At 46.7% G+C, this 57671-nt stretch carries 40 protein-coding genes (2 of these 40 only partly in view); 19 read left to right on the forward strand and 21 right to left on the reverse strand.

From position 1 onward, the window contains the following. The 4 genes from JT717_RS06870 to hemH form a co-directional block, all read right to left on the reverse strand. Positions 1-110, reverse strand: the 5' end (the start) of a protein-coding gene (locus JT717_RS06870) for a TraR/DksA family transcriptional regulator (RefSeq protein ID WP_205509459.1). 775 nt of this gene lie to the left of the window's left edge; 110 of the gene's 885 nt are visible here — the first part of the coding sequence; it begins with the start codon at positions 108-110; its stop codon lies off the left edge, out of view. 4 nt (positions 111-114) lie between these two features. Beyond that, positions 115-3525, reverse strand: coding sequence for an isoleucine--tRNA ligase (gene ileS / locus JT717_RS06875; protein ID WP_205509460.1), 3411 nt, complete (start codon positions 3523-3525; stop codon positions 115-117). Between the two features lie 1719 nt (positions 3526-5244). Then, positions 5245-5775, reverse strand: coding sequence for a CopD family protein (locus JT717_RS06880; protein WP_205509461.1), 531 nt, complete (start codon positions 5773-5775; stop codon positions 5245-5247). A gap of 23 nt (positions 5776-5798) precedes the next feature. Beyond that, positions 5799-6839 (reverse strand): ferrochelatase, encoded by a 1041-nt coding sequence (gene hemH, locus JT717_RS06885; RefSeq protein ID WP_205509462.1) that lies wholly within the window; start codon positions 6837-6839, stop codon positions 5799-5801. A 380-nt stretch (positions 6840-7219) separates the two neighbouring features. On the opposite strand from hemH, the gene hemA reads away from it, so the two are divergent. From hemA to JT717_RS06930, 9 genes are all read left to right on the forward strand, one after another. Further along, complete coding sequence (gene hemA / locus JT717_RS06890) at positions 7220-8458, forward strand: glutamyl-tRNA reductase (RefSeq protein WP_205509463.1); 1239 nt, start codon at positions 7220-7222, stop codon at positions 8456-8458. Positions 8459-8609: 151 nt separating this feature from the next. Beyond that, on the forward strand, positions 8610-9560 hold the full coding sequence (gene hemC / locus JT717_RS06895; RefSeq protein ID WP_205509464.1) for a hydroxymethylbilane synthase: 951 nt from the start codon (positions 8610-8612) through the stop codon (positions 9558-9560). Beyond that, positions 9550-10251 carry a uroporphyrinogen-III synthase gene (locus JT717_RS06900; RefSeq protein WP_205509465.1) on the forward strand — a complete coding sequence of 234 codons (702 nt, stop codon included), beginning with the start codon at positions 9550-9552 and terminating at the stop codon, positions 10249-10251. Before hemC ends, JT717_RS06900 begins: the two co-directional genes overlap by 11 nt. A gap of 13 nt (positions 10252-10264) precedes the next feature. Next, positions 10265-11305 (forward strand): uroporphyrinogen decarboxylase, encoded by a 1041-nt coding sequence (hemE, locus tag JT717_RS06905; RefSeq protein WP_205509466.1) that lies wholly within the window; start codon positions 10265-10267, stop codon positions 11303-11305. 90 nt (positions 11306-11395) lie between these two features. Continuing rightward, on the forward strand, positions 11396-12307 hold the full coding sequence (gene hemF / locus JT717_RS06910; protein WP_205509467.1) for an oxygen-dependent coproporphyrinogen oxidase: 912 nt from the start codon (positions 11396-11398) through the stop codon (positions 12305-12307). 14 nt (positions 12308-12321) lie between these two features. Further along, a complete protein-coding gene (locus JT717_RS06915) occupies positions 12322-12912 on the forward strand; it encodes a four helix bundle protein (protein ID WP_240347872.1) in 591 nt (196 codons plus the stop codon). Then, on the forward strand, positions 12896-13870 hold the full coding sequence (gene hemB / locus JT717_RS06920; protein ID WP_205509468.1) for a porphobilinogen synthase: 975 nt from the start codon (positions 12896-12898) through the stop codon (positions 13868-13870). Before JT717_RS06915 ends, hemB begins: the two co-directional genes overlap by 17 nt. Positions 13871-13940: 70 nt before the next feature. After that, complete coding sequence (gene hemL / locus JT717_RS06925; protein ID WP_205509469.1) at positions 13941-15227, forward strand: glutamate-1-semialdehyde 2,1-aminomutase; 1287 nt, start codon at positions 13941-13943, stop codon at positions 15225-15227. 187 nt (positions 15228-15414) lie between these two features. Next, positions 15415-16605 carry a DUF5009 domain-containing protein gene (locus JT717_RS06930; protein ID WP_205509470.1) on the forward strand — a complete coding sequence of 397 codons (1191 nt, stop codon included), beginning with the start codon at positions 15415-15417 and terminating at the stop codon, positions 16603-16605. A gap of 133 nt (positions 16606-16738) precedes the next feature. Here JT717_RS06930 and JT717_RS06935 read toward each other — a convergent pair whose 3' ends face one another. From JT717_RS06935 to JT717_RS06945, 3 genes are all read right to left on the reverse strand, one after another. Beyond that, on the reverse strand, positions 16739-17857 hold the full coding sequence (locus JT717_RS06935; RefSeq protein WP_205509471.1) for a PepSY-associated TM helix domain-containing protein: 1119 nt from the start codon (positions 17855-17857) through the stop codon (positions 16739-16741). 253 nt (positions 17858-18110) lie between these two features. Continuing rightward, complete coding sequence (locus JT717_RS06940; protein WP_205509472.1) at positions 18111-19052, reverse strand: helix-turn-helix domain-containing protein; 942 nt, start codon at positions 19050-19052, stop codon at positions 18111-18113. Positions 19053-19466: 414 nt separating this feature from the next. Continuing rightward, positions 19467-20438 (reverse strand): M23 family metallopeptidase, encoded by a 972-nt coding sequence (locus tag JT717_RS06945; protein WP_240347873.1) that lies wholly within the window; start codon positions 20436-20438, stop codon positions 19467-19469. A gap of 142 nt (positions 20439-20580) precedes the next feature. Here JT717_RS06945 and alaS point away from each other — a divergent pair, with 142 nt between their 5' ends. The 5 genes from alaS to JT717_RS06970 all read left to right on the forward strand — a co-directional run bounded on the left by alaS (position 20581) and on the right by JT717_RS06970 (position 28535). After that, positions 20581-23217: an alanine--tRNA ligase gene (alaS, locus tag JT717_RS06950; protein WP_255552933.1), complete on the forward strand. Its 2637-nt coding sequence runs from the start codon at positions 20581-20583 to the stop codon at positions 23215-23217. An 8-nt stretch (positions 23218-23225) separates the two neighbouring features. Beyond that, entirely contained in the window at positions 23226-24218 is a 993-nt protein-coding gene (locus JT717_RS06955) for a M20/M25/M40 family metallo-hydrolase (RefSeq protein WP_205509475.1), read from the forward strand. Positions 24219-24681: 463 nt separating this feature from the next. Continuing rightward, entirely contained in the window at positions 24682-25677 is a 996-nt protein-coding gene (locus tag JT717_RS06960; RefSeq protein WP_205509476.1) for a PDZ domain-containing protein, read from the forward strand. A 162-nt stretch (positions 25678-25839) separates the two neighbouring features. Then, a complete protein-coding gene (gene gatB, locus JT717_RS06965) occupies positions 25840-27288 on the forward strand; it encodes an Asp-tRNA(Asn)/Glu-tRNA(Gln) amidotransferase subunit GatB (RefSeq protein WP_205509477.1) in 1449 nt (482 codons plus the stop codon). Between the two features lie 47 nt (positions 27289-27335). Next, positions 27336-28535 carry a TlpA family protein disulfide reductase gene (locus JT717_RS06970; protein WP_205509478.1) on the forward strand — a complete coding sequence of 400 codons (1200 nt, stop codon included), beginning with the start codon at positions 27336-27338 and terminating at the stop codon, positions 28533-28535. A 76-nt stretch (positions 28536-28611) separates the two neighbouring features. Here the strand turns inward: JT717_RS06970 and JT717_RS06975 are convergent, their stop codons facing one another. The 7 genes from JT717_RS06975 to JT717_RS07005 all read right to left on the reverse strand — a co-directional run bounded on the left by JT717_RS06975 (position 28612) and on the right by JT717_RS07005 (position 45726). Continuing rightward, a complete protein-coding gene (locus JT717_RS06975) occupies positions 28612-30087 on the reverse strand; it encodes a RagB/SusD family nutrient uptake outer membrane protein (protein WP_205509479.1) in 1476 nt (491 codons plus the stop codon). 43 nt (positions 30088-30130) lie between these two features. After that, entirely contained in the window at positions 30131-33211 is a 3081-nt protein-coding gene (locus JT717_RS06980; RefSeq protein WP_205509480.1) for a SusC/RagA family TonB-linked outer membrane protein, read from the reverse strand. Between the two features lie 620 nt (positions 33212-33831). Beyond that, a complete protein-coding gene (locus tag JT717_RS06985; protein ID WP_205509481.1) occupies positions 33832-35265 on the reverse strand; it encodes a RagB/SusD family nutrient uptake outer membrane protein in 1434 nt (477 codons plus the stop codon). Between the two features lie 24 nt (positions 35266-35289). After that, positions 35290-38289 (reverse strand): SusC/RagA family TonB-linked outer membrane protein, encoded by a 3000-nt coding sequence (locus JT717_RS06990; protein ID WP_205509482.1) that lies wholly within the window; start codon positions 38287-38289, stop codon positions 35290-35292. Between the two features lie 319 nt (positions 38290-38608). Beyond that, positions 38609-40105: a RagB/SusD family nutrient uptake outer membrane protein gene (locus JT717_RS06995; RefSeq protein ID WP_205509483.1), complete on the reverse strand. Its 1497-nt coding sequence runs from the start codon at positions 40103-40105 to the stop codon at positions 38609-38611. Between the two features lie 36 nt (positions 40106-40141). Beyond that, complete coding sequence (locus JT717_RS07000; protein WP_205509484.1) at positions 40142-43273, reverse strand: SusC/RagA family TonB-linked outer membrane protein; 3132 nt, start codon at positions 43271-43273, stop codon at positions 40142-40144. 101 nt (positions 43274-43374) lie between these two features. Beyond that, the gene (locus JT717_RS07005) at positions 43375-45726 is read right to left on the reverse strand and encodes an efflux RND transporter permease subunit (protein WP_205509485.1); all 2352 of its coding nucleotides are present in this window, start codon (positions 45724-45726) and stop codon (positions 43375-43377) included. A 339-nt stretch (positions 45727-46065) separates the two neighbouring features. On the opposite strand from JT717_RS07005, the gene porZ reads away from it, so the two are divergent. Together porZ and recO are read left to right on the forward strand one after the other, a co-directional pair. Further along, a complete protein-coding gene (porZ, locus tag JT717_RS07010; RefSeq protein WP_205509486.1) occupies positions 46066-48366 on the forward strand; it encodes a type IX secretion system anionic LPS delivery protein PorZ in 2301 nt (766 codons plus the stop codon). After that, positions 48363-49103: a DNA repair protein RecO gene (gene recO / locus JT717_RS07015; RefSeq protein WP_205509487.1), complete on the forward strand. Its 741-nt coding sequence runs from the start codon at positions 48363-48365 to the stop codon at positions 49101-49103. The genes porZ and recO overlap by 4 nt, the downstream gene beginning before the upstream one ends. Positions 49104-49319: 216 nt before the next feature. Here the strand turns inward: recO and JT717_RS07020 are convergent, their stop codons facing one another. Further along, positions 49320-50489 (reverse strand): amidohydrolase family protein, encoded by a 1170-nt coding sequence (locus JT717_RS07020; protein ID WP_205509488.1) that lies wholly within the window; start codon positions 50487-50489, stop codon positions 49320-49322. A gap of 110 nt (positions 50490-50599) precedes the next feature. Here JT717_RS07020 and prfA point away from each other — a divergent pair, with 110 nt between their 5' ends. Further along, complete coding sequence (gene prfA / locus JT717_RS07025; protein WP_205509489.1) at positions 50600-51664, forward strand: peptide chain release factor 1; 1065 nt, start codon at positions 50600-50602, stop codon at positions 51662-51664. A gap of 676 nt (positions 51665-52340) precedes the next feature. Here the strand turns inward: prfA and JT717_RS07030 are convergent. From JT717_RS07030 to JT717_RS07055, 6 genes are all read right to left on the reverse strand, one after another. Continuing rightward, on the reverse strand, positions 52341-52733 hold the full coding sequence (locus JT717_RS07030; RefSeq protein ID WP_205509490.1) for a VanZ family protein: 393 nt from the start codon (positions 52731-52733) through the stop codon (positions 52341-52343). Positions 52734-52778: 45 nt separating this feature from the next. Beyond that, positions 52779-53612, reverse strand: coding sequence for an anti-sigma factor (locus JT717_RS07035; RefSeq protein WP_205509491.1), 834 nt, complete (start codon positions 53610-53612; stop codon positions 52779-52781). Beyond that, complete coding sequence (locus JT717_RS07040) at positions 53609-54154, reverse strand: RNA polymerase sigma factor (RefSeq protein ID WP_205509492.1); 546 nt, start codon at positions 54152-54154, stop codon at positions 53609-53611. The genes JT717_RS07035 and JT717_RS07040 overlap by 4 nt, the downstream gene beginning before the upstream one ends. 89 nt (positions 54155-54243) lie before the next feature. Further along, the gene (gcvH, locus tag JT717_RS07045; RefSeq protein ID WP_205509493.1) at positions 54244-54624 is read right to left on the reverse strand and encodes a glycine cleavage system protein GcvH; all 381 of its coding nucleotides are present in this window, start codon (positions 54622-54624) and stop codon (positions 54244-54246) included. 117 nt (positions 54625-54741) lie between these two features. After that, complete coding sequence (locus tag JT717_RS07050) at positions 54742-55422, reverse strand: peptidylprolyl isomerase (protein ID WP_205509494.1); 681 nt, start codon at positions 55420-55422, stop codon at positions 54742-54744. Between the two features lie 125 nt (positions 55423-55547). After that, positions 55548-55892 carry a hypothetical protein gene (locus JT717_RS07055; RefSeq protein ID WP_205509495.1) on the reverse strand — a complete coding sequence of 115 codons (345 nt, stop codon included), beginning with the start codon at positions 55890-55892 and terminating at the stop codon, positions 55548-55550. 49 nt (positions 55893-55941) lie between these two features. Here JT717_RS07055 and serS point away from each other — a divergent pair, with 49 nt between their 5' ends. Together serS and JT717_RS07065 are read left to right on the forward strand one after the other, a co-directional pair. Further along, positions 55942-57213, forward strand: a complete 1272-nt coding sequence (gene serS, locus JT717_RS07060) for a serine--tRNA ligase (protein WP_205509496.1) — start codon at positions 55942-55944, stop codon at positions 57211-57213. Positions 57214-57521: 308 nt separating this feature from the next. Then, positions 57522-57671, forward strand: the beginning of a protein-coding gene (locus JT717_RS07065; RefSeq protein ID WP_205509497.1) for a DUF1800 domain-containing protein. It continues 1305 nt past the right edge of the window; only the first 150 of its 1455 coding nucleotides appear in the window; its start codon is at positions 57522-57524; its stop codon lies beyond the right edge, outside the window.

The raw sequence follows: 57671 nt of genomic DNA on the forward strand, positions 1-57671 counted from the left end.
GCAACTACTTTTTTAGCAGCAGGTTTGGCTGCCCCGCCGGCCGGTCGGGCTGGCTTTTTAGGGGCAATCGTTTTTTTTGCTGGCTTGGCCGCCTTTTTCTTGGTTGCCATACTTTTACGCTTTTTTTGTAACGAACACTTTTAATGGAATATCGTTCACTTCAATTTCGGTGCCATCAGGTATTTCAGGTACTAGTTCAAGTTTATCTGCCAAAATTTCTGCGCAAATATAATTATTAAATTGGGCGATCGATTGGCTCAGCTCCTGGTGTTCGGTCACCTTAACCAGTATTCGATCAGTGAGTTCAAAACCACTGTCTTTTCGGATTTTCTGGATACGATTAACCAATTCGCGGGCATTTCCTTCGCTGACCAGTTCTGGGGTAACGGTTACATCCAAAGCCACGGTGAGAGCATCTTTATTGGCCACCATCCACCCGGGGATATCTTCACTGGTGATCTCTACTTCATTAGTTTGTAATATTAAGGGTTCGTTCTCAATATTCAATGAAATACTGCCATCTTTTTCCAATTTCGCTATGTCATCCTGACTAAATTCGGCTAATGCTGCCGCTACCGGCTTCATTTTGGCTCCCAACTTCTTACCCAGCACCGTATAATTGGGTTTTATCTTCTTTTTGATAAACCCGTTATCTTCGGTTAAATAGGTTATTTCTTTAACATTCACCTCGCTCTTTATCAGGTCTTCTACCAGCTCAATCTGGTCTTTCATGTGTTTATTCAACACCGGGATCAGCACTTTTTGCAAGGGTTGCCGTACTTTTTGCCTGGCCGTCTTGCGCAATGACAATACGAGGGAGGAGATATCCTGGGCCAGCTGCATGCGCTCTTCGAGGGAGGCATCGATAGCGGCCGGTTTACTAACAGGGTAATCGGCATGGTGCACCGATTCTGTGTTATGCCTGCCTGTTACAGCGTTCAGATTCTGGAACAAGGCATCGCTGAAGAATGGCGAAATAGGCGCCATCAGCTTCAACACGGTTTCCAGGCACTCGTACAGGGTCTGGTATGCGCATACTTTATCATGTTCATACTCCCCTTTCCAGAACCGGCGGCGGCACAAACGTACGTACCAGTTACTAAGATGCTCATCCATAAACTCTTCTATGGCCCGGCCAGCCTGGGTAGGCTCATAATCGTCCATATACTCCGTTACCTTTTTTATGAGGGTGTTCAGGGAAGAAAGGATCCAGCGGTCGATCTCGGGCCTTTGTTCCAGCGGGATATACGCCTCTTTGAATGCAAAGCCGTCTACATTGGCATAGAGCGCAAAGAACTGATAGGTATTATAGAGCGTTCCGAAGAACTTACGTTGCACTTCCTTGATGCCTTCCAGGTCGAACTTCATATTCTCCCAGGGCGAAGCATTGGTGATCAGGTACCAGCGGGTAGCATCGGCGCCGTATTGTTCAATGGTCTTGAACGGATCGACCACATTCCCCAGGCGCTTACTCATTTTGTTGCCATTTTTGTCCAGTACCAGTCCGTTCGACACACAGGTTTTATATGCCACAGAATCAAACAATAAGCCGGCTATGGCATGCAGGGTATAGAACCAGCCACGGGTTTGGTCAACCCCTTCGGCGATGAAATCGGCCGGGTAATTCTTGTTGAATGGCTGTTTGAACGGATAGGGATCACCGGCTTTCAGCTTCTCGTGATCGAGGCCCCATTGGGCGTATGGCATGGCGCCGCTATCGAACCAAACGTCAATCAGGTCTGGAACCCGTTTCATGGGTTTGCCCGATTCACTTACCAAGATGATATCGTCTACATAAGGTTTATGCAGATCGAGGTCGGCCATGATCTTTGCATTGTTGGTGCCCAGTGTTTTGTCGGCTTTGGCTGCTTCTTCTTTTAACCGGGGTACTGAGCCAATGCATTTTTCTTCGCTGCCATCCTCGGTTTTCCAGATGGGTAAGGCCGTGCCCCAGAAACGGCTGCGGCTCAGGTTCCAGTCAACCATATTTTCGAGCCAGTTGCCAAAACGGCCTTCGCCGGTTGATCTGGGCTTCCAGTTGATCGTTTTATTCAAGGCTACCAGCCTGTCTTTCAACGCAGTGGTTTTTATGAACCAGGCATCTAACGGATAATATAATACGGGTTTATCGGTGCGCCAGCAATGCGGGTAATTGTGCTCATACTTTTCGATCTTGAAGGCGCGGTTCTCTTTCTTCAGTTTAACGCAGATGTCTACGTTCACATCTACATAATCTTTATCGTCTTTATAATTCTTTACATACCGGTTGCTGAACTCGCCGAGGCCATCTACAAATTTGCCCTGGCGGTCGACCATGGTGAGAATTCCGATATTGTATTTCTTTCCTACTCTATAGTCATCTGCACCAAAAGCAGGCGCCGTGTGTACAATGCCGGTACCATCTTCGGTGGTAACGAAATCGCCTAATAATACGCGGAAGGGGTCGCCACCGCTTTTCTCTGGACTGTTGGCTTCGAAGGGCAACAACTGTTCATAACGGCAACCTTCAATCTCTGCCCCTTTGAACTCAGTGAGTATACGCCAGGGCAACACTTTGTCGCCTTCTTTATATTCCCCGAATCCGGTGTTTTCAGCTTCGGGTTTGAAGTATTTACCCAGCAGATCTTTGGCAAGCACCACGTTTATGGGCAAGTGCGTATATGGGTTGAAGGTTTGCACCAGCACATAAGTGATGCGCTCCCCTACCGTTAAACCCAGGTTCGAAGGCAGGGTCCACGGGGTGGTGGTCCAGGCCAGGAAGAAGGGTGAATGGTCAATGGCCAATGGTGAATGGCCCGTTTCAAGTTCAGCTCGCGACGCCTGACGGCCTGCATTGGCCACGGCTTCAAAGAGGAAAGCCGATTTTTCATCCTTCACCGCCCTGAACATCACAACAGCGCTGGTATCCTTCACCATTTTATAGGTGCCGGGCTGGTTCAGCTCGTGTGAGCTTAAGCCCGTACCGGCAGCTGGTGAATAGGGCTGAATGCTCACGCTTTCATACAATAAGCCCTTTTCGTACAGTTTGCTCAACAGGTACCAAAGGGTTTCTATATAATTGTTATCGAAGGTGATATAAGGATCGTTCAGATCGACCCAATAGCCCATTTTTTTGGTGAGGTCGTCCCATTTATCTTTATAGCGCATCACCGCTTCGCGGCATTTGCGGTTATATTCCTCAACAGTAATTTTTTTACCGATATCTTCTTTGGTGATGCCCAGTTCTTTTTCAACGCCCAGTTCAATGGGAAGGCCATGGGTGTCCCAGCCGGCTTTACGGTTTACCTGGAATCCACGCATGGTCTTGTAGCGGCAAACCAGGTCCTTCAATGTGCGGCTGATAACGTGGTGAATGCCAGGCATGCCGTTGGCGCTGGGCGGCCCTTCGTAGAAAACAAAGGAGGGGGCATCGTTCCGCAGCGACACGCTTTTTTCAAAAGCCTGATTTTCACTCCATTTAGCTAACATTTCCTGTTCTATAACAGGCAAATTCAATTTCTGGAACTCTCTGTAGTTAACTGCCATATAATTGCCGGTAAATCTGTTTATTTCTAATATTTCAATGTCCTTTAAAAAAGCTTGCAGAAGAAGTAATTCTGCAGCCCCAAAAGTGTGCAAAGGTACGAAAAGTTACCGCTTGTTGCCGGTTGCCGGTTGCCGGTTACCGGTTACCAGTTACCAGTTGCCGGTTACCCGGTTGCTGGTTGCTGGTTGTCGGTTGCCGGTTGCCAGTTGGTTGCCAGTTGCCAGTTGGTTGCCAGTTGCCGGTTGCCGGTTGCCGGTTCATCGTTCAAAGCTCCTGATTCTCAGTTCAACATTCTGGATTCAAAGTTCTTAATCACCGTTCTTTCAGTTCATAGTTATTGTTGACACGCACCGCGAAACGGTGAGCAGCCGTTCACTGTTGAAACATGATCATGAGAAACCAAAAGAGGCACTGTTATCCCACCTCACAAAATGCTCACATTTCTTAAGGTTCTGATCAGTTTTCAGGTTATAGTGATAGTGGTGCCAGCCTTTGGAACTTATATTGGTAACCCGGAAGTTATTTGAAGATTTTTTAACGAAACGGTCAATTTTCAGTCAGGTTTATCCACATTCAGGGCATTTGGCATAATTTATGGAACTATTTCTGTGCTCTTTGCAATAGCAAAATGTTGAAAAGTAAAAGAGGAATTTTAGCAGTGACGGAGTGATTTTTGGTACGATATTTTCTAAGTATTAGTCCCGTCAGTCCTTAGAGGTTTTACCTTGCAGGGCATTTACTTGAAAACGACATTTTTATTACCTCATTATATGAAAAACCTTTTCTACGGTTTAGGGTTTAGGGGTTAAAAAGGGGAGTAGTCCTGCTCCCCTTTCCTTTAAAATTCTAAAACAAAGGAAAGGTTTTTCTTTTTTACACCTTTTTGTAATCCGCTACCTTCCCGTTTTTAATCTCTGGTTATGCCTGTGGAAAACCAATCAGGCTACTGTGCACGCCCACGAACAACCCCCGTTTTCGGGAAGCTGAAAAGACATTGGTGCCCCGTATTGTAAAACCTCCTCGCTAAGGGAGGTTTTTTTATTGCAAAAAACTTCCGCTAAACTTCGGTCATACATTTTACAAGTCGCTCGTCCTGAAAACCCGGCAAGCTATGCGCAATACCAATTTTTGCGCACAACACAAAATCATGAGGGCAGCGGCTATCAAACGTTAGCATTTTTACAACATCTATTGAAAAAACAGAACAGATCGTTGAAGCATCCGGTGCAGGAATGCAAGGATCAGCATCAGGTTGTTAAATATGCGGGATGGATCTTTCAATAAACAGAGCTTGATCGTTGAAAAAATCGTTCAATTCGTATAAAAAACTGTTCGGTTCATGCAACAAACACTGCCAGTTTATTTAACAAACAGGTTCAGTTTGTTCAATAAACAGGTACAGTTTGTTCAATAAACAGCTTCAGTTTGTTCAATAAACGCTTCTGATTTTTCAATGATTGATACCTGTTTGTTCAATGAATTGGGTGCAACTATTCAATAAACCATAGCTGGTTGTTCAACAAACTGGTACTGATTGTTGAATAAAGTGGTATTGATCGTTCAATAAACTGATATTGATTGTTCAATGAATTGAGGTGCAAATCATTCATATTCACTGATAGTTGTACGGCACCTGCCCTGGCCAACTCCTCTTTCAGGCAGTTATACACCCCAAGAATTCACTTAACTGGCAACGCATAAATCGGCCAATTGAATAACTATTTCTTCTTCATCCTGATATTTTTATAGATCCTGATCGCACTCATCAGCACGATCACAAACCCTATCAGTCCGGCCAATCCCCATACCACACTCATATTTTGTTTTACCACCGCCAGCATCACAATGGCAACCAGGAAAATCGTAGCCACCTCGTTCCAGATGCGCAATTGCTGTGAACTGTATTTAAAAATACCCTTCATCTCCTGTTTGTAAATGGCATGCAGGGTAAAGTGATACACATACAAACCTGCTACAAAAAACAGTTTAACGAATAACCAGTCCGGCAGAACGCCCAGCTGTATCCACATCCATGGACCGAAGATACCTGTGGCAATAGCTGAAGGCCAGGTAATGCCAAACCATAGCCGCCTGATCATTATCGTAAAGTGGCTGCGTAGAATGTTCTTTTCCGCTTCCTGTTTTTCACCGGCTTCGGTATTGTATATAAACAGGCGAACGATGTAAAACATGCCGCTGAACCAGGTGACAATAAAAATGATGTGAAGGGCCTTGATGTAGTTATACATAGGAGTAATATGCTTCAGGCCGGTCAGGCATTGGGGTTATAAGATCGTTCATTTATCCAACTCGCGATTGCCTTCACCCACATGGGATGCACATTCAAACAGGGGATCATGGTAAATGATTCACCGCCTGCCTCCAAAAATGTATTCTTTCCCTCAACGGCAATTTCTTCCAGGGTTTCCAAACAATCGCTCACAAATGCCGGACAGGCAACCAGCAATTTCTTTACACCTTCTTTAGGCAGCTCAGCCAGGCGCTGGGCGGTATAGGGCTTCAACCACTCATCCCTGCCAAGGCGCGATTGAAAAGAGAAGCTGTATTTCTGTTCGGGTATCTGCAGCAAACCGGCCACTTTTTTAGTAGTCACCAAACACTGATGCCGGTAACAATATCGATGCGCCTCACTGTTCACTTCACAACAGTTGGCCACTTTCAAACAATGATTGCCGGTAATATCGCTTTTATGGATATGGCGTTCAGGCACACCATGGTAACTGAACAAAAAATGATCATAGGGCTGCTGCAGGTAAGGCTTCATGCTGTCTGCCAGCGCCTCGAGGTAGAGCGTATTATCGTAATAAGGTGGAATAATGGTAAGCCTGAATGAATACTTTCCTTTTGCATGTGCCGCTTTCGCGTATTCTACGGCTGTTTCATAACTGCTCATGGCGTAGTGCGGATACATAGGCACCAGCACCACCTCTTCAAGGTCAGGTACTTTTTCGAGTAGTTCATCGTAGGCAGTCCAGGGAGCGGGAGAACCATATCGCATGGCCAGCGCCACCGGTTCAGGTACCTGTTTTTGCAGGGCATCCTGCAATTGCTTGCTCAGTACGATCAGGGGCGAGCCTTCTTTGGTCCAGATAGAAGCATAGGCATGGGCCGATTTGGGCGCCCGGAAGGGAACAATGATCCCTTTCACCAGTAATAAGCGGCCCAGGTATGACATGTCGATCACCCGTTCATCCATCAGGAATTCATTCAAATACCGGCGAACGTCTTTCACCTTCGTAGAGTCTGGCGACCCCAGGTTCATTAAAACGATACCTCTTTTTGTTGCTGCCATAATAAGAGTGCAAAAGTAACGCGCTTAGTAACTTAAAACTCAAAATTTATTCCCGTGAAAAGACCGGCTTAGCCGGCAAAAAGCAGTTTTTACCGCAGGATGACAGTGGAATTAGCCGGTTGGATCTTTGGTTACCGGTATAAGCCTGGCCGGAAGCCCTGACAGCAGTGCATTTTAGTTCTTTGACAGATAGCAGTTCTTCCGGCGAACAAACGTTCGCAAAAGCGAATGATCTCTGGCCGCGCAGGCATGTATGATTTTACTCATACGCCCGCTTGATGATAATCAGGCAGTAAAATGACAGAGTAATGACAGACATATTAGGACAATGACGAGTCCGAAAGTATTTTTGCAGTGTCAATTTTCAGAATTCGATATTCATGCACGGAAACAGTACTAAGGATATAACCAAGTTTTTTATAGCCGGGATCAATTACAAAAAATCCGATGCTGCGATAAGAGGCCAGTTTGCAGTGAGTAATGATCAATACGCTACCCTACTTAACCAAGCCCCCGCCTTTGGTTTGCATGAGTTATTTGTTTTAAGCACCTGCAACCGTACCGAAATTTACGGTTTTGCCGAAAGTGCCGATCAACTGATCAACCTGCTCTGCACCCAAACCGAAGGAAACGCTTCCACTTTTACCAAATTAGCTTATATCAAGAACGGGATGGCTGCCATTGAGCACCTTTTCTCAGTAGCCGCCGGTCTCGATTCCCAGATCTTGGGGGATTATGAAATTGTAGGGCAGATAAAACAGGCCGTAAAATTCAGCAAGGAACATGGCTATACCGACACCTTCATGGAACGCCTGGTAAACTGTGTGCTGCAGTCTTCCAAAGCGATAAAGAACCAGACCAACCTGAGTGGCGGAACCGTTTCGGTATCTTTTGCCGCCGTTCAGTATATCAGGGAGAAAGTAGCTGATATTTCCGACAAGAAAATATTATTGCTGGGTGTTGGCAAAATTGGCCGTAACACCTGCAAAAACCTGGTCGATTACCTCGATGCCGACCACATAACACTTATAAACCGCACCCACGATAAAGCTGCCCAGCTGGCAGAAGAATTAGACCTGCACCACGCGCCTTTATCGGAACTGGCCGCCAATATAGAAACAGCTGATATCATCCTGGTAGCCACTAATTCAGTAGAACCTACCATTAAAAAGTCGCACCTCGAAGGCAAGGGCGAGAAACTGATCATCGACCTCTCGGTTCCTTTCAATGTAGAAGAAAGCGCCCAGGAATTGCCGAATGTTCACCTCGTGAATGTAGATGAGCTGTCGAAACTGAAGGATGAGACCCTGCAAATGCGGGAAGCCGAAGTACCGAAAGCCTGGGATATCATCCGTGAACACATTGACGAATTCATCGAGTGGTTCGAAATGCGCAAGCATGTACCGGTATTCAAAGCCGTTAAGATCAAATTAAAAGAGATCCAGACCTTTCCATCATATATACAGCTTTCACCCGAAATGGCTGCATGCCAGACTATCAATGCCGACGAGAAAATACAACGGGTAATCAATGGCATGGCTTCTAAAATGCGTCAGCGCAACCAGCGTGGCTGTTATTATATAGAAGCTATCAATGAGTTCATTGCACCCTCGAACTGATTGGGGTCAACGGTAAATAGTGAATGGTGAAAAGAGCCCGGTTCGCGAGGTCAACAATTAACACGGGAATCAGAAATTTCTTGACCTCATTCACCATTGACCATTCACCATTGACGAATGCATTAGCTTTGCAAAAATTGAACAAGCACTGATGAATAAAGTGATCCGTATTGGAACCAGGGAAAGCCAACTTGCGGTTTGGCAGGCTACCCAGGTGCAGAACCTGTTAATGCAGTTTGGATTTTCCGCAGAACTGGTATATATAAAAAGCGAAGGGGATATCGATCTCAAAACACCGTTGTATGAAATGGGCGTACAGGGCATCTTTACCCGCAGCCTGGATCTTGCCCTGCTGAATGACCGCATCGATATTGCCGTGCATTCCCTGAAAGATGTGCCCACGCAATTACCCAAAGGCATTGTTACCGCTGCTGTTCTGAAAAGAGCTTCTTATAAAGATCTGTTTGTCGTCAATGGGGAATGGTCAACGGCCAATGAGGTACTGCAAATGGAGCCGCCATTCACCATGCACCATTCGCCATTCACCATAGCTACCAGCAGCATTCGCCGCAAGGCCCAATGGCTGAACCGATACCCGCAACATACCATCGAAAACCTGCGCGGCAATGTAAATACCCGCTTACAAAAGCTGGCCGATAGCCACTGGAACGGCGCTATTTTCGCTGCCGCCGGCCTCGAAAGGATCGGCTTGCGGCCGGCCCACTCCATTGAACTCGACTGGATGTTGCCTGCTCCCGCACAGGGCGCTATTGTAGTTGCCTGCCGCCATGATGATGAATATGCTTTTGAAGCCTGCCGCTTATTTAATGATGCGGATACTGCTTTATGCACTGCCATTGAGCGGGATTTCTTAAGGGCCCTGCTGGGCGGTTGCTCTACACCGATCAGCGCCCTGGCAAGTATCGTGAACGGTGAGCTTCATTTTGAAGGGAATATCTTGTCGCTGGATGGAAAAGAGAAAGCCAGCATTGAAAAAACAGTGGCCGTGAACAACTGTGACAAACTCGGCGTTATTGCCGCCAACGAATTATTAGCAAATGGCGGACAGGTTATCGCCGATAAGATCCGAAATGCCAAATAAGATCTACATACTGAGCACCCGGCCGTTGGAAACGGCATTGATCGAAGCTGCCAAGGCGAAGGATATTCATATTGACATCGTATCCTTCATCGACACTACGCCTGTAGCCACCACCAGCATCAAAGAAGAGATTGCCAAAATAATAAAACAACCCGCTTCGGTCGTATTCACCAGTATGAATGCGGTGAATACAGTGGCTGCTCATATCAATGGGCAGATCCCCGATTGGAATATTTTCTGTATCGGCCATACCACCCGCCAGCTGGTTGCCCGCTATTTCGGTGAACAGTCGATCCATACCGTTGGCAACAATGCCGTCGAGCTGGCCGATAAAATGATCAGCAACAAGCAGGTGAAACAGGTAGTTTTTTTCTGTGGCGATCAGCGCCGCGAAGAATTACCCGGCAAGCTCCGCCAGAACGGGATCATGGTGCAGGAAGTGATCGTATACCATACCATCAGCACGCCCCATAAGATCGAGAAAGCGTATGATGGAATTTTGTTTTTTAGTCCGAGCGCGGTACATAGTTTCTTTTACGCCAATGCCGTATTACCCTCCGCTATCTTATTCGCCATTGGCCAAACGACGGCCGACGCTATAAAATCATTTTCCACCAATACGGTCATTGAGTCGGAAAAACCCGGCAAAGATGAGCTGGTGAAAAAAATGTTTCAATTTTTTAAAAAGTAACATACTACATATTATGCTGCAAAACGACCTGTTATTAAGAACCCTGAATGGAGAACAAGTAGAACGCCCCCCTGTATGGATGATGCGCCAGGCCGGCCGGTATTTACCCGAATATATGGCCTTACGCGAGAAATATGGCTTCTTCGAACGGTGCCAGACACCCGAACTGGCCTGCGAGATAACCATTCAGCCCGTTGATATCATTGGCGTTGATGCGGCCATTCTCTTTTCCGATATTCTGGTAGTGCCCCAGGCCATGGGACTGGAAGTACAGTTGATAGAAAGCAAAGGCCCCTTTTTGCCAGAGCCTGTTAAAAATATAAATGATCTCAACCGCATCCGGGTGCCTGATGTAAACGAAACCCTGCACTATGTTTTTGATGCGGTAAAACTGATCAAACAGGAACTGAATGGCCGCGTACCATTAATTGGTTTTGCCGGCGCTCCCTGGACCTTGCTGTGTTATATGGTACAGGGCAAAGGTTCCAAAACGTTTGACGAAGCCAAGATCTTTTGCTATACCCAACCCGAAACGGCGCATCGCCTCTTACAAATGATCACAGATACCACTATTGCTTACCTGAAAGGCCAGGTGAAAGCAGGGGTTGATGTTATTCAGATCTTCGATAGCTGGGGCGGCTTGCTGGGCCCCGATGACTTTGAGAATTTCTCCCTGAAATATATTCACCAGATCGTAGCCGCCCTGAAAGGTGAAGTAGCTACTATCATCTTTGCCAAAGGCGCCTGGCATTCGCTGCAAGCCATGGCTGCTACCGGTGCGCATGGCCTGGGTATCGACTGGTGTATAACACCGGCCATGGCCCGCCAGCTGGCAGGAGCGAATGTAACGTTGCAGGGGAATTTCGATCCGGCCAAATTGTTATCGCCCATACCGGTGATCCAAAAGGAAGTAAAACAAATGCTGAAGGATTTCGGCGGACAGCGTCATATCGCCAACCTGGGCCATGGTATTTTACCGAATGTGCCGGTGGATCATGCACGGGCCTTCGTTGATACGGTGAAAGAATACAGGAATGAAGGTGTAAAGGCTTAGAGTGTTGGGAGTTGACAAATTAAGATGTTGAAAAGCCGACAGCGCTAATGTGATTGACCATTGACCATTCACCATTGACCATTCACAGCAATGAATATAAAAGAGAACTGGATCAATTATATCCACAACCTGCAAGACCGCATCTGTGCTGCTTTGGAAGCAGAAGACGGTAAAGCCAGGTTCCAGGAAGACCTTTGGCAACGCGCGGAGGGAGGCGGTGGCAAAACCCGCGTGATCGCTGATGGACATGTGTTTGAGAAAGGCGGCGTGAACACATCCGTAGTGTTTGGCGAAGTGACCGAACCTATGCGCCAACAGCTAAAGATCGATGGCAGGAGCTGGTTTGCCTGCGGCCTGTCGCTGGTACTACATCCTGTTAATCCATTTGTACCCACAGTACATTGTAATTACCGGATGTTTGAAGTCTATGGCGGGAATGAAGACGTCATCGACCGTTGGTTTGGCGGCGGTACGGATCTTACGCCCTATTACCTGTTTGAAGAAGATGCAAAACATTTTCACCAGACCTATAAAACTGCCTGCGATGCATTTGACCCTGGCTTTTATGGGTCCTTTAAAAAAGAGTGTGACAATTATTTTGTGAACTGGCACCGCAATAAGGAACGCCGCGGAATTGGCGGCATCTTTTATGATCACCAACGTCCATCGGCGGAGAAAGATGTACAGTTCTGGTTCAATTTCGGCAAAACCTGTGGCGATGCGTTCTTAGCGGCTTACCTGCCCATTGTACAGAAAAGAAAGCAACTGCCGTATACAGCGCAGCATAAACACTGGCAGGAAATCCGGCGCGGCCGTTATGTTGAGTTCAACCTTGTACATGACCGCGGGACTTTGTTCGGCCTGAAAACAAATGGAAGAATAGAAAGTATTTTGATGAGCCTGCCGCCTACCGTGAGGTTTGAATACAACTATCAACCAACGCCAGGCAGTGAAGAAGACAGATTATTACAGGCTTGTTTGAACCCGGTTGAGTGGGTGTAAAACGATTTCTGATTTTGAGATTTCTGATTTTGAGATTTCGGGATTTCGGGATTTCGGGATTTCGGGATTTGGGGATTTTGGGATTTTGGGATTTCGGGACTTGGAATGCGATTGATTTACAAAAGAAATCAGTCGATATGAACAAGTTTGATTTGCAAAAACGAACAAAACAATTTCATGTAAATGTAATAAAGTTGTGCAGTCGCTTTCCAAAAAACGCTGCTGGTTTCGAAACAGCCAAACAACTGATAAGAGCAGCAGGATCCGTTGGTGCGAATTACAGAGCTGGCTGCCGCGCAAAGTCAAATGCAGATTTTATTTATAAGATCGAATTGGTTCTGGAAGAAGCTGATGAATCACTTTATTGGCTTCAGCTTACAAAAGAAGCGGAATTAGTGCAAGGAAATGATTTAGAAGCATTGATAAAGGAAGCGAATGAATTAGTAAGCATTTTCAATGCAAGCGACAAAACAGCCAAAAGAAACAAAGCGAACAATCTTACTAAAAAAAATAACAGGTTAAATTTTGATTTTGAGATTCCGGCAAAATCCAAAAATCTCAAAATCGCAAAATCAAAAAATTGTATTTATGTATTTGCAGCGTAGAAACCGCATACTACGTCAATCACCGGCGATCAGGAGCCTGGTGGCTGAAACTATTTTAACACCCAATGATTTCATCGTTCCATTATTTATAAACGAAGGCGAAAACTATAAAGAAGAGATTGCTTCCATGCCCGGCTATTACCGCATGAGCCTCGACAATACCGTGAAAGAAGTAAAAGAATTGTGGAGCATGGGATTGAAAAGCGTATTGCTCTTCATTAAATGTAAAGATGAACTGAAAGACAATAAAGGCACCGAAGCATTGAACCCGAAAGGACTGATGCAAAGAAGCATCCGGGCAATAAAAGAGGCTTGTCCGGATATGCTGGTGATGACCGATGTAGCCCTTGACCCATTCTCATCGTACGGGCACGACGGCATCGTAGAAGGGTCTGAGATCGTGAACGACGCCACGGTGGAAGTATTGGCGCAGATGAGTGTGAGTCATGCCCAGGCAGGCGCCGATTTTGTAGCGCCCAGCGATATGATGGATGGTCGTATTGCCGCCATTCGCGAAGCCCTGGAAGAAAATGGCCTTCACAAGACCGGTATCATGAGCTATAGCGCCAAATATGCCTCCAGCTTTTATGGCCCCTTCCGAGATGCGCTCGACAGCGCTCCTGGCTTTGGCGACAAAAAAACCTACCAGATGGATTACAGCAACCGCGTGGAAGCCGTTAAAGAAACCCTGATGGACGTGGAAGAAGGCGCTGATATCGTAATGGTGAAACCGGCCCTGGCTTACCTCGATATCATCCGCGAAGTGAAGAATGCGGTATCTGTTCCCGTTAGCGCCTATAATATCAGCGGCGAATATGCCATGATAAAAGCGGCCGCCAGAATGGGCTGGATAGACGAGAACAAAGCCATTCTGGAAACGCTCACGGCCATCAAGAGAGCCGGCGCTGATCTGATCGCTACGTATTTTGCAAAAGACGCCATAAAACTGATTAGCTGATTTGCTGATATGCTGATGTGCTAATGCGCTCATGTGATTAGTGCTAATTGAAAAATAGAACGCAAAAACTATGTTTGAAAAAAGTATTGCTTTATTTTCCCGGGCGCAGCAAAGCATTCCCGGTGGTGTGAATTCTCCGGTTCGGGCCTTTAAAAGCGTGGGCGGAACACCTGTATTCATGAAATCGGCCAAAGGCGCTTATATGTTCGACGCCGATGGCAACCGCTACCTCGACTATATCAATTCCTGGGGCCCCATGATCCTGGGTCATGCCTACGAACCGGTAGTAAAAGCCATACAGGAATATGCGCAATATTCCACTTCGTTCGGAGCGCCTACTGAACTGGAAATAGAAATGGCCGAGCTCATTATAAGCATGGCGCCCAACGTTGACCTCATTCGTATGGTAAGCAGTGGCACCGAAGCCTGCATGAGCGCCATCCGGCTGGCAAGAGGTTATACCGGCCGCAATAAGGTCATCAAGTTCGAAGGCTGTTATCATGGTCATGCCGATTCCTTCCTGGTAAAAGCAGGCAGCGGGCTGGCAACCTTTAATATTCAAACCGTACCTGGCGTAACGGCCGGCGTAGCCAATGATACGCTTACCTGCGCCTATAATGACCTGGCGGCTGTTGAACGCCTGGTAACAGAACATGCCGGCGAGATCGCTGCAATTATCATAGAACCGGTAGCCGGCAATATGGGTTGTATTCTGCCCCAGCCGGGTTTCCTCGAAGGATTGCGAAGCATTTGCGACAAAGAGGGCATTGTGTTCATCATGGATGAAGTGATGACCGGATTCAGGCTTGCCCCCGGCGGCGCCCAGGAACGCTTACACATAAATGCCGACCTGGTTACCTATGGTAAGGTGATCGGCGGTGGGATGCCGGTAGGCGCTTTTGGCGGTAAAAAAGAGATCATGCAACACATATCTCCGCTCGGCAATGTGTACCAGGCAGGCACCCTGAGCGGCAACCCGCTGGCCATGATCGCAGGTTTCGTAATGTTAAAAACGCTGAAAGAAAATCCGGCTATTTATAAACAGCTCGATGAATCGACCGGCTACCTGCGCAACGGGCTCAATGATGTGTTGAAAGCAAGCGGCACTCCTTATGTGATCAATCAACTGGGCTCTATGATCAGCATTCATTTCAGCGAGCACCCGATCATCAATTTCTCATCGGCAGCAGCTGCCAATAATGAGCTGTTCAAAAAGTTCTTCCATGCCATGCTGAAGCGGGGCGTGTATTTACCGCCTTCCGCTTTTGAGACCTGGTTTCTCTGCAGTGCATTGACCAAAGACGATCTGGATATGACCATACAGGCAGCAAAGGACAGTCTGAAAGAGATATTATAAAAGATATAGCACTGTTCCTAAGCCATTTGAGCTATCTAATAAGCGGGATATTCCAGCTGTACCTGTTTACGTTCAAATATTTTAAATTAAGCCGTTGACGGAATAAATGCCCGATACGGCTTTTTTCATTAATATACATGTAGAAGAGCCGGTAGACCTGACAACATTCATATTGTAACCCAATAGTATGCCCTCATTTAAACAACGACTTGCTTCTATTGATGTATTCAGAGCATTGACCATGTTCCTGATGATCTTTGTAAATGACCTTTGGACCCTCACCAATATTCCCCAATGGCTTGAGCATACCCAGGCGGCGGAGGACGGTATGGGTTTGGCCGATACGGTATTTCCAGCCTTTCTGTTTATTGTCGGCCTTTCAATTCCCTTTGCAATAGGCAACCGCTGGTCGAAGGGTGCTTCGCAAACCAGCATTCTCGGGCATATCCTGGTACGCACCCTTGCATTGCTGGCAATGGGTTTCTTTCACGTAAACCTGGAAAATTATAATAATCAAGCGGCCTTGCTGCCCAAAGGCATCTGGGAGATCCTGCTCACGACCAGTTATTTCCTGATCTGGCTCGATTATGCACCTTCTTTATCAAAACAAAAAAAGCGATTGCTGCAGGGATCGGGTATTTTGCTGCTGCTGTTTTTGGCCATCACTTACAAAGGCAGTGAAAACGGAGAAACGGTTTGGTTAAAGCCACACTGGTGGGGCATCCTGGGGCTCATCGGGTGGTCTTACCTGCTGTCGGCCCTTATATTCCTATATGGAAAAGGAAAGCTGCCGGTACTGGCAGGATCGCTTATCTTCTTTACTGTATTTAATATAGCAGCAAAAGCAGGATGGCTGCAGGTGCTGGAACCGGTGAGGCCCTATATCTGGATCACCGGCGACGGCTCCTCGCCTTCGCTTACCATCGCCGGCATCATTACAGCAGTTGTGTATGCACAGTTTGCGGAAAAAGGGAAATACAATACCTGCTTTATGGTACTGTTGCTAATGGGCGTATTGATGTTAGCCGGTGGATTTGCGATCAGGCCCCTGGCAGGGATCTCCAAGATCCGGGCTACTCCTTCGTGGGTAATGATCTGCACCGGCATCAGCATCCTGGTCTTTGTCGCCCTGGTCTGGCTGATTGACCGTAAAAACAAAAAGCAGGGCTTTGCCATTATAAAACCCGCCGGTACCAGTACGCTGACTGCCTATTTACTGCCCTATATTTTCTATCCATTGTTTCAGTTGGCGGGACTGGGCTTACCCGCATTGCTGCTGGCGGGGGGCGTTGGTATCGTCAAATCTCTGGCTTTTGCCCTGCTGATCATCCTGCTGACGGGTTTGCTGGAAAAACGGCGGATCCGGTTAAAAGTATAAACGACTTGATCTTTGTTAATAAGTTCTAAAATGAAAACACAAAGATACATATGAATGATTTTATATGTATCTTTGTGTTTTCATAGGATAAGGTTTAATGGTTAATGGTATTTGATTAGTACAGCCTTCTCGATTATCGAGAGGGCTTTTTCTTTCTTCTACCCCACCAGATCATGAAACCGGTAATGGGCAGACTGGCCGCAATAAGCGATCCGCAAAAAGCTAAGATCTTTCCGGGCAAGCCCCATATAGCACCTACATGGATGTCATAATTCATACGCAACAACTTATCCGCGCCTTTAGCGTCTTTGAAACGGCCGTAGATATGGTCAACCGGCAATTCTTTCATGGTGTACTGGTCAAAGAAGCGGTAATCGGTTCGCCAGTAGGTGTCGGCATCTGTATTCACCGCCACCTCAATAGAAGAGGAATCAGTGGCGGGGAAATGCATTTCGATGGTCTCGGCATCCCGGTGTTCCTGCTGCATCTGCACCCATAGTTTGTCGACCGGCATGGAAACCGCCCGGGCAAATTTCGAAGTGTCTGACAAAGGTTCCTGGTAAGTCAGTGATTTTTCGCCGCCAGCGGTTTTGTAAATAGCATTTGCCAGCAATTGCCATCCGAATATGAGTCCGGTAATGGCCATGAAAATAACCACCCAGGTCATATAAAAACCAAGCACATTATGCAGGTCGTAATTCTTCCGGCGCCAGGCGGCGCTCCATTTAATGCGGAAGCGTTGTTTGGCAGCCGCTTTATTCCTTGGCCACCATAAAATGATACCTGTGATCATCATCACCACAAAAATGATGGTGGCATAGATGGTGATGCGCTGGCCTACTTCATGCGGCAGCCACAGGTAATAATGGCCCATCAGCACGATGCGGAAGAAATCGCGGTCCATATTCTTCACCTTCAGCACCTCGCCGGAATAGGGATTCACATAAATGGTATAATAATATTCGGGTTCAACACTGTAAAAGGTCACTACCACCGCCTGATCTTTTGCTCCGTACTGCACACTGTGCAGGTGTTTGCCGGGCAGCTTCGCTTCGGCGATCTGCTTGATTTGGGTAGGCGGCAGGTAAGTTTTTTCCTGCGGAACCACTTTCCGGAAATTTTTTCCAGTCATGGCACTTATTTCTGCCTGAAATGCATATAAGCAGCCTGTAACGGCAATAATGAAAACAATGATCCCTGAAGTAAACCCCAGCCACAAGTGAACTTTTCCAATGATCTTTTTAACAGTCATATTATAAAATTGCGCCAACCAAGGACGGTAAGCAACAAAAATGCACCTACATCTTCAATTTCGCTTTATACAATTGGTAAAATGGTTTACGCAATGAGAAAAAACTGGGCAAAATATTTTTAGTGCAGCGCGGAAGGAATAGAAAAAGAGGGAACGCCCAGCGCCGAACGTTGAATACATAGCTCCTGTTTATCCGGGAATATTTAATGTCATTTGCATTTCGCCTTAAGCGTTGCACATTCCGCTTCCGCAATTAATGCAATAACAGTTCACAGGGTTTCAACCCGGTTTGTTTCTTAAATGCTGTTGAGAAATGGGAAATGGAAGAATAGCCCAGCATCATTGAAACTTCGGTTACGGTAAGTCCTTTTTCGTATAATAAGTACCGTGCATGTTCCATGCGCTGGCTTTGGTAGAAGTCGAAGATGGTCGTTCCGTATAATTCTTTAAAGCCTTTTTTGAGATAACATTCATTGATGGCCACTTTTCGGCTGAGTTCCTTGATCGTAATGGGCTCACCAATATGTTGCAGTAAGATTTCCCGGGCCTTAACGATCTTTTCGCGATCGGCTTCATTCGCCAGGAATTTGCACTGGAACGATTCGATCTCTTTATCATCGCCCAGCATACACTCGAGGCTGTACAGCAACAGCATCTGGCTTTGGCCGTTGATAAAAATATTCTCCAGGCTATCTGTATAAGAATGGCTCAGTAATGCTTCCAGCACCTGGCGGGTGCGGCCGCATAAAGGCAGGATCTTTGAAAATGAGGAAGGATGAACAAATTGCAATACCTCGTCGGTAATGGTCTTTCCCTTACCGGGTTTTACAAATTGTGTTAAGTGCACTGCGGAGAAACGGAAGCTCATCACATCGATGCTTTCAACCCTTTCAGCGCAGCTTTTTGATGTATTGAGCTTGCAGTTGTCGCACTCAACTTCTTTCTTATTACAATACATATTACCCGCAATACAAAAACGAAGCTCCACATAGTTGTCCTGCGGCGCCGCTTTTTTGTAATGATATACCAGTACACCCGTATCCTCAATATTCCATTGGGAATGTTTCCGGTATCTTTTGATAGCATACTGAACCGAACCAGGCATCTGTTGCTCTTTTTCCTGCAACAGCTGTAACTGATCGTGCATGATCGGTTGCTTGTAAGCCAGTGAAAGTATATCAGGCGGATTATACATATTCGCGTGCAAATTTACAGGTCCAATGTTAATTTCCCAATGCTTTATTGGGTTTAGCAGTCATATAAATGTCAGAAACGGTCAATGGTCAATAGTCAATGGTCAATGGTGAATGAATACAAGTCACCAACTGCTGAAAGCCAGTGGCTTATTCAGACAACAGACAAACGATAGCCAATAACATGGCTGCCATTAAAATTGTTTGATGAACAATTAAAAAGTGAAGATGAGTTGGCAATGGGCCATTGCAAGACTGGGAAAGACCGGGGAATGGACAAGACTGACAAAGCCTTTGAATGTATGCTGTTGCCAGTTAAAAGTAACGCCGAAACCTGTATCCTGAAACCTGTAACATTTCATAGAAACATCGCATGAATACATGAAAACCGGTACGCGGTAACCGGCAACCGGAACCTAATCAAAGCTTTGGTTGCTTGAAGAAGACATCTTCAACAGGCGGTCAAATTGTTCAGGGGAAAGGTCATTATAAAAGAAGTAAACGGGATCGAGGTGGCGGCCATTCTTATGTACTTCGTAATGGCAGTGGGGGCCTGTTGATTTACCGGTACTGCCTACCCAACCGATGATCTCACCGCGTTTAATGCGTTCACCGGGTTTTACTTTGATGCGGTACATGTGGCCGTAGAGCGTTTCATAGCCATAGCCATGGTTCAGCACTACGTGGTTACCATAGCCATTGCCCAGGTTACCGGCCACTTTAACAACGCCGTTGGCGGTGGCATAGATCGGTGTTCCCTGCGGGGCGGCGAAATCGAGACCGCCATGGAATTTCACGGTTTTGTATACCGGATCGATGCGGTAACCAAAGCCGGAGGCTACGCGTTTCAGATCGCTGTTGCTCACCGGCTGAATGGCCGGCGTGCACGCTAACAACTGTTCTTTGTTTTTAATAAATCCAGTTATTTCAACATATGATTTCTCCTGGGCCGCCATGCGGTTCTCCAGGTTGCGGAGGGAGTGTACAATAGAGTTTTCCAGCTCATAATTGGTCATGCTGGCCACCATTTCCATTTCCTTTTGCTGGGCCAGGTCCCTGGCCCGCGTACTGTCGGGAATGGGATTGGCCTCGAAAATCGTGCGGTAAATATCATTATCGCGTTCTTCCAGCTGGTTCATGCGCTGCTGCATTTTGGCAACCTGCTCATCGAGCACCCAATAGCGCTCCTGCAGCTGCTCATTATACTGCATCAATGCTTTTTCCTTAGTGGAAGGAAAATACCGGTAAGCGATGGAAACGATTATAATTGAGGTAACTATAGCGGCCGATATAAAACCGAGCACCCGCAGCAGCTTTACATGCAGCGGAGTCTCCAGTTTTTCATATCGGAGAGTATTGGTATTGTAGTAGTACTTGATTTTCTTCATGGATACAAGCCGATTACCAAGGTTGCTTTTCAGCAAAACAGCCCAAATTTAAGTTACCTTTGCAGCCGTTGCCCCAAAACGGTAACATTTACAAATATAAAGGCTTAAGTGCCAATTTTATCAAAGATCGTTCCGTTTTATGATGACCAGCGCAGAAATACGACAGCTTTTCATGGATTTTTTCCGCAAGAAAGCACACGAAATTGTACCATCGGCTCCTATTGTGGTAAAGAACGACCCTACCCTGCTTTTTACCAATGCAGGTATGAACCAGTTCAAAGATTATTTCCTCGGCAATAAAAAAGCCCCCTTCCCCCGGGTGGCCGACACCCAGAAATGCCTTCGGGTGAGCGGTAAACACAATGACCTGGAAGAAGTGGGTGTGGATACCTACCACCATACCATGTTTGAAATGCTGGGCAACTGGAGCTTTGGCGACTATTTTAAAAAAGAAGCCATTGCCTGGAGCTGGGAATTGCTCACCGAAGTATATAAAATACCGAAAGACCGGTTATATGTCACTTATTTTGAAGGTGATGCCGCTGAAAAGCTGCCTAAAGATGAAGAAGCTTATAACGAATGGGCCAAACTGATAGCTGCCGACCGTATTCTGGCTGGTAATAAAAAAGATAATTTCTGGGAAATGGGCGATACGGGCCCCTGCGGTCCCTGTTCTGAAATACATGTAGACTGCCGCAGCGAGGAAGAAAGAAGCCAACGAAGCGGCGCCGAGCTGGTAAACAAAGACCACCCCCAGGTGATCGAGATCTGGAACAACGTGTTCATGCAGTTTAACCGGAAAAAAGACGGCAGCCTTGAATCCCTGCCCGCCAAACATGTGGATACCGGGATGGGCCTTGAACGCCTGGTTCGCGTACTGCAGGGCAAACAATCGAACTACGATACGGATGTGTTCACCGGCACCATCGCGGCCATTGAGCAGATCACGAAAAAGAAATACGATCCCAACACCCCGCCATCCACCAGTGCCGACTGGCACCAGGCGGTGGCGTTCCGCGTGCTGGCCGATCATCTGCGCGCCATCAGTTTTACCATTGCCGATGGCCAACTGCCTTCCAATACCGGGGCTGGTTACGTGATCCGCCGCATTTTGCGCCGGGCCGTTCGTTATTATTATTCTTATTTAGATTATAAACAACCATTGCTGCACCAATTGGTGCCCGTGCTGGCTGAGCAATTCAAAACTGTTTTCCCCGAACTGCAACAGCAACAGGATTTTGTTGCCAAAGTGGTGAAGGAAGAAGAAGATGCTTTCCTGCGCACACTGGAAAAAGGACTGAAAAAGATCGATGAGATCATCAGTTCGGCCAGGAACAAGGTCATCAATGGTTCATCAGCCTTTGAGTTGTACGATACATATGGCTTCCCGATTGACTTAACCCGCCTTATTGCCCGTGAAAATAAGCTGGAGGTAGACGAGAAAGGGTTTGAAGCCGAAATGCAGCAACAGAAAGACCGCGCCCGCGCCGCTACAGCGATCAGCGCTGAGGATTGGGTTGTTCTGGGTGAAGAGGGCAGCACCAGCTTTGTAGGCTACGATCAAAGCCAGGCGGAAGCCAAAGTGCTGAAATACCGGAAAGTGACCGCTAAAGGAAAAAGCTCTTTCCAACTGGTGCTCAGCAAAACGCCCTTTTACGCGGAGAGCGGTGGCCAGGTAGGCGATACGGGCACCCTCTTCTTTGAAGGCGAAGAAGTGGCGGTGATAGACACCAAAAAAGAAAATGACCTTATCATTCATTTTGTTGAAAAGCTGCCCATCAACATTACCGGCATTGTAGACGCCCGCATCAACACCGGCCGCCGGGCCCGTACAGCCGTTCACCATTCGGCTACCCACCTGCTGCATGCTGCCTTACGGAAAGTACTTGGCACACACGTGGCGCAAAAAGGTTCGCTGGTGAATGAGGAGTACCTGCGGTTCGACTTTTCGCATTTCGCTAAGATGACGGGTGATGAAATAGCCAAAGTAGAAGCTATAGTAAACGAAAAGATCCGCGCGAATATTCCGGTGGTGATCAAAGAACTGCCCAAGGATGAAGCCCTGAAACTGGGCGCCATGGCGCTTTTTGGCGAAAAATACGGAGATGTCGTTCGCGTAGTGATCATCGATCCTGCCTATTCCGTGGAATTATGCGGGGGTACGCATGTAGGCGCCACCGGTGAACTGGGCCTCTTTAAAATAAAACATGAATCAGCCGTGGCAGCAGGCGTACGCCGTATTGAAGCGATCTGCGGACTGGCGGCTGAGTTATATATCAATGACCAGCTAAGCCAGCTGCAACAGGTAAAAGAAGAGCTGAAAAACCCGGCCGACCTGTTGAAAGCAGTACAGCATATGGCGGCCGAGAACAGCGAGTTGAAGAAGAAACTCGAGCACCTGGAAAACCGTATGCTGGTCGGCATCCGCAATGAGCTGCTGCATAAAGATGAGATCATTAACGGCGTTACGTTTGTTGGCGACATTGTTGAAGTAGGCAATGCCGATGCATTAAAGAAATTGTGCTTCGACCTGAAAAATAACCTTAATGATCATGTGGTGGTATTATGCGCCAATATCGGCGGCAAACCCTTCGTAGCTGTAGGTATTGCCGACACCGTAGCAGCAGCCCGCCAGCTCGATGCCGGAAAGATCATTAAGGAACATATTGCCCCGCTCATTAAAGGTGGCGGTGGCGGTCAAAAGACCCTGGCTACCGCCGGTGGACAGGATGCCAGCAACCTGCAGCAGGTGATCACGAAAGTGAAAAGCTTGTTGTAAATTAGGGCATGCAATACTGTTATACACGGTTAAGCCTGATCCTTCTCTTATCCTGGAATATTACAATATGTTCAGCCCAGTCAAAAAGTATTGACTCTATCATAACGCCTTCGTCCCTGAAAGAAATGGTTCAACAATTGTCGGCCGACAGCTTTCAGGGACGGCTTACAGGCACCGTTCATGCTTCCCGCGCCGCTTTATACATCAGCTCGGCATTTGAAAGAGCCGGTGCCCTGCCCATAGCCGGCAACGATGGTTATATAATGCCCTTCACCATCGATGATAAAGCAACCGCCTTCAATGTAGTAGCCGCTTTACCCGGCCGTTCCAAAGCCGGGGAACTGGTAATTTTCAGCGCGCATTATGATCACATAGGTACAAAAGACCACACCATTCCCTATCATGTACCCGAACGCGGTAAACCGGAAAAAGAGGACAAGATCTACAACGGCGCCAACGACAATGCTTCCGGGATCAGCGGACTGATTCACCTCGCCCGCTATTTTGCACAAGTTCCCGGGCGCGAACGAACGATCATCTTTATTGCTTTTTCGGGCGAAGAAGAAGGTCTGCTGGGTTCCAAACATCTCGCAGAGGCCTTCGACCCTAAAGTAGTCACTGCCATGGTGAATATGGATATGATCGGGCGGCCGATATCGGAGGATAATAAATATCCTTACATAACCGGGGAGGAGCAGTCGAACCTGCAGGCACTGCTCAACAAAAGACTATACGAGCTGGCCCCCGAGTACGGAGAGCGATATTTCCGGCCCGACCGGTTCAGGCAGGAAAGTTTATATGCCCGGTCAGACAATTATCCCTTCGCCAAACGGGGCATAATCGCCCATACGATCATTACTTCTTCACCGGTTGACAAATATTATCATAGCCTGAACGATGAATGGGAAACCCTTGACTACCCCTTTTTGGCGGAAGTGGTAAAGGCCATTGCCCTGGCGACAACGGGATTAGCCACCGGGTTGGATAAGCCGGAGAAATAGTTGACGGGTTCAAAAAGCACACAAGGTTGAGAAGAACAGAGTACTATCGGATCAAAATCTCTAAACAAAGTAAACCGCAGTCACCTCCCTAACTTTTTGATTGGCCGGGCCACCGTTTCGGCTTACACCACCGGTTCTTTATTGCCGCTCAACTACTATTGAGCTTTTCATTTTTTTAACTTTTGGGCGGGCAACCCTTTCCCGAAGCGGCTGCGTCTACCAGCAGTAAGACCCAGGCTGAACCAGCCTTTGCAGAGAATTGTTATACCCTTTGAAACCGGAATTATCTTATGAAAGATGCGCACTGTTTCATCCACCTTCGCTTTTGTTACAAGCATTGCAGCAAGCCGCGAACCGGCAGACCTTAACAATTCCGAAAATTTTCGTATTTCGATTAATTTCCTATATTTGATGTACGAAAGCCGACGTACATATATTCATTAATATCAAAAACCTACATACAATGAGACGATTCCTGATCTCCGGCACCGCTATGGCAATCTTAACATTGATGCTGTGCCAACCCCTGGCCGCCCAGGATAAAGAAAAAGATAAAGAGAAGGACAAGACCACCAGGATAACTGATAATGATGAGATCATTATCAAAAGAAAGGGCGACAAAGACGCCAAGGTCACCATTGAAATGAAAGGCGATGAAGTTATTGTGAATGGTAAACCCCTGGATGAATTTGACGACGATGATATTGTGATAAAAAAAGGAAGATCAAGAGTTTACGGATTAGCAGCTCCGCACTCCCCTTTCCGTGGGCAGGGAGGCACTTTAAGCTTTGGCGACAATCAGTTATTCCTGCGTGAAGGCGCCATGCTTGGGGTGTTCACTGAAAAAGATAAGGATGTAAAGGGTGCCATTATACAAAAAGTGACCGAAGGCAGTGCAGCCGATAAAGCGGGCTTAAAGGAAAATGATGTGATCAAAAAAGTGGAGAACGAGGTGATCGACAGTCCCGAGGACCTTACAGAAGTGATAGGCAAACATAAACCCGAAGACAAGGTTACCATCACCTACGAAAGAAGTGGCAAAACGAATAAAACGGAAGCTACCTTAGGCAGAAGAAAAGGCAATGCCATGACCTATCGTCCGCATGAATTTGAATTCCCGAATTTCAATTTCGACTGGAAAGACGGTGATTTCGGTCCCCGGGTATTTTCTAACAGCGGCAGACCCCGCCTGGGCATAAAAGCGCAGGATACCGAAGATGGCAAAGGCGCCAAAGTATTGAGTGTAGATGATGAATCACCAGCTGAAAAAGCCGGCATCCAGGAAGATGATGTGATCACCGAGTTTGATGGTAAAAAAGTGAATACGGCAGATGAACTGGTCAGTGCTGCCCGGGAATCAAAAGATAAAGCGGCTGTTAAAATAACCTTTAACCGCAATGGAAAAACGCAAAGCGTTGAGGTTAAAACACCTAAAAAACTGAAGACAGCCACGCTCTAAGTCTTTTTCAAACATCAGCCCTATAGCCGCCGGGGATAACCCCGACCCAAAAAAAGCCGTTCTTCCCGGCTCAACGGGACGGAGCGGCTTTTTTGTCAAAATACCATTGGCGGAAATGAGGTATTTTTGCCTGATTTTTCACCATTAGGCAATCAGAATAATATGTCGACAAATTACGATGCATATGAGATAGTTGTTGGTCTGGAAGTGCATGCCCAGTTACTCACAAAGAGCAAATTGTTTTGTGGCGATAGTGCTGCGTTTGGCGGTGAGCCCAATACACATATCAGTCCCATTACACTGGCCCACCCCGGCACCCTGCCCAAACTGAATAAAAAGGCCATTGCCTATGCCGTTAAAATAGGGCTTGCCTGTAATTGCACCATCACCCGGCATAATTATTTTGCCCGCAAGAACTACTTTTATCCCGACCTGCCCAAAGGCTACCAGTTGTCGCAGCATACTACCCCGGTTTGCCAGGGTGGATATATAACCATCCGCACCCAGGAAGGGACACGCGATATCCGGTTGAACCGCATTCATATGGAAGAAGACGCCGGCAAAAGCCTGCATGATGTAGATGCCAACAATACCTGTGTGGATTATAACCGCGCGGGCGTTCCCCTGGTAGAGATCGTTACTGAACCAGACATTCACAGCGGCGACGAAGCTTATGCATATCTTACCGAATTGAGAAAGCTGCTTCGCTACCTCGAGATCTGTGACGGTAATATGGAAGAAGGCAGCATGCGCTGTGACGCCAATATCTCTGTTCGCAAAAAAGGCGATCCCAAACTCGGCACCAAGGTAGAAGTGAAGAACCTGAACTCGATCAGGAACGTAAAACGCGCCATTGAATTCGAGGCCAAACGTTTGGTGGATATTCTGGAAGCAGGCGAAAAAGTAATTCAACAAACGCGGAGCTTTGATGCCGGCAATGGCACCACCTTCGCCCTGCGCACCAAGGAAGACGCCAACGATTACCGCTATTTTGCTGACCCTGATCTTACGCCCTTTGTGGTCACCGACGAATTGTTGCAGGAAGTACGTGCCGCTATTCCGGCATTGCCTGAAGAGCGGGTAGCCAGGTATACTCAACAGTTACAGTTACCTGAATACGACGCCCGGGTGATTACGGATGAAAAAGAGCTGGCGGTATATTTTGAACAGATCATTGAACATACAGACAATTATAAAGCAGCCGCCAACTGGATGCTGGGTCCTGTTAAATCATGGCTGAACGAAACCGGTGCATCCATTACCGGTTTTCCCCTGCAAGCAGCTGCTATTGCATCGCTGATTGCTCTCATCGACAGCAACCAGTTGAACTTCTCAGTGGCTTCAACGAAACTGTTTGCTGCCCTGTTAAAAGAACCGGGCAAGCAGCCCTTACAATTAGCCAAAGAGCTGAACCTGTTACAGGATTCAGATGAAGGGAATGTGGCTGCCTGGATCGAAGAGGTATTGAACAAGATGCCCGATAAAGTGGCAGAATATAAAAAAGGTAAGAAAGGGCTGATCGGCTTGTTTGTAGGAGAAGTAAAAAAGGTATCGAAGGGGAAAGCCGATCCGAAACTTACCAATGATATTCTTTTGAAAAAGCTGCAATAACTATTGCCGGTTTCCATCCGGCAAAAAAACAAATAAAAAATTCACGGATGAAACGAATTTCGCATTGGCTATTGATGATACTGGTGGTTACCGTAAGTGCCTGCTCGCAAAAAGACAAAGGCACCCTGGAGGTAACCGGTAACATAGCCAACCTCGATAAAGTAGCGGCCCTGTACCCGAATGCCGTTAAAAAAGGAATGGTAACGCTGTTCTTATATGAAGTTCCTTTTGGCGGCGACATTCCCCCGGTTCAACTGGACTCAGTAACGGTTTCAGCAGATAAAAGATCCTACACCTTAAAAGGGCCCGCCAAACATATTGGCATGTACAATATTGTAATTCTCGATGGTCCCATGATCCCGGTGGTGAATGACGTTCCCAATATGACCGTTGATATTGACATGGCGAATGAAAGATTTTATACGGTGGCCGGCTCGGTAGCCAGCCGCGAACTGCAGGATTTTATTTTCACCTATGATATGAAAAGCGTAAGCGCCGAGCATACCATGAACCAGCTCGACAGCCTCAAACGTATAGGCGCTCCTGACAGCACCCTGATCAATCTTACCAATCGCAAGAATGCCGCTATTAAGGAGTTGAATGAATATATGAAGCGGATGATGACCGATGCGAGCCAACCGGTAGTGGCTGCTTTTGTATTGGGCCGGTCGGCCAAAACATTGCCGCAACCTGAGTTTGAAACTGCCCTGAACAGTCTTACGCAGAAATACGCAGGCGATTCGAACCTGGCAGAAATGAAGAAAAGGTATAATGCCTACAAAGAACAGATCGCAAAGATAAGAGCGGAGCAGGAGCAACAAAATGCCTGGGTGGGTAAAAAGGCGCCTGAGTTAACCTTGCCCGATGTAAATGGAAAAAAAGTGTCCATTTCTTCTTTCAAAGGCAAATATGTATTGGTTGATTTCTGGGCAAGCTGGTGTCAGCCCTGCCGTGCAGAAAATCCAAATGTGGTAGCGGCCTTTAACAAATACAAGGATAAGAATTTTACGATTCTGGGGGTATCGCTCGATAAAAAGAAAGAGAACTGGCTCGAAGCTATCAGGGAAGATCAGTTGAAGTGGACGCATGTGAGTGACCTGGCTTTCTGGGACAGCAAAGCAGTAACTACTTTTGGATTCACCGGAATACCTTACAATGTACTGATCGATCCGGAAGGCAATGTGGTGGGTGAAGGCTTACGCGGCGAAGCGCTGGACAATAAACTGCACGAGATCTTTCTGCAATAAGATATAAGACATTTAAACAAAAGGCCCCCGCTGTCAGTGCAGCGGGGGCCTTCCTTTTATCGGAATGTGATTCTGATCAATACCCATCGTTCTGCACCAGCACCCGTACGCTTTTATCAATTTCAATCTGCGGCACGGGGAAGATATTTTTCCTGGCGCCGTAAGGCTGTGGCGGTAATAAGGAGGTTCCGTCATTGTCATACTTGTTGGTTACAGTTCCCTTAACCCGCATAATATCCCAGAAACGGTGCCCTTCAAAAGCCAGTTCAATGCGGCGTTCACCAAGGATCGCAGCGACCAATGCATCCTTATTGGGAAAGCTTAAAACGGTATATGGCAGGGCAAGACCCAAAGAACGGTTCCTTACCAGGTTCAGTTTTGCGATCGCATCCGCGTCTACGCCGGTCTCAAGGCGGGCCTGTGCTTCTGCATAGTTAAGCAACACTTCTGCATAACGGATGATCGGCGCCCAGTCACCGCGGGCTGTGATGGAACTGTATTTATTGGTGAATTTAAAAGCCGAAGTTTGATTGGTGGTACCGGAGATGATCATAGCCCTTCTTTTATCATCAGTTGTAAAGTAAGGATTGGTTGTTGTGCTCAGGAAAGAACTGGATACCGACAGGTCGCCTCTTCCGTCGGGATGATAATGCATGGGCAATGCATTATTGGTATTGGGGTTATCGTTTATGCTGTTGGGAATTGACCATATGGTTTCACCACTCATATAATTACCATCATTATCGGCAGCAAAAGCCGCATTGGGCGTGCTGTTCAATGCATAGGTACCATAAGTACCATTGATCACGTCGAGCGAATGTTTCCTTGCGTTGGCATAATCTCCTTTATACAGGTATACTCTCGATAACAGGGATGCCGCCGCGGCTTTTGTTCCGCGCACCTTGGTATCGTATACCTCTTCATATTCAAGCGGCAGGTCGGCCAGGGCCTCTGTGAGGTCATTGATAACAGCTGTATAGATCGCTCCCACAGAAGCTCGCGGCTGGTTGGCGGCCGGATCATTAGATGTAAAAGCCTGGGTCATCAGAGGGATTCCAGGATGCGAAGCATCGGCCGTAAATGCATATGGTTGCCCAAAAAAATTGACGAGGTAAAAATTGGCCACGGCCCTTACAAACTTACATTCTGCCAAAAGCTCTTTGGCTTTCTCAGGCGTAAGTTTATTTATATTGGCCTCAATACCGGCTATCGCCCGGTTCGAGCGGGCAATGGCCGCAAAACCCGCCGTCCACACATTCGAAGCAATTCCGCTATTGGCCAGCAGGTTGAAGCGGGGAAGATCTGTGAAATAGTTGGTACGGTCGAAAATGTCTTCGCCCATCAGATCAACATATACCAAAACGCGGCCAGATAAGAACTCAGCACTTTGTAAACCATCGTAGTTGCCCAATACTACCGCTTCAATCTTTTGCGGTGTCGAAAAAGCCAGATCGCTCACCAAGAGGTCCTGCGGTGTTATTTCGAGCACCTTTTTATTACAGGAACTGGTAATGACAGCTATTGCCAGAAAACTATATAATATATGTCGCATAACTATTTGCTGTTTGAATGTTTAATAACAAATCACTGCTGTTCTATAAACCCAGGTTAATGCCCACGGTATATGTCCGCGAAAGGTAAGGCCTCGTTCTATCGATACCCAGGCCGATATTCGTATTACCGGTACTGTTTGCTTCCGGATCGATACCTGTGTAACCGGTAAAGGTGTAGAGGTTACTGCCCTGTATATAGAAGCGCATGCGGCTCACCTTGATCCTGCCTGAAACTGACTTTGGCAGGGTATAGCCGATCTGCACATTGCGGATACGTACGAAATCACCTTTTTCCAACCAGCGGGTAGAAGCCTGAGACCATTGGTTATCGCCATAGAACAAGCGGGGCACATCGGTATTGTCGCCCGCCTTTGACCATGCATCCAGAATGTCTTCTGACTTATTCCTTACGTTGGCATAAGACATGATGGTTTGCTTGGTTTGGTTGTATACATAAAAACCAAAGGCATATTGAAGATCGATGCTGGCATCGAAACTGAGATAGTTGAAGGTTTGTGTTAATCCGCCATAGAATTTCGGGTAAGGGCTTTTGTTCTTGTCTATAACGCGGTCGGTCGCGGCGATCTGGCTGGTAGTGGAACCGTCCTTTACCATCGTCCAGGTTCTGGTTGCATGGTCGTATTGTTTTTGGTTTCCGGCGCTATCGAGGAAGGTAGGCAAACCATTGGCCGGGTTCACGCCTGCCCAGCGGATGAGATAAAAGGCGCCAATGGGATAACCTGGTTTGGCTACCGAAAAAGTGGCTGCTACATCCTGGTCAAATACAATGTCCCCTACTGAATTGGTAGCCGTTACTTTAATGTTATTCCATGCAAAATTGTAATTGACATTCCAATGGAAGTTCTTTCGCTGCAAGACAGGTGCCGTCACTGTTAACTCAATTCCATGGCTTCTGAACTCGCCAACATTGGCTTTTATTTCATTATCCGGAAAACCCAGGGTAGCCAATACGGGGTTATCGAGGATCAGGTCAATCGTTTTGCGATTATAGTATTCCAGGGTAAAGCCAATATTATTAAAGATCACCGCATCGATGCCCGCATCAAATTGTTTATGGCGTTCCCAGCGAAGATCGCTATTGCCGGGATTGGATATTCTCAACACCCCTTTTTCGGCGTATGAGTCGGGTTCATAGGTACTCAGCGCCGGGAAATAGCCAATATCGGGATTACCGGTCAATCCGTAGCTGGCCCTTAACTTAAGGTCTTTCACAAACGGATATTGCCTCATGAAATCTTCTTCAGAGATCCGCCAGGCAAGGGATCCGGAAGGGAAATAGTCCCATCTGTTGGGGCCGAGCAAGCGGCTGTCGCCATCGGTCCTGAATGTAACAGTGGCGAGGTATTTTTTCCTGAACCCATAGTTAATAGTACCGAAAAATGAGGCCAGGCCGTTATCAATATCGTTGGTTCCGTTTTCACCACCTACTTCGTCATAATTGTCAGCGGATATTAGTCTCAGGTCCATATCCCTTATGCCAGCGCCATAGTTGTACGCATATTTTCCGGTATAGCGGATATGTTCTACACCAGCGAGTGCATTCAATTCATGATCAGCGCCAAACTGGCGGTTATAAGTCAGGGTATTGAACCAGTCCCAGGTATTCACTTCATTGTATACTGACTGCCGGAGGCCGAAGCCCAGGCCATCGCCAATATCCGGATTCCACCATTGGTCGGTAAAGGCATTTGTATAATCAAGGTTTATCTGGCTTTTAAACTTCAGGCCCTTTATCAACTGTATTTCGCCGTAAGCACTCCCGATGAACCGGCGGGCATCGCGGTTGTCGTAATTCATATTGATGACTGCCTCCGGGTTGGGCGTATTATACGAAACAGTGCTGCCGCCTATGCCGTCATAATATTGCCCATCTGGCCCGTATACCGGAATATTTGGCATGGCAGTTAAAGGCCCAAAAGGAATACCTGATAAAGCATTACCTGTTCCGGAACCATGACCAAAGGTTTTCGTTTTTGAATATTGAGAACTGATACCAATCGTAAACCAATCAGTCACTTTGGATGTCAGATTCAGCCGGGCCGATCCCCGCTTCTGCTGATTGGCATCCATATAACTGTTGAGATCATTATAGTTCACGGAAGCATAGTAGGTTGTTCTTTGTGAGCCGCCGCTAACCGACAAGTTATAGTTTTGAACGAGCCCTTTGCGGGACACCACATCCTGCCAGTCGGTGTCTACGGTATCCAGTTTACCATCATTATTGATATCGCCATAATTGGCAGCATTCGACAGCCCGGCATTGCTTCTCATTTTATTGATGGTAGTGATATAATCGGCCGCATTCAAGACTTTCATATTGCGGGCTGGTTCGTTAAAACCTACATAAGAATCGAAGTTCAAGGTGTTTTGCCCGGCCTTGCCTTTTTTAGTAGTAATGAGTATAACACCGGCCGTTCCGCGCGAACCATAAATAGCGGCCGCGGATGCATCTTTCAATACTTCAATATTTTCTATATCGTTTGGATTCAGTTCTGCCAGGCCGTTGGACTTATTATACAGCTGCCCCTGGTCGCCCTGCGTCAAGGGCACACCATCCATGACAATGAGGGGGCTGCTGCCTGAGGAAATTGAGGCTGCGCCTCTAATGCGGATGGTAACCTCATCACCGATGGCTCCCGAAGCAGTATTTACCAGCACCCCTGCAGCCTTACCGGTAAGCGCCTGATCAAAGCTGGTTACGGGTCTATTGGCCACTTCCTCTCCTTTCACGCGGCTTACCGAACCGGTCAGCGACCGCTTGGCAATGGTATTATAACCAACCACAACCACTTCATCCATAGACGTTTCCTGTGCTTTCAAGATCATATTATACTCACTCGCCGCTCCAATACTAAGTTCTTCCGACTGCAGATTGATGGAGGAAATAACCAGGGTTTTAGCACCCATTGGTACGTTTAATGAATACATACCATCTGTATTCGTAACCGTACCCACCCTGGTGCCTTTAACAATGACAGAGGCGTTGGGAACCGGGTTACCATTGGCATCGGTAACTTTTCCGGTAAGTGTGCGGGTTTGGGCAAGCAGTTCTCCCGATAGCAGCAATAGGATGCACCAAAGGGATATTAGCGTTTTTCTCATCGGAGTTAGTATTTACTAGGTTATTAACAGTGGATAAAAAAAATTTATAATGGGTACATTAAAGTAGGACAACTAATCTTTGATAGCGCTGCATTTAATCACATGTTCCGCTCACGACATGATTAACATGTTTCAAGGTATTAAATACATAAAAACTTCACTTACATGAACTAGTAACGGTCGGGTGGGATATTCCCGGTATTGCCTGGCTGCTCTTTCAATCAAAATATTGATCAAAAACAATTATACATGCATCTGCATCGCACATGCTGCAAGGTTACTCGGTAGGGAGTCCAAAGATAAGAACTTAGAGAATAATATATATCTAGATGAAATATTGTCAAGCTGAAACAGAGAGTAAAAAACAATCATGGGTTAAAAATACAACAGGCCACCCACCCTTTGGCAGGCAGCGGATGTATACTTGCATTACTACATAATTATACTTATTGAGAAAAAGGATGGGAACTGGCATGGTCAACAGCTTTGCCTACCATCCGGGGTTTATCAGAAAATAAAAAACGCAGCTGTATCTGCTTTGGCAGCCGGGGTGGCCGTTCACAGTAAAAAAAAAGGGCTGCCCGGTGAGCAGCCCTTTTCAGGTATGGACAAACTATAAGCTATTGATAGCCCTCATTTTGTTGCGGCTTGATGTTGGGATTGGCATCCACTTCGGCCTGCGGTATCGGCAGGATCCTTCTAAAGTTGGTGAATGCTATCGTTCTGGCAGTGCTTGGGTAATTGGCACTACGTACCACATCGCGTTTCAGGCGTTGCAGATCAAGGTAGCGGTCACCCTCAAAGGCCAGCTCTTTTCTGCGTTCTGTGATAATATCTTCGTACAGTTGAGGGCCGGTAGAAACGATTGGCGCAGCGCCTCTGCGGCTGGTGATCTCGTTTACGTACTTAAGGGCGTCTGCCGGGTTACTTGCCACAGATGCTTCAGCTGCGATAAGATACACCTCACTCAACCGCAGGACTTTGGTATCACTGCGATCGCCGGCCAAACCGGTATATTTGTTGATGAATACCACGGGGTTATTTTTAGGGCGTTCGCCGGTTGGGTATAAGGTTCTACGAACATCGCTTGCACTGAACAGGCTGTAGAGATCACTGGCCACCAGGAAATCGCCATAGTTACCCGCCTGGCTGTACAGGTATGAAAGCGCATCAAATGCAAGATTGCTTACCGCATCGGAAGAAACTTCAAACAGGGTTTCCAACTGATCTTCCCGGATAGCATTATTCGCCCAGTAAGCAACATAATCTGACTGCCCTACTAATTTGAACTTGCTGTTGTCAATTACATCCAGCGCGGCTGTTCTCGCATTCGCCATATCGCCCATGGTCAAATACACTTTGGCCTGTAATGCCCTGGCTGCATATTTACTGAACTGCGAAGAGTTCGTGAAAGTCGTCATTAAGTTGTAAGCCTGGGTAAGGTCGCTCTGGATCAACGCATATACTTCGGCAACCGTGTTGCGGGCAGGCTTAAGATCTGGATTGTAGGTGGTAATGATGGGCAATCCTGGTTTGCTTGGATCTTCCGTATAGGGCCGGGCATAATACCTTACCAGCGTAAAATAGCAAAGGGCCCGCGTAGCGTATGCTTCCCCTTTGTACTGGTTTACGTTCGCATTGGCCGCAACCGGCGCATTGATGATATTGTTGGCCCTGAGGATCACCGCATATAAGGAAGCCCAAAACCCTAATGCATTGGCATCCGTTACGGGAAACGTATAGTTATTATACAGCGTATACCGGTTGGTGTTTTGCGAAGACTGATAAGCATTATCGGCCATAACATCGCCTAATACCGGAATGGTCCTTCCAAATGCGTCGGGCGCATAACTTGTAGTTCCAATGGTCACTCCCGTACGTAACCCGGCATACATACCTCTTGTGGCAACGAGCAGATCGGCTTCTGTACTTAATGCAGTTTCCGGTGATACAGATGTGGGGGGAGTCAATTCAAGAAAACTCTTGCTGCACGAAGCAAATGTGGCTACGATAACAGCCAGCCCTAACAGTTTATATTTAGAAAACAGATTCATAATTGTAATGATTAGATTTTAAGATTAGAAACCAAGGCTCAATCCTACAGTAATGGTTTTGGGAATGAATACGTTCAGGTTGGCCTGGCTATTGGTTCCCTGCTCAGGATCGAATGGCAGGTTATCGTCTTTAACCCAGGTGAACAGGTTGGTGCCACGCACGTATACAAAAGCATTCGACAGTTTTGCTTTGGAAGCAACAGAAGCTGGAACCGTATAACCCAATTGAATATTACGCAAGCGGATAAAGTCGCCTTTATTCAGATAAAAGGTGGAAGAGCTGTTGAAGTTCTTGTTACCATTATAAATGTATCTCGGCACATCTGTAACATCGCCGGGTTTGGTCCAGCGATCGAAGATGCGCGACGCTTTATTATAAGTAGCACCAAAGCCGGCGCCCATATAATAACCGCCCCACTGATCCTGTACATAGTTTCCGAAGTTATAGTACAGTTGGGCATCCAGTGTAAAGCCTTTGTACCTGAACGTGTTGGTCAATGAACCAAAAACTTTGGGCAGCGCACTTCCTACAATGGCGCGGGCAGCTGATGAATAGTTATTGGTTGTTGTTTGATGGCTAGCGTCGGTGTACCAGAGCGGATCGCCATTGGCAGGATCTACGCCGGCATACTCTCTAAGGTAGAACGATTGAATACTGCTTCCCTGACGAAGTACAAAGAAGGTGTTCATTACAATTTCGTTGCCATCGGGCAGGCTGGTGATCCTGTTCCTATTGGTGGCGTAGTTAAAATCAACCGACCACTCAAATTCTTTTGACTTAACAGGCACTGCATGCAGCGCAATTTCAAGCCCCTTGTTTTCCATGGAGCCTATGTTGCGGGTAACTTTTGAGAAACCAGAGGTGAGTGATAAAGGCATATCCAGCAGCAGGTCTTCCGATTTTCTGACGTAATAATCAACAGTCAGTTGAATACGGTTTTGCAATACGCCTACATCGATACCCACGTTAAAAGGTTTGTTCAATTCCCAGGTGAGGCTGCTGTCACCTACGTTGCTGGGAGCGCTGCCTGGTGTTTGGTTATAGTTGAAACCATATCCATATAATCTATACCAGTCGTAGTTTCCAATACCGGCATTACCATTTACCCCATAAGACGCACGCAACTTCAACTGGCTGATCTGTTGGATACTCTCAATGAATGCTTCTTTATCTACATTCCAGGAGGCGCCGACTGACCAGAAATTACCATACTTGTTATTGGCACCAAAACGGGAAGAACCATCCCGGCGGAAGCTTCCCGACAGAATGTATTTGTCTTCAAAATTGATATTAGCCGAAGAAAATTGCGACAGGAATGAATAATCACTCAAAGTGGCAGTGGCTGTAACCGGGGTAGCACCTATTGCAGGCAGGTTCATACTCAGGTTGGAAGGGAATAGTTGCGACTGCACCGAATTCTGATAACCGCTCGACTTTTGCGCCTCGTAACCTACCTGCAAGTTCAACTGCAGATCATATTCTTTTGACAGTTTTTGATTCCAGTCGAGGGTGGTTGTGCTCAACCTGTTGAAGTACCGGGTGTAGTAAGAGAAAGCCCTGCCCACGGAAGGCATACCATCACCGTGAAGCGGGTTGTTATACTGATCTTCCTCGAGCATGTTCAGATCACCGCTTAAGCTTGTCCTGAACTTCAGGTTCTGAAGGATATTGTATTCCACAAAAGCATTACTGCGCAAACCAACATCTTTTTGGGTGCGTTTGTCAATTTCAGTGAGCGCAATTACGTTGTGAAGGTTGCCGAGCCTGGAAGCGGTCAGGTTGTAGGTTCCATCGTCGTTATAGGCCGGGCGGGAAGGCAACATAAAATAAGCTGCCAGTACCGGGTTACCGAAGCCGCCACCAGTAAGCGGGCCACGGGTATTCACATATCCACCGTTTATATTAAAGCCTACGGTCACCTTTTCTGACGCTTTATGCGTAATGCGTGCGCTTCCGCTGGTTCTGTCTAACTTGGAATTGATGGTGGTACCTTCCTGTACAAAATAACCACCGGATAAGTAAAAAGTGGTTTTGTCATTACCACCTTCGGCACTGATGTTATATTGCTGTTGTTTGCCGATCTTATTTACCGCATCGTACCAGTTAAAATCAACACCATTGTTATAACCAAGTCCTGTTAAGGTAGATTCCACATCCGCCGGTGTTCTTCCTGCATTCACAAGGCCTTCGCGGGTGATCTCAAAGTACTTCTCTGCATTTAAGGGTTCGTATCTGTCGTTCACATATGCAATATCATTTTGCCCGAGCTCCGTATCGAAGCGGAAACGGGTTTTGCCTGATTTACCTTTTTTAGTCGTTACAATGATCACCCCGTTGGCCGCCCGGCTACCGTAGAGAGAACCGGCCGCAGCATCTTTCAATACAGATACACTTTCAATATCGTTCGGGTTCAGGGTGCTCAACAGGTTAGAGTTATTACCCAGGCGGTGGGCTTCCCCTGAATTGACAATGATACCATCAATTACCCATAATGGCGCATTGCTGGCAGTGATAGAGCTCATACCGCGGATGATGATCGATTGATTCGCGCCGGGCTGACCCGTTGCGGCAACCGATTGCAGACCGGCCACCTGGCCCTGCAATATTTTATCTACCGAAGTGAATGGCCTGTTCTCGATATCGGGCGCTTTCACCGTGGCTACGACACCGGTAAGGTCTTTCTTTTTCTGAGCGCCATAAGCGACAATAACGACCTCACTTAAACTGCCCGTTTGGGATCTTAAAACGGCGTCGATGGTAGAAGATGAACCGAGGGCAAATTCCTGGGTGATCACACCCACTGAGCTCATCACAATTGTTTTTGCATTATCGGGAACTGTAAGCGAAAATGATCCATCGGGTTTACTGGTAGTACCCAGTGAGGTACCTTTTAAAGTAATGGAAACATTCGGAAGGGGGTTACCGCTCTCATCTGTAATTCTCCCGGAAATCGTTCGGGATTGGGCCTTTAGCTGGGACGCACAGAATAGTAGCCCACAGAGGAGCCATAGAATCTTTCTCATAGTAGCGTTTTTTAATATTAGATAACAGTTATGCCTGGTGACAAAGGCAATTTAAAAAAGAGACATAATTTAGTGCATTGTGCTGCTTCTTTATAAACAATTCAATTATTACTTATCTTGAAAAAACCGGTTTTTTTATAGATATAATTTTCAATTTATGTAATTAGTTTGATCATGATAGTGTTATATTCACATTTAAATAAATCTCAATGTGATCCTTATTCGCAATTGCAAAGAAAATAAAAAAAGGCTGTCCATCAATCGGACAGCCCCTGGATTTCTATCAATACCCGTTTCAGGTTCAGGTCATCACCTGCGTTTATTCATTGTCTTTACATAATTTATTAAGATCGAGCTCGGTGGAAGAGACCGGCCATACATATTGTTTATTCGTGGGAAGTATGGTTGGTACCGAGGAGGAGGTGCTGCTTTTTGCGGGTATCGGAAGCCCCAGGCGCAGCAGGTCGGGACTGCGAAGGCCTTCGCCTACAAATTCGATCCGCCGTTCCAGCAACAATGCATTGATAAGATCGGTGGCCGAGGCAAAATCGGCAACGGTAAATGTTTTGGTAGCGTCTGACCGGTTCCGTACAGCATTCAATAAAGCAACCGCCTGCGCATCAACGCTATTGGTAAAGCGCGCACGGGCTTCAGCCAGGCTCAATAAAACTTCTGCATACCGGATCACCGGAACATAATCCGTATAAGGTGATGGCGCAGCAAATTTCGATACCCAGTATTTTTTGGTAGTGGTACCCGTTACTTTCACCAGCTCGCGCCGCCTATCGGTAGCCGGCCAGGCCGCAGTATTGCCAACAATACCGTTGGGATTCAGGCAATATTCCCCATTACCTACCCCGCCTAAGGAAGAGGCGGGGGAATAATAATACGCCAGCTGGTTCTGTGTGCCCGGATTATCGCCGGTGGTGGAGGTCATTGGCATTGAAAAGATCGATTCGGTTGTGTTGTAGGTGGTATAGATCTTGGTAACATCGGGCTGCAACGCATGCGCCACACCGCTTGTTGCCGTAAAAGGCGCCGTGGCGGTAACGATCTTGCTGGCCTCGGTGATCGCCTCTGCATATTTTTGCATGCTCATGTATACCCTTGTCTTTAAGGCAATAGCCGTATTCCGGTGCACCCGGGTGGTATTCAATTCTGCAGTGCTATAGGCACGGGGCAGATTCGCTTCTGCATAGTTGAGGTCGCTCAATACCTGCGTATAGATCTCCGCTACAGAACTGCGCGCCAGCTGGTAATCGGACCGCAATTTATTACCGTTTAGCCGCAAGGGTAAACCGGGTTTGCTGCCATTGCCATCCCAATATGGGCGGGCATATAATTGCAGCAGGCAATAATAGGCATAGCCGCGGATCAGCCTTGCTTCGGCCAGGTAATTCCTCGATAATGAATCACCGACTACAGCGGATCCTTTTTCAGCCATACCATCTAAAAATATATTACAGTTATTGATCGCGAGATACCCCTGCGCCCACAAGCCATTCACTTCAGCTACCGTATTGGTGAGCGTATGGTTCCACGTTTGCAGGCCGGTAACGCCATTTGTTTTCTCATTCAGAAATTCCTCTGAGCGGATATCATTGTATATAAGATAACGGCCGCCATGAAACTGACCATTTTTAAAACTGCTGTACAAGGCCCTTACCTGGTTTAACACCTGTTCTTTGGAAGAATACACACTCAGATCCGGAATATCTGAAGTAGGTACGGTATCCATGAGATCGTCGCGTTTGCAGGCGGTAAACAACAGCGTTAGCGAGCAAACAAAAAATATATGATTGATTAATTGTTTCATTTTACCTGTGTTTTGCATTTAAAAGATCAGAATACATTAGAGTCCCAGCTTTAAACCAAGCGTAACTGTTCTGCCATTGGCCACCTGGTTTCTGTCGATGCCCTGGTTGGCAGGATTATTACCATTGGTAGAGGTCTCAGGATCAGGACCGGGATATTTGGTCCATATATACAGGTTCTGGCCGCTCACATAAAAGCGGGCACTGCTGATCTTTGCTTTTTCCAGAATCGATTTTGGTAAATTATAACCGAGGCTAATATTGCGCAGCTTCAGGAAATCGCCTTTATGCACGTGCACATCGAGGGGAACGGCAGAACCATTGGAATAGTTATCGCCAAACACATTCCGGGGCATGTCGGTAATGTCGCCGGGTTTTGTCCAGGCATTCAATACCGCTTTTTCATTATTCCAGAAACGATAATCCCTCAACCCGGCTTCTGTACCGTAGTAAACATAAAAGCCTAATTGATAGGTCAACAGCACATTCAATTCAAAATTCCGGTACGTGAAGGTATTTTCGAAACCACCGATCTGTTTCGGGATTGTATTCTTTTGTAATCTTCTGTCGGTGGTGGAAATAGCAGGCGCTGCGGTACCATCGGCATACTGCCAGGAACCGGGATGCGCATAAAACACTTCCCTGTCCGCTGCATTCAGGAAGATCCTCCTGCCGGTAGCCGGATCCACGCCGCGGGTGGGGATCAAATACAAGGTACCAATGCTGTAACCGGGCTGGGTTATACTTACAGCTTCATTGGTGGAAGCGCCGGCCGGCGAGGTTACAATGATGAAAGGCAGACCAGGCGCCAAAGCCGTGACCTCATTTTTATTAATGCTCAGGTTAAAGTAGGTGTTCCAGGTGAAATCTTTTCCCTGGATCACATTGGCATTGATACCGATTTCAAAACCTTTATTATACATGCTGCCCACATTGGTTCTGATCGCATTGGGAATACCTGCCGAGGGAACCTGCGTTACGTCGAGGATGAGGCCATCGATATTGTTCTTATAATACGAGAACTCGGCTGTGACCCTGTCGGCCAGAAAACCCAGGTTGAACCCGACATCTGTTTTTTTACTGGTTTCCCAGGTAAGATCAGGATTGCCTGATCTGCTATAACCAATTGTTGGCAGGCCGCCATATAAGCCCGGCGCATAAGTACTGTAGGATTCGAAGTTGCCAATACCATTGATATTGCCCACCTTGCCATAACTCCCGCGCAGTTTGAAGCTGCTGAAGATATCATTGAGGCCGGCTGCTTCCCAGAAATTCTCTTTGGTTATTTCCCAGCCTGCAGACAGACCCCAGAACACGCCTTTGCGTTTATTATAACCGAGGCCTGAATATTCATCTTGCCGCACATTACCGCTGAGGTAGTACTTCTGGGCAAAATTATAATTCAACCGGCCGAATTGCGAATAGAGGTAATTGGACCCAATTGACAGGGATACCGGGTTATTGACCGTAAAACCTCCCTGAATATTTGAAAAATAAGGATCGGAAATGGATTGGCGCGAAAGCCCGTACCCTTCGGTGTTAGTTCGCTGATCTTCGATGCCAGCCAGTAAACCAACGGTATGCACATCGCCAAAAACATGGTCTATTGAAAGGGTATTGGTCCAAACGCTGCGTTTGTTCTTACCAAGCACGCTTTGGGCGAAACCTACTGTAGCATAACCTTCCCCGCTGGTGGGATCCTGGTAGATCTGGTTATCAGCATACAGGTAATCGATACCATACAGCGATTTCAATGTTAACCAGCTTAGCGGTTTTACCTGGATATAACCGTTTGCCAGTATATGGTTCATTTCGGTGTTACTGCGGTTCCGGTCTAATGTAATTACAGGATTATAAAAGCCCATTTGAGATTGCTTGTTATTCATAACACCAATGAGGCCGGCAGCGGTATTATAAGTGCCATCATTATTATAAGGCGAAATACTGGGCGCTGTGACCAGGGCAATGCGGCCAAAACCGCCCGTATTGAAAGCTTCCCCGGGGAGTGACCCAGAACTGGCTGCTGCCAGGTTATCTTCATTACTGTATGCTATTTTAGCACCGGTAGAAATGATCTTGTTCACTTTTTGATCAATATTGAACAGAACCGACTTTCGTCTGAAATCATTTCGTTTAACAATACCTTGCTGATTGGTATAGCCCAGTGAAAAATAGTAATTGGTGCTCTCCGTGGCGCCCGATACGCTTATGGAATTGTTATGAGATATGCCTGTGCGATAGATGTAATCGTACCAACGGGTATCGATGGGTTTACCATCTGGCCCTTCCGTTAAGGCAAAGTAGTTGGTACTGGCATTGTAGGTATTGGCATTCTTCAGGCCCTGGTTCTTGAATTCGGTATACTCCTCGGCATTCAGCAGTTCAGGTAAACGTTGTACCCTGGTTAAGCCAACCCAGCCATCGTATGATACGCGGGCACGGCCCAGTTTACCTTTTTTGGTAGTGATGAACACTACGCCATTGGCGGCACGGCTTCCGTATATGGCCGAGGCAGCTGCATCCTTGGCAATGTCGATGCTTTCAATATCACTTGGATTGATACTCGCCAGGGCATTGGCACCGGCGCTGGTTCCACTGAAATCGCCGGTAAAAGTGGGCACCCCGTCAATAACTACCAAGGGGTATGAGCTTAAAGAAATGGAGTTGGTACCACGTATTCTGAAAACAGGCGGGTTGTTCACGATACCATTCGGTACGGTTATCTGAACGCCCGGAGAGCGGCCACCTAAAGCGGCTTCAAAACTTTGAACGGGCTTGTCTGAAACGGCGGCGCCCGAAACCCTCGACACATTACCTGTTGCTTCCCTTCTTTTTTGCGTTCCGTAACCTACCACTACCACTTCGGCCAGGTTCCTGTCAGCAGATTCCAACCGGGCGTTTATGACGCCTTTGTCGCCTATGCTGATCTCTACTTCACTCATGCCAACTGCTGTAAATTTAAGGATCCGGGACCCGGCGGGCACATTCATGGAATAGTTGCCGTCGAAATCGGTGGTGGTTCCGTAAGAGGTTCCTTTGATGATAATTGAAACGTTGGGGATTGGACTACCGTCGGAGCTTGTGACTTTTCCCCTAATGGTGCGGGTTTGGGCTTGCAATAGGCACGTGCTTACGCCTACTGCAAATAGCAGTAATAGTAATTTTCTCATGTGTGAATTTTTAGTTAGTTAGTTCAACTTGTCAGGCTGGTTAGCCAACTTGTCAAGTAATCAAATATAACTAAAAGCACACACGATAAGTTAAACGCCTGTTACTTTTTTATCATCGTAAGCAACAAAGCCGGTAAAAAGATGAGGTTGGTTAAGGTGGCCAGCACGAGGGTAAGCGAAGTAAGCCATCCTAACGCCTGGGTACCGCCGAACCCGCTAAAGCAGAATATTATGAACCCTGCAATGAGCGTCAACGAGGTATAAATGATACTAATCCCTGTTTTATGAATTGTATCAATGACCAGTTCATGTGAGGATTTTTTATTCTTTAATGAAAGCTCCTGTTTGTAGTTCACCAGGAACCGGATGGTTATATCGATTGCGATGCCCAAAGCCACAGAAAACACGAGTACGGTTGATGGTTTTATTGGAACGCCCGTCCAGCCCATAACCCCGGCCGTAATAATAAGCGGAATGATATTCGGGATCAGGGAACAGATCAGAATTTTAAACGATCTGAACAGGTATAACATACAAAGAGCGATCAGAAGGAAGGCCCAGAGAATACTTTCTTTCAGTCCGTTTATTATAAAGGCGCTGCCTTCGAGGAAGGTAACGCTGGTGCCGGTAAATTCAACATGGTATCTGGAAGTATCGAACAACTGGCGGCTGCGGCCTTCAATCGTGCTGATGAGCTCGGGCAGGCGTTTGCTACCTACATCGGCCATATTAACACTGATACGTGCCTGCCGGCGGTTACTATCCATAAAAGAGCTTACAATGCGTGTGAAGTTATTTTGTTTACCACTGCTGTCTGTTGATGCTTTTGCGCTGAGATATTGCGACAAAAAGAGCAGATCCCCTTCATTGGGCACTTTGTAATTATTGCTGTCACCGTTATAATAGGCCTGGCGGGCGAACTTCAATCCCTCTACGATCGACAGCGGTCGGGCCATTTCCGGCTGTGCTGCAATAAACTGCGATAAAGAGTCGATGCGGGCAAAAGTTTGTACCGGACTGCGCCGCAATCCCTGCTTTTGTTTGGTATCCACTACGATCTCAAGCGGCATTACCCCGCGGAAGTTGGCCTCGAAGTATTTCAGGTCTTTATAGATCTTGTCGGTCTTTGGCAGATCATCTACAATAAAACCAACCGATTTCAATTTGAACATGCCGGCCACCGATGCTACCAGGATGAGGGCTGTTATGCCGTAAATGAGCTTTTGGTGATGTAAGGACCAGCGTTCGAGATTGTCCAGGATAGCGAGCAGCCATTTGTTCTCGAGGTAACGCATATGCCTTTTCCTGGGATCAGGCAAAAAGCTCAACACAGCCGGAATGAACATAATGGAAATAAAGAAAAGGGCCATGATATTGATGCCTGCTACTATACCGAATTCTTTCAGTACTTCACTTTTGGTAAGCCCGAACACTGCAAACCCAATGGCGGCCGCAATATTACAGAATAAGGTCACTATACCCATGCGGCTGATCATGGCAGTTAATGCTATCCGTTTTCTGCTTTCACCGGTAAAAACTTCGCCGTTGATATCGTTATAAGCGGTGTGATATTTATTCAGGAAGTAAATACAGTTGGGAATTCCGATCACAACGATCAGTGGCGGTATCACGCCGGTAAGCAGGGTGATCTTATAACCCATCCATTCAATGGTTCCCATACACCATATTACGCCGATGATCACTACGGCCAATGAAATGGCAGTAGCGCTGAAGCTGCGGAAAAAGACCAGTAAGATAATGGCCGATAAAATAATAGAGCCCAGCAAAAACCACTGCATTTCAGCAGCCACTTTGGTAGCGAGGTTAGTGCGTATCAGCGGCAATCCGCTGTAATGCATTTCGATATTGTGTTTACGGCCAAAGTCATCGGCTATTTCAACGATCTTCGCCACCACATCATTCCTGCGCTTCGAATTCAATACTTCTTTATTGATCCGGATCCCCATCATGTAGGTATTGGTAGCGGGGTTATATAGCAAACCTTTGTAAAAAGGCAGGTTGAAGAAAACGGCTGACATACTATCGAGCTCGGGTTGCGTTAACGATCGGCTGGCAAACACGGGAACCGCATTCAGTTTTTCATTCGCAAGATCCTTTACCAGGTTGGTAGCGGCGGGCACGCTCAATACATCTTCTACTGCAGTTACGCCTCTGATCTGTTTAGCCAGTGCTGCATAATCATTAAAAACTGCAGCCCTGAAAAGGTTGGGTGTAGTAACGCCAATGGCCATCAGATTCCCGTCTTCGCCAAACTGGCTGCGGAATGCCTGGTAGGCCTGGTATTTGGGATTATCGGTTGGAATAGCTCTTGCAAATTCATAACTCATCTGTACTTTCGAAGCGTGATAACCCATTACACCGGTAAGGGCCAGTAAGATGATTAACAGTGTCCAGCGAGACCGTAAAATGAACCGGGCGATTTTTTCCCACATAAGATATATCGAATATTAAATCTCAAATAACAAATACCATACTGGCCGCAAAGAAACTTAATTTAACAGGATTCAGGAAGTTTATTTGCCGCGCTCCCGAGCATCTAAGCATGTTTTAATGTCAGGCAGTTAAGAAATTTTATTTTCTTAATATTAGGTTTTATTTCCAGTCCTCTAGTACGTTTTTTGCTTATAGTTTATTATCAGGCACAACATATTTTTAATAAGCCGTTCTGCCGAACATCGCTTTTGCACAAAACTTTCTCCTGCTATTACCTGTCATTTTGGCCCGCAGTTGTATCTTACTAAATCAACCACATATAATTACCTTTGAAAACTATGCTACAGCGGATCCTGGCCTTTTATTGCATGGCGCTCATCATTCCATTTGCTTCTACCGCTCAATTGCAGCCAATAGGCCAATGGCGGGATCATTTACCTTATCAGCAGGTGAAAGGTGTTGCTTATACTGCCAACAGAATTTGGGCCGTTACTCCTTATAGTGTGTTCTCGGTTGATCCCGCTGACAACAGCATCGAACGCTGGAGCAGGACCAATGGGCTTGCTGAGACCGGCATCAGCGCTGTTGGCACCGAAGCAGGCGGAGAGCGGGTAATTATTGGCTATAACAACAGCAATATTGATGTATTGGTTGATGACAAGGTAATTAATATCGATGCGCTGAAAAACGCCGGACTGGCCGGCGATAAAACCATTAACGCGGTGCACATTGATCAGTCAATGGCTTACCTGGCCACTGGTATCGGCATTGTGGTGATTAACCTCGATAAATACGAAATAAAAGACACCTACATTATCGGCAACAATGGGGCAAAGACCAACGTGAACGCCATTGTCAGCGATCGTAATTTTTTGTATGCTGCTACTGAGGAAGGCATAAAGAAAGCGCCTGTCAAGGGGGTTAACCTGGCTGATTTCCGCAACTGGCAGCTGGTATCCGGCGCCAATGGATTACCTGCCGGCCGCGCACGCTCACTGGCATTGATCCAAAACAATTTGCTGGTGCTGAAAAACGATTCGCTTTGGCTACAATCCGGCAACAACTGGAGTTTGTTTTATCGCGATGGATGGACGATCCATAATTGCACCGTATCAAATAACAGGATCCTCCTGAGCGAAACGAATAACATTACCGGCCGCGTAGTGGTGCTTACGCCAACCGGCTCATTCCAGCAAAGCATCCAGGATGCAGAATGGGTAAGGTCGCCACGGCAGGCTATCTATTTCCGCAATGAATGCTGGATCGCTGACACGATAGCAGGTTTGTCGAATTTTAACGGTTCTGCTTTCACGCGGTTCTTGCCCGATGCGCCTTATTCTGTTGCTACCGGCAAAATGCAGGCAGTGAATAACACGCTTTGGGTAGCAGCCGGAACGGTGAGCCCCCAATGGCAACCGGGCAATAATAAGAACGGCCTGTATACCTTACGTAATAATAGCTGGGCCTATTTTAACGGCAGCCGCTTTTCGATCCTGGATACGCTCACCGACCTGGTATCTGTAGCTGTTGATCCGAACGATGAAAGTGTTTGGGCGGGGTCATTCGGTGGCGGACTGCTGCATATTACAAAAGACAATACCGTTTCCATCTTCAAACAAAACTCGGTTATTCAACCTGCTCATTTCAGCTCGTCAAGTTATCGCGTAAGCGGTCTTGCTCTCGATGCAGAAAATAATCTATGGGTCGCTAATTATGGCAGCCTGAACCCCGTGCATGTTAAAAAAAGAGATGGCAGCTGGCGGTCTTTCATCATCCCCTTCGCCCTGCCAGAGCAGGCTGTTTCCCAGATCTTGATCGATAATAATGACCAGAAGTGGATAGTGCTGCCAAAGAACAATGGATTGGTTTGCTTCAATCATGGACAATCTATTGATAACCCCGGCGATGATCAATGGAAGCTCTTCCGCAGCGGGAAGGGTAATGGCAACCTGCCTGATAATGACGTGCGGTGTATTGCAAAAGATAAGAACAATTTTATTTGGGTAGGTACCTCCAAAGGTATTGGTGTTATACAGTGCCCGCAACAGGTGTTTACCAACGGGGGATGTGAAGCCCTGCTTCCCATTGTGCAGCAGGACAATTTTGCCGGATATTTGTTCCGTGACGAACAGGTTCAGGCGATTGCCGTTGATGGCGCCGACCGCAAATGGGTGGGTACTCAAAACGGCGTATGGCTCATCAGTGCCAATGGTGAAAAGATCCTGTACCGTTTTACGGAAAGCAATAGTCCACTGTTAAGCAATGATGTAAAACAAATGGCCATCGATGGCAAGACCGGGGAAATATTCTTCGCCACCGACAAAGGCATTTGTTCTTTTCGCAGTACAGCTACTGAACCAACAGAAACTGCGCATGAAGCATTGGTATTTCCGAACCCTGTACCGCCCGGCTACACCGGCACTATCGCTATCAGGGGTATCACCAATAATGCGATCGTAAAGATTACTGAGCTGAATGGCCGCCTGGTGCATCAAACAAAAGCGTTGGGCAGTCAGGCCATTTGGAATGGTAAAGATTATAAAGGCCGCCCAGTTTCAACCGGTATTTACCTGGTGCTGGTGAGCGACGAAAATCATCAACAAAAACTGGTTACCAAAATCGTATTTATACAAAAATGACGCTCCATGTAACAAAAGGCATCGTGTTGCGAACGGTGAAGTATGGCGAAACCAGCGTGATCGTCAGCATTTTCACCGAGCTGTTCGGGATACAATCGTACATCGTGAATGGGGTTAGAACCTCTTCTAAAAAAGGAAGCGGTAAAGCCAACCTGTTTCAGCCGGGCGCAATTCTGGAATTGGTAGCCTATCATAACGATCTGCACCATTTGCAACGCCTGCGCGAGTTCAAATGGAGCCATTTATATCAGCATATCTTTTTCGATGTAGTAAAAAATTCCGTAGCGCTGTTTATGGTTGAACTATTGTCGAAAACGCTGAAGCAACCAGAATCCAATCCGGAGCTTTTCTATTTTGCGGAAGATGCGTTTATACATCTGGATAAAGCCGATGAGCAGGTGGTGGGCAATTTCCCGTTATACTTCGCCTTACACCTGGCTTCCTTCTATGGTTTTCGCTTTACCGACCGCTACACCGAAGAAACACCCTTTCTCGATCTGCAGGAAGGTGAATTTGTGCATGAGCATCCGGTTCACCCGCATTTTTTATCATACCCTTACAGCTATATCACTTCCCAATTGCTGAAAGTAATGCAGCCAAACGAACTCACGCAGATACGACTTAACCAGGAGACCCGCCGCACCTTATTACACGCTTACCAGATGTATTACGCCTTGCATATCCAGGATTTTGGCTTGATGAAAACCTTGCCGGTTTTGCAGGAAGTGCTTGGTTAATGTGAACAGTGGGTGGTTAAGTGGGAGATTTAAATCAATAACAAAGTGTTACAGGTTACAAGTTTCAGGAGTTCCGGTTACCAGTAACCCGGAATCAGGTACGAAGCTTAATAAACTTTTCAGGTTACAATTTTCGATTTGTAAGCCTATCAACGCCTTGCAACCTGGAATCCGGCAACCGGTAACCGGCAATCGGTAACCGGCAACAGTTACTATTTACAACAATCGCTCAACTGTAGACAAATCCTCTTTAATAACCAACACTCCCGGCTTCTTTCCGGGCTCAAAACTTCCTACCACCTCCTCCAGTTGCAGGGCCCGGGCGCCATTCATTGTAGCCCATTGTAAGAGCTCGCTGGTGGCAATATGCGGAAAATGACGGCGGATCATTTGCATTTCGGCCAGTATGCTTAACCGGTGATTAGACGCCAGGCTATCGGTGCCAATTACAATAGCCGCATTGAATTGCCGCAACAGATCAATATCCGGTATAGGATTACCGATATACTCGTTTGCATTGGGGCACAAACAGAAGAACAAATTAGCAATGGGCAATGGGCAACCCGCAATACATCTCAGATCGCTTTCATTGGTATTTGTATTGTGCACCAGGATCAGAGATTGATTGGGCAAAAAATGCGAAAGTGTAGCCTGCAGGCTTTGCCTGGCAGCTGGCTTATAAAAGTTTATGTCAATATTCAGCGCCTGGTAGAGCCGGTGAAAATCGCCGCTGCCTTTTTCTATAAACTCCCTTTCTGCGGCGCTCTCCTGGTTATGAATGGTCAGCAGGTGATTGCCCGGGAAGTGGGCGATCAACTGAAATAAGGCAGGAGAAACGGAATAAGGAGCATGCGGCACTATGGAATTGGAGGCCGCCGGCGTTCTGTATAAGCGGGCGAACTGGTCGTATACAGCCTTTGATGCCTCAAACCGCTGTTTGGCCGTACTTTCAATAAAACCCATGGTCTCAATGAAATTATGATACAGCAGCCGGCCCTGCTTTTTCTGTTCAATGGTATTGGCGGTATTACAGATATCACCCACGGCTACGATACCATGCTGAAGCATGCTGTTCTCAGCCCCTGCAATGGCCTTTTTTATGATCTCGACATCAAACCCGCGTTGCTGAATAACCTGCACCAGAAAATCAACCATGCCGGTCTTTTCAGGAATGAGGCCTTTCATGTGGCTCAATTCCAGGTGGCAATGGCAGTTTACAAAACCAGGACTTAAAATACCGGGAAACCGGGCTATGCCGTCCCCGGCTTCAGGAGCAGGAACAATGTCCACAATTTCCCCATCGGCGCTGGTAATCAAAACAGAATCGTTTGATAACCATTCAAAACCGGTAAATAAATGATCTGCCTGGAACTTTCTGTAATTCATGTAAGCGCTGAAACAATTAACTTTGCAGGTTTTAATAACGGCCGGAAAAACGGGTCATTGACCGAGGCGCATTTTTCCGGTTCCGGACCGTTCAAAATTAAGTCAAAACTATGTTAGACAAGCTGGAAGCCATAAAAGCGAAGTTTGAGGACCTGGGGGTAGCATTGACCAACCCTGAAATTGTAAGCAATAACAGGAAATTCAGTGCTATGAGTAAGGAATACCGCAGCCTGGAAAAGATCGTTAAAGCCTATGAAGAATATAAGAAGGTGCTGGGCGACCTGGAGATGTACAAGGAAGCCCTGAATGGCGAAGATGCAGAATTGCGTGAACTGGCGAAGGAAGAACTGCCGGCACTGGATGAAAACAAGGAAAAGCTGGAAGCCCATATTCGTCAGTTGCTGATACCGAAAGATCCGCAGGACGAAAAGAATTGTATTCTTGAGATCCGGGCCGGTACTGGCGGCGACGAGGCCAGCCTGTTTGCGGGTGACCTGCTGCGCATGTACTTGCGCTATTGTGAGAAGAAAGGCTGGAAAACAGCCATTCTGAGCGAATCGGAAGGTACCGTAGGAGGTTACAAAGAGGTTCAGTTAGAAGTGACCGGTGAAGATGTGTACGGCACTCTGAAATTTGAAAGTGGCGTACACCGCGTACAGCGCGTTCCGGATACAGAAACTTCGGGCCGGGTACATACTTCGGCCGCAACCGTAGCCGTAATGCCTGAGGCCGAAGAAGTAGATGTTGAGGTAAAGGATAGCGACGTAAAAATGGAAACTGCCCGAAGCGGCGGCGCCGGTGGCCAGAACGTAAACAAGGTAGAAACAAAAGTTATCTTAACCCACCTGCCCACGGGTACGGTGGTTATGTGTCAAACGGAGCGTACGCAGTTAGGCAACCGCGAAAAAGCCATGCAAATGCTGCGTACCAAATTGTATGAAGAAGAAGTGCGTAAACAGGAAGAAGAAATTTCAAGACATAGAAAAAGTCTGGTAAGCTCAGGCGACCGCAGTGCAAAGATCAGAACTTATAATTACCCGCAGGGCCGTATTACAGATCATCGTATTGGCCTTACCGTTTACAACCTCGATGAAGTAATGAATGGCAATGTGCAGGAGTTCATTGATGCATTACAATTTGCTGAAAATGCTGAAAAGTTGGCTAAACAGAATTAATCGTACTGATATTTATCGCAGAAACGTCTTGTTAAAGCAGGACGTTTTTTTTATGCCCTATATTATAATGAATGTCCAACTTTGGTGCCCGTGAAAGGGCGCAATGGAACCAGACGCAGACCCACAGAGTGTTTCACAGCTTTCGCCCTGTCTTGCTGACTGTTCCACAATATTGGGAACACGGCGGATGCAATAAACCTTAAGAAGGTTGCATTAATTTTTAATTAATTTGATAGTGTACTAATAAACGTTATAACGGTGGCTGGTACCGAAGTTAACAGAAGGACTTACACCTTTTCAATTAACGTTCGTTCGGTTTTATGATAGGAGTTTTACGTGTTGACACTGTATTCTGTAATACCCAAAAACACGCGAATGTTAACGTTTTACAAAAAGTCGAAAGAGGTTGATGAAATTCACGAAATACGTAGTTCCTTTGCATTAGAAATTTCAACGCGTTAGTTCTTTGCCAGATGAGTCCGGGTTCTTTTAATCGTACTTTAACGGGCTTCTCTATACTAATGGCATCGGATTTGCGTTATATAATAAAGTTCTTTTTTAACGACTCACACAAAGCAGTCAATTTTCTCATAAGCAGTTAGTTTTGGTTACGGCCCCTGTTTCTACAGGGGCTATTTTTTTGTATATAACTATCTGACTTACAAGCCTCCACTTTTTACTTTACTCTTACAAATAAATGGTATACGGCAGCTATTACAGCACCCGCTGTATCAGCAATGATATCGATACCGTCGAAGCTACGGTTAGGAATATAGTCTCTTTGTAGAAATTCTAACCCAATCCCCAATCCGACACTAAAAAGTGTCAGCGCTACAATAATCTGCAGCCATTTTGATTTATGATTACGCCGGAAATAGAGGTTAAATGCCCATAGCAAAACAATGCCGCCGAAGAGGATGGCGTGCACTACTTTATCAATACCTTCGGTAGAAAACACCCCGGCACTCGGAATGGCCGAACCTGGCAGGCAGAGTAAAAAAATAGTTAAGGCGGTCCAGGCGATAGGAATGATCTTCCAGGTACAAAGCTTTTTAACAAGACGCATCATATGAGGCGGAAGATAATGCAAAAAAAATAGAGGTGAAAGACTAAACTAAACCTTCCCCATCACATACATGGGGCCCTTGGGAGTAGGGCTTCCTCCCTCCTGTTCCAAGGTAATGGCAAACAGCTGGGCGCGGGGAATATTCTTCATTTTGACCATCATGCGGCCTTCATCCATGTGCAGCGTACCGGCGTCCACGGGTTGGTTGTCGACAATCGCCCACAACTGATATTGTTTTCCGCTTTCGGGCTGTGGCAGGTTATTTACCATCAGGTATACATCTTTGGTGCGGGTATCCCATAAAACGGTTGCCTGGCTTCCCGGTGCCGGACTGCCATTGCCTGGTACCGCGCTGGCATCCATATAGATCTTGGCCATATTTGGATTGGTGAGGCCTGCGATGGTTCGTTCGTAGCCGCCCATGCGGGTTTGCATAGCCTTATTATTCAATGCCAGCTCAGCCTGCCGGGCTACCAGCTGATCATAGCGCTGACTATATTCACGATACTTTTTGAAATAATAGACATTCAGTGCAGCACTGCCTGCGAGCAGCACAATCGCAGCTGCCGCCACATACCGCATGGCCATGGAAATAGGTGACCGCCTGATGGGGCGGAGTTGCACCACAGGCGCCCCACCATTAATATTGACAGCGGGTTCCGCAACAAATTGCTGCAGAATGGTTTCCCGCAAATGGGCGGGGGGTGCCACTGCCCCAGCCAGGGCATGCTGTTCAAGGGAAAGCTCAAAGGCATCCCGGGCCGCACGTACTTCAGCAAAACGGGTGCACATCTCTTCAAATTCAGCCCGTTCCGCCTCATCGGCGAGCCCCAGCACATAGCTTTCCACTATGCCACTTGATATGTATTCCTGTATGTTCACTTCAATAATGCCCGTAGTTGGATCAATGCATTCCTGATACGCGTTTTCACCGTTCCCAGCGGAAGTTGTTCCAGCGCTGCGATCTCCTCGTGCGTATATCCTTTAAAATAAGCCAATTCTATCAATGTCCGCTGTTCTTCCCGCAATTGTTCCAGCACCTTTCGCAACCCGATGGTGTCGATACCAGGTTGATTTATGTCAGTGACCGGCAAAGTATCTACGTTTTCCTGTATCGATTGGTTTTTGCGGCTGTTCTGGTAGCTGCGTGAGCGCAGGGTGTCAATGGAGGCGTTGCGCGCAATATTCATCATCCAGGTGAATAACCGGCCTTTACCGGTATCATATTGCTCTATCCGCCGCCAGATATTCACGAAAACTTCCTGCAGCACATCGTTGGCTAGTTCGGCATCACTCACTATTTGCAATATGATACTGTACAAAGCCGATGCATAATTATCGTATAAATAGGCAAAGGCTTTGTTATCCCTGTTACGCAACAGGGACACCAACTCCTGTTCGGTATATGTTAGTGTAATTCCCAATGTGTTACCCGGAACCTGGTGTTACAAAAAAAAAGTGGTCTTAAACCACTTTCAATTTACGCAATAACATTAGCACCGGATTTTTTATTTTAGGCGCCTACCAGCTCCGAGTAAGCTGCAGCATCCATTAATGCCTTTACATCGTCTGGGTTACTTACAGTCATTTTAACCATCCACCCTTCGCCATATGGATCGGTATTAACCACCTCGGGTGCATCTGCCAGGGCTGGGTTAACCTCATTAATGGTGCCTGAAACGGGCAGATACAGGTCAGAAACCGTTTTAACCGCTTCTACTGTACCAAATACAGCTTCCGCCATCAGGGTTTTACCAACTGTTTCTATTTCTACATACACAATATCACCCAACTCGCGCTGGGCAAAATCAGTAATACCAATTGTAGCGATGTTGCCTTCCAGTTTTATCCATTCATGATCCTTGGTGTAACGAAGATTATCCGGAAAATTCATGTTTTGAAATTTAGAGCTGCAAGATTAAGAAATTTATGTTAGTCCCAAGGACCCAAAAGTTGAAAGTGCAGAATTAAGTTATTACCGGTAATGGCCGGCGCATCTGTACTTATTACACTATTGTCTTTTAATAAGTGTGGCTTTGATGATGCGAACATCTTCCAGCGGGCGGTTACGCTCACCGGTAGCTACGGCAGCAATACTGTCAATAACGTTCACCCCTTTGATCACCTCCCCAAAAACGGTATATTTTGTATCGAGAGAAGGAGTGCCGCCAATGGTCTTATATACTTCACGGTGCGCTTCAGGGATCTTGTAGCCGTTGAGCCGGGCCTCAATTTGATTCAGATCCTCTTCGGAATACACATGACCATGCACCAGGTAAAACTGGCTGCCATTGCTTTCCCGGGTAGGGTTGATATCGTCGCCGGTACGCGCTGCTGCCAAAGCCCCTTTTTTGTGGAACAAGAGGTCGGGCCTGATCTCTGCCGGAACATTATACCCGGGGTTTCCGCCGCCCAGGGCTTCCCCTGGTTTGGCCGTTTTACTTTTAGGATCACCGGCCTGCACCATAAACTGGTTCATAACGCGGTGAAATAAAAGACCGTCGTAGTAGTGCTGGTTAACGAGCTTAATAAAATTATCGCGATGGCGGGGCGTAGAATCCGATAAGCGAATGACCATGGTGCCTTTGGAGGTCACTAATTCCACATCTTTGTTAAGGTCGGCCTTTTTTACCTGCGAAAATGAAGCAGAAACAAAGAGTAAGGCTACACTAAATAAAGTCAGCTTTTTCATAGTATGAGATAATGTAATAGTAAACAGCAATGTGCTGATTCGATAATTTGCTAACCTGCTATAAAAGCGGAATAGCTATGATGAAACAGTAGCAAAGTAGCACATCGGCACATTAGCTGATTTGTTTAAAATCCCTGCTGATCAAAATACAAAAGAATATGATCTTTTAAAAAATTCTCCTGTTCGGGAAGCGACATCACCGGCAGGGCTTTCAGCTGCCTGAAATGGGGCCAGCCTTCTTCATCTACACGTTCCATTTCGTAATAGCCGCTTTGTGACAGCAATGAACAGGTGGCCACATGCATGAGATCCTGCTTTTGTTCCTTGCTGAACTTGGCCTTGATGTCACCAAATTCCTGAATACCTATTAAAAACAAAATGGTTTCCATGTCTGGTTTGCGGCCAAACCGTTCCATTAATTTTTCTTCCAGCTTCCACCACCGGGATTGTAAATCGTCATTTGCCTGCATACCGCAAAATTAGCACATTAGCCTATCTTTGCCGCAAACCTGATTTCACATGTTACAGATCGCATTTATTAGACAAAACACGGCGCTGGTAAAGGAAAGACTGGCTATAAAGAATTTCGGGGATCTTGCATTGGTAGATGAGATCATTTCCCTGGATGACAACCGGAAAAAGCTGCAGCTTGAATTTGACACTACCCAGTCAAAAATAAATGCCGCCTCCAAAGAAATCGGGCAATTAATGGCCAAGGGGCAAAAAGATGCTGCCGAAACGCAAAAACAGGAAGTGGCCACTTTAAAAACAGCCCTGCAGCCGATCGCCGACCAACTGGCTCAAACCGAGAAAAAACTGCAGGAGCAGATCGTAAAACTGCCCAACCTGCCTTCTGATAAAGTACCACCCGGCAAAACACCTGAAGAAAATATCACCATCCGCGAAGGAGGCAAATTACCCGCCCTTCATGCGGGTGCGGTTCCGCATTGGGACCTCACCAAAAAATACAACCTGATCGATTTTGAGCTGGGTAATAAAATCACCGGCAGCGGCTTTCCTGTCTATATCGGCAAAGGCGCCAAACTGCAACGTGCATTAATTCAATATTTTTTGGATTATAACAGCAATGCAGGCTACACGGAATTTATTCCGCCCCATATGGTGAATGAAGCTTCTGCATTTGGAACCGGTCAGTTGCCCGATAAAGAAGGACAAATGTACTTTGTTACTGAAGACAATTTTTACCTGATACCCACAGCCGAGGTGCCGGTAACCAATATTTATCGCGATGAATTATTGAAAGAAACCGACCTTCCGGTCAAGATGACGGCTTATACTCCCTGCTTTCGCCGTGAAGCAGGCAGTTATGGTAAAGATGTTCGTGGCCTGAACCGCCTGCACCAGTTCGATAAGGTTGAAATTGTTCAAATCGTTCATCCCGATAAAAGCTATGAAGTTCTCGAAGAAATGGTAAATCATGTGGAAGCCCTGCTGAACACCCTGAATCTGCCTTACCGCATATTGAAATTATGCGGCGGCGATATGGGCTTTGCATCGGCACTTACTTATGATTTTGAAGTGTACAGTGCAGCTCAGCAAAAATGGCTGGAAGTAAGTTCTGTATCAAATTTCGAAGCTTATCAAACCAACCGGATGAAAATCCGGTTCAAAGATGCCAACGGTAAAAATCAACTGGTGCACTCGCTGAACGGCAGTTCACTGGCCTTACCAAGAATAGTCGCCTGTTTGCTGGAGAACCACCAAACAGAGACGGGTATTCAATTGCCGGCTGTGCTTCATAGTTATTTTGGTGCTGGCGAAATCAACTAAGTCACTATGGGTTGTTTTAAGCATTGATTTTGCTAGCATAAATCTTTGTCAAGAGGCTGTATCAATTGAAGTGATGCAGCCTCATTTTATTGGGGTACCTGCCGGACACAGTTAGTCGTTTAAGCCAGTCACAAACCCTTTATTTATTTTTGATAGATCCCATTTTGCTTTCATATTTCTGAGGCATACAGTACGCCGCAAAAAGCCGCATAATCACCCAATTCGGCACTCATATCAAGAATTAATTAATCTGAAGCGAATCGTTAAACTTTTAACAAATGCCGTAGTCACAGGGCAAACGCCCCGTAATGAATGTAACTGCCCAGCTAAAAAATCAACACCTGTTATGGCGTGCCGGCTTTGGCCCTATGGCTGAAGAATTCCACCAGCTGGCAACAGCCTCACAAAAATCGTATGTTAACTCACTGTTTAAAGCATCTGCTAAAAGTCCGGCCATG

Source organism: Longitalea arenae, from assembly GCF_016924755.1.
In the GTDB taxonomy this organism is placed as follows: domain Bacteria; phylum Bacteroidota; class Bacteroidia; order Chitinophagales; family Chitinophagaceae; genus Niastella; species Niastella arenae.

Excerpts from the sequence above, each read along its gene's own strand:
- alaS (WP_255552933.1), top strand. The coding sequence starts at position 20,581 with ATGACCAGCGCAGAAATACGACAGCTTTTCATGGATTTTTTCCGCAAG.
- JT717_RS06980 (WP_205509480.1), bottom strand. The coding sequence starts at position 33,211 with ATGAGAAAAACGCTAATATCCCTTTGGTGCATCCTATTGCTGCTATCG.
- JT717_RS06960 (WP_205509476.1), top strand. The coding sequence starts at position 24,682 with ATGAGACGATTCCTGATCTCCGGCACCGCTATGGCAATCTTAACATTG.
- serS (WP_205509496.1), top strand. The coding sequence starts at position 55,942 with ATGTTACAGATCGCATTTATTAGACAAAACACGGCGCTGGTAAAGGAA.
- gcvH (WP_205509493.1), bottom strand. The coding sequence starts at position 54,624 with ATGAATTTTCCGGATAATCTTCGTTACACCAAGGATCATGAATGGATA.
- JT717_RS06945 (WP_240347873.1), bottom strand. The coding sequence starts at position 20,438 with ATGAAGAAAATCAAGTACTACTACAATACCAATACTCTCCGATATGAA.
- JT717_RS06975 (WP_205509479.1), bottom strand. The coding sequence starts at position 30,087 with ATGCGACATATATTATATAGTTTTCTGGCAATAGCTGTCATTACCAGT.
- gatB (WP_205509477.1), top strand. The coding sequence starts at position 25,840 with ATGTCGACAAATTACGATGCATATGAGATAGTTGTTGGTCTGGAAGTG.
- hemB (WP_205509468.1), top strand. The coding sequence starts at position 12,896 with ATGTATTTGCAGCGTAGAAACCGCATACTACGTCAATCACCGGCGATC.
- JT717_RS07030 (WP_205509490.1), bottom strand. The coding sequence starts at position 52,733 with ATGATGCGTCTTGTTAAAAAGCTTTGTACCTGGAAGATCATTCCTATC.
- JT717_RS07005 (WP_205509485.1), bottom strand. The coding sequence starts at position 45,726 with ATGTGGGAAAAAATCGCCCGGTTCATTTTACGGTCTCGCTGGACACTG.
- JT717_RS06935 (WP_205509471.1), bottom strand. The coding sequence starts at position 17,857 with ATGACTGTTAAAAAGATCATTGGAAAAGTTCACTTGTGGCTGGGGTTT.
- hemA (WP_205509463.1), top strand. The coding sequence starts at position 7,220 with ATGCACGGAAACAGTACTAAGGATATAACCAAGTTTTTTATAGCCGGG.
- hemH (WP_205509462.1), bottom strand. The coding sequence starts at position 6,839 with ATGGCAGCAACAAAAAGAGGTATCGTTTTAATGAACCTGGGGTCGCCA.
- prfA (WP_205509489.1), top strand. The coding sequence starts at position 50,600 with ATGTTAGACAAGCTGGAAGCCATAAAAGCGAAGTTTGAGGACCTGGGG.
- hemF (WP_205509467.1), top strand. The coding sequence starts at position 11,396 with ATGAATATAAAAGAGAACTGGATCAATTATATCCACAACCTGCAAGAC.
- JT717_RS06985 (WP_205509481.1), bottom strand. The coding sequence starts at position 35,265 with ATGAATCTGTTTTCTAAATATAAACTGTTAGGGCTGGCTGTTATCGTA.
- JT717_RS07055 (WP_205509495.1), bottom strand. The coding sequence starts at position 55,892 with ATGCAGGCAAATGACGATTTACAATCCCGGTGGTGGAAGCTGGAAGAA.
- JT717_RS07020 (WP_205509488.1), bottom strand. The coding sequence starts at position 50,489 with ATGAATTACAGAAAGTTCCAGGCAGATCATTTATTTACCGGTTTTGAA.
- JT717_RS06970 (WP_205509478.1), top strand. The coding sequence starts at position 27,336 with ATGAAACGAATTTCGCATTGGCTATTGATGATACTGGTGGTTACCGTA.
- porZ (WP_205509486.1), top strand. The coding sequence starts at position 46,066 with ATGCTACAGCGGATCCTGGCCTTTTATTGCATGGCGCTCATCATTCCA.
- JT717_RS06955 (WP_205509475.1), top strand. The coding sequence starts at position 23,226 with ATGCAATACTGTTATACACGGTTAAGCCTGATCCTTCTCTTATCCTGG.
- JT717_RS06940 (WP_205509472.1), bottom strand. The coding sequence starts at position 19,052 with ATGTATAATCCGCCTGATATACTTTCACTGGCTTACAAGCAACCGATC.
- hemL (WP_205509469.1), top strand. The coding sequence starts at position 13,941 with ATGTTTGAAAAAAGTATTGCTTTATTTTCCCGGGCGCAGCAAAGCATT.
- JT717_RS07000 (WP_205509484.1), bottom strand. The coding sequence starts at position 43,273 with ATGAGAAAATTACTATTACTGCTATTTGCAGTAGGCGTAAGCACGTGC.
- JT717_RS06880 (WP_205509461.1), bottom strand. The coding sequence starts at position 5,775 with ATGTATAACTACATCAAGGCCCTTCACATCATTTTTATTGTCACCTGG.
- JT717_RS06900 (WP_205509465.1), top strand. The coding sequence starts at position 9,550 with ATGCCAAATAAGATCTACATACTGAGCACCCGGCCGTTGGAAACGGCA.
- hemC (WP_205509464.1), top strand. The coding sequence starts at position 8,610 with ATGAATAAAGTGATCCGTATTGGAACCAGGGAAAGCCAACTTGCGGTT.
- JT717_RS06930 (WP_205509470.1), top strand. The coding sequence starts at position 15,415 with ATGCCCTCATTTAAACAACGACTTGCTTCTATTGATGTATTCAGAGCA.
- ileS (WP_205509460.1), bottom strand. The coding sequence starts at position 3,525 with ATGGCAGTTAACTACAGAGAGTTCCAGAAATTGAATTTGCCTGTTATA.
- recO (WP_205509487.1), top strand. The coding sequence starts at position 48,363 with ATGACGCTCCATGTAACAAAAGGCATCGTGTTGCGAACGGTGAAGTAT.
- hemE (WP_205509466.1), top strand. The coding sequence starts at position 10,265 with ATGCTGCAAAACGACCTGTTATTAAGAACCCTGAATGGAGAACAAGTA.
- JT717_RS06990 (WP_205509482.1), bottom strand. The coding sequence starts at position 38,289 with ATGAGAAAGATTCTATGGCTCCTCTGTGGGCTACTATTCTGTGCGTCC.
- JT717_RS07050 (WP_205509494.1), bottom strand. The coding sequence starts at position 55,422 with ATGAAAAAGCTGACTTTATTTAGTGTAGCCTTACTCTTTGTTTCTGCT.
- JT717_RS06995 (WP_205509483.1), bottom strand. The coding sequence starts at position 40,105 with ATGAAACAATTAATCAATCATATATTTTTTGTTTGCTCGCTAACGCTG.